Source organism: Rhizobium sp. Leaf384 (assembly GCF_001424065.1).
Lineage (GTDB): Bacteria > Pseudomonadota > Alphaproteobacteria > Rhizobiales > Rhizobiaceae > Ferranicluibacter.
In genome coordinates, this window is sequence record NZ_LMQE01000005.1 from 346030 (window position 1) to 403086 (window position 57057).

At 62.7% G+C, this 57057-nt stretch carries 50 protein-coding genes and 6 pseudogenes (2 of these 56 cut by a window edge); 29 read left to right on the forward strand and 27 right to left on the reverse strand.

The window, feature by feature from the left end:
* The 4 genes from ASG25_RS09995 to ASG25_RS10010 form a co-directional block, all read left to right on the forward strand.
* Positions 1–766, forward strand: the 3' portion of a protein-coding gene (locus ASG25_RS09995; RefSeq protein ID WP_062473031.1) for an MFS transporter. 665 nt of this gene lie to the left of the window's left edge; 766 of the gene's 1431 nt are visible here — the last part of the coding sequence; its start codon lies beyond the left edge, outside the window; the stop codon is at positions 764–766.
* Between the two features lie 128 nt (positions 767–894).
* Positions 895–1650, forward strand: a complete 756-nt coding sequence (locus tag ASG25_RS10000; RefSeq protein ID WP_062473032.1) for an SDR family oxidoreductase — start codon at positions 895–897, stop codon at positions 1648–1650.
* A gap of 64 nt (positions 1651–1714) precedes the next feature.
* Positions 1715–2698, forward strand: coding sequence for an aldo/keto reductase (locus ASG25_RS10005; RefSeq protein WP_062473034.1), 984 nt, complete (start codon positions 1715–1717; stop codon positions 2696–2698).
* 51 nt (positions 2699–2749) lie between these two features.
* Entirely contained in the window at positions 2750–3439 is a 690-nt protein-coding gene (locus tag ASG25_RS10010; protein WP_062473037.1) for an aspartate/glutamate racemase family protein, read from the forward strand.
* A 44-nt stretch (positions 3440–3483) separates the two neighbouring features.
* Here ASG25_RS10010 and ASG25_RS10015 read toward each other — a convergent pair whose 3' ends face one another.
* On the reverse strand, positions 3484–4395 hold the full coding sequence (locus ASG25_RS10015; RefSeq protein ID WP_062473040.1) for an AraC family transcriptional regulator: 912 nt from the start codon (positions 4393–4395) through the stop codon (positions 3484–3486).
* A 91-nt stretch (positions 4396–4486) separates the two neighbouring features.
* Between ASG25_RS10015 and ASG25_RS10020 the strand changes: the two genes are divergently transcribed.
* The 5 genes from ASG25_RS10020 (at position 4487) to ASG25_RS10040 (ending at position 7806) form a co-directional block, all read left to right on the forward strand.
* Positions 4487–5314 carry an oxidoreductase gene (locus ASG25_RS10020; protein ID WP_062473042.1) on the forward strand — a complete coding sequence of 276 codons (828 nt, stop codon included), beginning with the start codon at positions 4487–4489 and terminating at the stop codon, positions 5312–5314.
* 54 nt (positions 5315–5368) lie between these two features.
* Positions 5369–5959: a TetR/AcrR family transcriptional regulator gene (locus tag ASG25_RS10025; RefSeq protein WP_062473044.1), complete on the forward strand. Its 591-nt coding sequence runs from the start codon at positions 5369–5371 to the stop codon at positions 5957–5959.
* A 66-nt stretch (positions 5960–6025) separates the two neighbouring features.
* Positions 6026–6652, forward strand: a complete 627-nt coding sequence (locus ASG25_RS10030) for a hypothetical protein (RefSeq protein ID WP_062473046.1) — start codon at positions 6026–6028, stop codon at positions 6650–6652.
* Between the two features lie 181 nt (positions 6653–6833).
* Positions 6834–7163 carry a hypothetical protein gene (locus ASG25_RS10035; RefSeq protein WP_062473048.1) on the forward strand — a complete coding sequence of 110 codons (330 nt, stop codon included), beginning with the start codon at positions 6834–6836 and terminating at the stop codon, positions 7161–7163.
* Positions 7164–7218: 55 nt separating this feature from the next.
* A complete protein-coding gene (locus ASG25_RS10040; protein WP_062473050.1) occupies positions 7219–7806 on the forward strand; it encodes a hypothetical protein in 588 nt (195 codons plus the stop codon).
* 365 nt (positions 7807–8171) lie between these two features.
* Here ASG25_RS10040 and ugpC read toward each other — a convergent pair whose 3' ends face one another.
* From ugpC to ASG25_RS10055, 3 genes and pseudogenes are all read right to left on the reverse strand, one after another.
* Positions 8172–9275, reverse strand: a complete 1104-nt coding sequence (ugpC, locus tag ASG25_RS10045) for a sn-glycerol-3-phosphate ABC transporter ATP-binding protein UgpC (protein ID WP_062473053.1) — start codon at positions 9273–9275, stop codon at positions 8172–8174.
* An 11-nt stretch (positions 9276–9286) separates the two neighbouring features.
* A complete protein-coding gene (locus tag ASG25_RS10050; protein ID WP_062473055.1) occupies positions 9287–11230 on the reverse strand; it encodes a beta-L-arabinofuranosidase domain-containing protein in 1944 nt (647 codons plus the stop codon).
* A gap of 125 nt (positions 11231–11355) precedes the next feature.
* Positions 11356–11952 (reverse strand): annotated as a pseudogene (locus ASG25_RS10055) (extracellular solute-binding protein); the annotation flags it as partial.
* 196 nt (positions 11953–12148) lie between these two features.
* Here ASG25_RS10055 and ASG25_RS10060 point away from each other — a divergent pair.
* A complete protein-coding gene (locus tag ASG25_RS10060) occupies positions 12149–13153 on the forward strand; it encodes a LacI family DNA-binding transcriptional regulator (protein ID WP_062473057.1) in 1005 nt (334 codons plus the stop codon).
* An 85-nt stretch (positions 13154–13238) separates the two neighbouring features.
* Here the strand turns inward: ASG25_RS10060 and ASG25_RS10065 are convergent, their stop codons facing one another.
* The gene (locus ASG25_RS10065; protein ID WP_347360097.1) at positions 13239–14042 is read right to left on the reverse strand and encodes an SDR family NAD(P)-dependent oxidoreductase; all 804 of its coding nucleotides are present in this window, start codon (positions 14040–14042) and stop codon (positions 13239–13241) included.
* 20 nt (positions 14043–14062) lie between these two features.
* Positions 14063–14917, reverse strand: coding sequence for an NAD(P)-dependent oxidoreductase (locus tag ASG25_RS10070; protein WP_062473059.1), 855 nt, complete (start codon positions 14915–14917; stop codon positions 14063–14065).
* A 351-nt stretch (positions 14918–15268) separates the two neighbouring features.
* Between ASG25_RS10070 and ASG25_RS10075 the strand changes: the two genes are divergently transcribed.
* From ASG25_RS10075 to ASG25_RS10085, 3 genes are all read left to right on the forward strand, one after another.
* Positions 15269–15910, forward strand: a complete 642-nt coding sequence (locus tag ASG25_RS10075) for an isochorismatase family cysteine hydrolase (protein ID WP_062473060.1) — start codon at positions 15269–15271, stop codon at positions 15908–15910.
* A gap of 69 nt (positions 15911–15979) precedes the next feature.
* On the forward strand, positions 15980–16525 hold the full coding sequence (locus tag ASG25_RS10080) for a MarR family transcriptional regulator (RefSeq protein WP_244479371.1): 546 nt from the start codon (positions 15980–15982) through the stop codon (positions 16523–16525).
* 81 nt (positions 16526–16606) lie between these two features.
* Positions 16607–17788, forward strand: coding sequence for an amidohydrolase family protein (locus ASG25_RS10085; RefSeq protein ID WP_062473062.1), 1182 nt, complete (start codon positions 16607–16609; stop codon positions 17786–17788).
* Positions 17789–17859: 71 nt separating this feature from the next.
* Here the strand turns inward: ASG25_RS10085 and ASG25_RS10090 are convergent, their stop codons facing one another.
* Both ASG25_RS10090 and ASG25_RS10095 read right to left on the reverse strand, forming a co-directional pair.
* The gene (locus ASG25_RS10090) at positions 17860–18456 is read right to left on the reverse strand and encodes an amino acid synthesis family protein (protein ID WP_062473064.1); all 597 of its coding nucleotides are present in this window, start codon (positions 18454–18456) and stop codon (positions 17860–17862) included.
* The gene (locus ASG25_RS10095; RefSeq protein WP_062473066.1) at positions 18453–19037 is read right to left on the reverse strand and encodes an amino acid synthesis family protein; all 585 of its coding nucleotides are present in this window, start codon (positions 19035–19037) and stop codon (positions 18453–18455) included. Before ASG25_RS10095 ends, ASG25_RS10090 begins: the two co-directional genes overlap by 4 nt.
* A 273-nt stretch (positions 19038–19310) precedes the next feature.
* On the opposite strand from ASG25_RS10095, the gene ASG25_RS10100 reads away from it, so the two are divergent.
* The 9 genes from ASG25_RS10100 (at position 19311) to ASG25_RS10140 (ending at position 29836) form a co-directional block, all read left to right on the forward strand.
* Positions 19311–20312 (forward strand): BMP family ABC transporter substrate-binding protein, encoded by a 1002-nt coding sequence (locus tag ASG25_RS10100; protein ID WP_062473068.1) that lies wholly within the window; start codon positions 19311–19313, stop codon positions 20310–20312.
* Positions 20313–20490: 178 nt separating this feature from the next.
* On the forward strand, positions 20491–22020 hold the full coding sequence (locus tag ASG25_RS10105) for an ABC transporter ATP-binding protein (protein ID WP_062473070.1): 1530 nt from the start codon (positions 20491–20493) through the stop codon (positions 22018–22020).
* Entirely contained in the window at positions 22017–23087 is a 1071-nt protein-coding gene (locus ASG25_RS10110) for an ABC transporter permease (protein WP_062473072.1), read from the forward strand. The genes ASG25_RS10105 and ASG25_RS10110 overlap by 4 nt, the downstream gene beginning before the upstream one ends.
* Positions 23075–24073: an ABC transporter permease gene (locus ASG25_RS10115; protein WP_062473074.1), complete on the forward strand. Its 999-nt coding sequence runs from the start codon at positions 23075–23077 to the stop codon at positions 24071–24073. The genes ASG25_RS10110 and ASG25_RS10115 overlap by 13 nt, the downstream gene beginning before the upstream one ends.
* A 24-nt stretch (positions 24074–24097) precedes the next feature.
* A complete protein-coding gene (locus ASG25_RS10120) occupies positions 24098–25132 on the forward strand; it encodes a nucleoside hydrolase (protein WP_062473076.1) in 1035 nt (344 codons plus the stop codon).
* A 12-nt stretch (positions 25133–25144) separates the two neighbouring features.
* Positions 25145–26086 (forward strand): nucleoside hydrolase, encoded by a 942-nt coding sequence (locus tag ASG25_RS10125; protein WP_062473078.1) that lies wholly within the window; start codon positions 25145–25147, stop codon positions 26084–26086.
* Positions 26087–26140: 54 nt separating this feature from the next.
* Positions 26141–27361 (forward strand): L-2-hydroxyglutarate oxidase, encoded by a 1221-nt coding sequence (gene lhgO / locus ASG25_RS10130; protein ID WP_062473080.1) that lies wholly within the window; start codon positions 26141–26143, stop codon positions 27359–27361.
* Between the two features lie 125 nt (positions 27362–27486).
* On the forward strand, positions 27487–28674 hold the full coding sequence (locus ASG25_RS10135) for an acyl-CoA dehydrogenase (RefSeq protein WP_062473082.1): 1188 nt from the start codon (positions 27487–27489) through the stop codon (positions 28672–28674).
* Positions 28675–28702: 28 nt separating this feature from the next.
* Complete coding sequence (locus tag ASG25_RS10140) at positions 28703–29836, forward strand: CaiB/BaiF CoA-transferase family protein (protein ID WP_062473084.1); 1134 nt, start codon at positions 28703–28705, stop codon at positions 29834–29836.
* Positions 29837–30113: 277 nt separating this feature from the next.
* Here ASG25_RS10140 and ASG25_RS23440 read toward each other — a convergent pair.
* The 13 genes and pseudogenes from ASG25_RS23440 to ASG25_RS10190 all read right to left on the reverse strand — a co-directional run.
* The coding region (locus tag ASG25_RS23440) for a 4Fe-4S dicluster domain-containing protein (RefSeq protein WP_244479372.1) at positions 30114–30401 on the reverse strand (288 nt) is incomplete at its 5' end.
* A 1-nt stretch (position 30402) separates the two neighbouring features.
* Positions 30403–30771 (reverse strand): annotated as a pseudogene (locus tag ASG25_RS23445) (4Fe-4S dicluster domain-containing protein); the annotation flags it as partial.
* Position 30772: 1 nt separating this feature from the next.
* Positions 30773–31716: pseudogene (locus tag ASG25_RS22245) on the reverse strand (NAD(P)/FAD-dependent oxidoreductase); the annotation flags it as partial.
* Position 31717: 1 nt separating this feature from the next.
* A pseudogene (locus ASG25_RS22700) lies at positions 31718–32004 on the reverse strand (electron transfer flavoprotein-ubiquinone oxidoreductase); the annotation flags it as partial.
* A gap of 123 nt (positions 32005–32127) precedes the next feature.
* A pseudogene (locus tag ASG25_RS10150) lies at positions 32128–32381 on the reverse strand (NAD(P)-binding protein); the annotation flags it as partial.
* 183 nt (positions 32382–32564) lie between these two features.
* Entirely contained in the window at positions 32565–33206 is a 642-nt protein-coding gene (locus ASG25_RS10155; RefSeq protein ID WP_062473088.1) for a TetR/AcrR family transcriptional regulator, read from the reverse strand.
* A 365-nt stretch (positions 33207–33571) separates the two neighbouring features.
* Positions 33572–34696 carry an FAD-binding oxidoreductase gene (locus ASG25_RS22705; RefSeq protein WP_062473089.1) on the reverse strand — a complete coding sequence of 375 codons (1125 nt, stop codon included), beginning with the start codon at positions 34694–34696 and terminating at the stop codon, positions 33572–33574.
* Positions 34697–34721: 25 nt separating this feature from the next.
* Positions 34722–35189: pseudogene (locus ASG25_RS23450) on the reverse strand (EamA/RhaT family transporter); the annotation flags it as partial.
* A 128-nt stretch (positions 35190–35317) separates the two neighbouring features.
* Entirely contained in the window at positions 35318–35929 is a 612-nt protein-coding gene (locus tag ASG25_RS10170) for a LysE family translocator (RefSeq protein WP_062473091.1), read from the reverse strand.
* Positions 35926–36588, reverse strand: a complete 663-nt coding sequence (locus ASG25_RS10175) for a phenylalanine--tRNA ligase beta subunit-related protein (RefSeq protein WP_062474454.1) — start codon at positions 36586–36588, stop codon at positions 35926–35928. The genes ASG25_RS10170 and ASG25_RS10175 overlap by 4 nt, the downstream gene beginning before the upstream one ends.
* A gap of 83 nt (positions 36589–36671) precedes the next feature.
* Positions 36672–37448 carry an AraC family transcriptional regulator gene (locus ASG25_RS10180; protein WP_277996166.1) on the reverse strand — a complete coding sequence of 259 codons (777 nt, stop codon included), beginning with the start codon at positions 37446–37448 and terminating at the stop codon, positions 36672–36674.
* Positions 37449–37841: 393 nt separating this feature from the next.
* Positions 37842–38285, reverse strand: coding sequence for a hypothetical protein (locus tag ASG25_RS10185; protein ID WP_062473094.1), 444 nt, complete (start codon positions 38283–38285; stop codon positions 37842–37844).
* A 728-nt stretch (positions 38286–39013) separates the two neighbouring features.
* Positions 39014–39799: a DUF4394 domain-containing protein gene (locus tag ASG25_RS10190; protein ID WP_062473104.1), complete on the reverse strand. Its 786-nt coding sequence runs from the start codon at positions 39797–39799 to the stop codon at positions 39014–39016.
* Between the two features lie 201 nt (positions 39800–40000).
* Here ASG25_RS10190 and ASG25_RS10195 point away from each other — a divergent pair, with 201 nt between their 5' ends.
* Together ASG25_RS10195 and ASG25_RS10200 are read left to right on the forward strand one after the other, a co-directional pair.
* Positions 40001–40552 carry a sigma-70 family RNA polymerase sigma factor gene (locus ASG25_RS10195; protein ID WP_062473106.1) on the forward strand — a complete coding sequence of 184 codons (552 nt, stop codon included), beginning with the start codon at positions 40001–40003 and terminating at the stop codon, positions 40550–40552.
* A complete protein-coding gene (locus tag ASG25_RS10200; RefSeq protein ID WP_062473108.1) occupies positions 40549–41253 on the forward strand; it encodes an anti-sigma factor in 705 nt (234 codons plus the stop codon). Before ASG25_RS10195 ends, ASG25_RS10200 begins: the two co-directional genes overlap by 4 nt.
* A gap of 205 nt (positions 41254–41458) precedes the next feature.
* Here the strand turns inward: ASG25_RS10200 and serA are convergent, their stop codons facing one another.
* The gene (gene serA, locus ASG25_RS10205) at positions 41459–42697 is read right to left on the reverse strand and encodes a phosphoglycerate dehydrogenase (RefSeq protein WP_062473111.1); all 1239 of its coding nucleotides are present in this window, start codon (positions 42695–42697) and stop codon (positions 41459–41461) included.
* 208 nt (positions 42698–42905) lie between these two features.
* Positions 42906–44018 carry a VWA domain-containing protein gene (locus ASG25_RS10210; RefSeq protein ID WP_156379729.1) on the reverse strand — a complete coding sequence of 371 codons (1113 nt, stop codon included), beginning with the start codon at positions 44016–44018 and terminating at the stop codon, positions 42906–42908.
* Between the two features lie 355 nt (positions 44019–44373).
* Here ASG25_RS10210 and ASG25_RS10215 point away from each other — a divergent pair, with 355 nt between their 5' ends.
* Positions 44374–45186, forward strand: coding sequence for an SDR family oxidoreductase (locus ASG25_RS10215; protein ID WP_062473115.1), 813 nt, complete (start codon positions 44374–44376; stop codon positions 45184–45186).
* On the forward strand, positions 45179–46990 hold the full coding sequence (locus ASG25_RS10220; RefSeq protein WP_156379730.1) for a glycoside hydrolase family 15 protein: 1812 nt from the start codon (positions 45179–45181) through the stop codon (positions 46988–46990). Before ASG25_RS10215 ends, ASG25_RS10220 begins: the two co-directional genes overlap by 8 nt.
* A gap of 91 nt (positions 46991–47081) precedes the next feature.
* Here ASG25_RS10220 and ASG25_RS10225 read toward each other — a convergent pair whose 3' ends face one another.
* Positions 47082–47723: a hypothetical protein gene (locus tag ASG25_RS10225; protein WP_062473119.1), complete on the reverse strand. Its 642-nt coding sequence runs from the start codon at positions 47721–47723 to the stop codon at positions 47082–47084.
* Between the two features lie 159 nt (positions 47724–47882).
* A complete protein-coding gene (locus tag ASG25_RS10230) occupies positions 47883–48773 on the reverse strand; it encodes a LysR family transcriptional regulator (protein WP_062473121.1) in 891 nt (296 codons plus the stop codon).
* Between the two features lie 96 nt (positions 48774–48869).
* Here ASG25_RS10230 and ASG25_RS10235 point away from each other — a divergent pair, with 96 nt between their 5' ends.
* Entirely contained in the window at positions 48870–49985 is a 1116-nt protein-coding gene (locus tag ASG25_RS10235; protein ID WP_062473123.1) for an aldo/keto reductase, read from the forward strand.
* Between the two features lie 48 nt (positions 49986–50033).
* Here ASG25_RS10235 and ASG25_RS10240 read toward each other — a convergent pair whose 3' ends face one another.
* Positions 50034–50561 (reverse strand): Pycsar system effector family protein, encoded by a 528-nt coding sequence (locus tag ASG25_RS10240; protein WP_062474456.1) that lies wholly within the window; start codon positions 50559–50561, stop codon positions 50034–50036.
* A 151-nt stretch (positions 50562–50712) separates the two neighbouring features.
* Between ASG25_RS10240 and ASG25_RS10245 the strand changes: the two genes are divergently transcribed.
* Both ASG25_RS10245 and ASG25_RS10250 read left to right on the forward strand, forming a co-directional pair.
* The gene (locus ASG25_RS10245; protein WP_082480066.1) at positions 50713–54432 is read left to right on the forward strand and encodes a FecR domain-containing protein; all 3720 of its coding nucleotides are present in this window, start codon (positions 50713–50715) and stop codon (positions 54430–54432) included.
* 119 nt (positions 54433–54551) lie between these two features.
* Positions 54552–56369 carry an adenylate/guanylate cyclase domain-containing protein gene (locus ASG25_RS10250; protein WP_277996167.1) on the forward strand — a complete coding sequence of 606 codons (1818 nt, stop codon included), beginning with the start codon at positions 54552–54554 and terminating at the stop codon, positions 56367–56369.
* Here the strand turns inward: ASG25_RS10250 and ASG25_RS22715 are convergent.
* Positions 56339–57057: the 3' portion of a LysR family transcriptional regulator gene (locus tag ASG25_RS22715; protein ID WP_162242183.1), read on the reverse strand. It continues 229 nt past the right edge of the window; only the last 719 of its 948 coding nucleotides appear in the window; its start codon lies off the right edge, out of view; it ends in the stop codon at positions 56339–56341. The two genes, ASG25_RS10250 and ASG25_RS22715, sit on opposite strands and share 31 nt — an antisense overlap.

Here is a 57057-nt window from a genome sequence, read left to right on the forward strand (position 1 = left end):
GTTGTTTGCGCTGATCTCCCCGCTCATTGCGGGCCGTGAGCGCGGGTGGCCGATCTGGTCGGTCTTGGTGCTATCGGCTTGCCTGCCACTTCTTCTGCTCTTTTGGCGCTATGAGCGGAAAGTGGCGGCAGCAGGAGGCAATCCTATCGTCGAACCTCGACTGCTTCAGGTTCCCGGATTGAAGCGCGGGCTTCTCTCAGCCCTGTTCTTCTATGCCTTTGCGGCTTTCTGGCTGACATTCTCGGTCTACCAACAAGGCGGCCTTGGCCGCACGCCTTTCGAGGCCGGAGTTGCAATCCTTCCTGCCGCCCTCGGGTTCGTTTTGGGGCCGTTTGCAAGCGGGAGCATCTTTCGCGTCTTCGGCAGGTATTCCGCCGCCGCAGGCATGACCCTCGAAGCGGCTGGATTGTTCGGGACCGCCGCCCTGGTCTCCTTCGGGGCGCCAGAGTTCCTCTTCGTTGCCCTGTTCCTTATTGGCGCCGGTCAGGGAATTGCACTTCCAAATCTCGTAAAGACTGTCGTTCAGCGGGTTGACCCGGCTCAGTCGGGTTTGGCCTCCGGCCTGGTCAATTCGATGCTCCAGATAGGCGGCGCTTTGGCAACAGCGCTTATCGGCGGATTGTTTTTTTCAATCCTCGGTTCAGCATCCGATGAGCGATCGATCGGCCATGCCTACAGTGTCGCAGCCGTCGCTATTGGTCTCTGCCTTCTCGTTGCAGGTTGGCTGTCTGCTGGCGTTCCATCGAACAGCGAAGCCCACCGATGAATGCCAACGCTGAGAAATCTAGCCACCGACGCATCCGTTGACGGTGTGACCACGCCTCACCTCAATCGGCTACCCGCGGACAATTCCTTTCTCTCCCGATCCAATCGCAACATTTTGAGGTAAACCCTATGTTCAACGTTCCCACTCCTCCGCTTGCGGGAAAGCGAGCGCTCGTGACGGGCGCGGCACGCGGTATCGGTGCGGCCATCGCGTTGAAACTGGCCGAGGATGGCGCCGACGTCGCCATCACCTACGAGAGGTCGGCGGAAAAGGCCGAAGCGATCGTCGCCGAGATCGGAGTGATGGGCCGCAAGGCCATTGCCATTCAAGCGGATGCCGCGAGCGCTGACGCTGCTCGAGCTGCGGTCGAGCGGACTGTTGCTGATCTCGACGGCCTCGACATCCTTGTCAACAATGCCGGCGTCCTGTTTGCGGGTGATTTCTCCTCACAGCCACTGGACGAGATCGATCTTCAATTGAACGTCAATGTGCGTGGCGTCTTCTTGATCACACAGGCAGCGCTGAAGCATATTCCTAATGGAGGCCGCATCATCAGTACCGGCAGCAATGCAGGCTTGGCTGTCCCTTTCGCAGGAATTGCGGTCTATGCGGCGACCAAGTCCGCTCTGGAAAGTTTTACACGTGGACTAGCGCGCGAACTGGGTCCGCGGGAAATCACCGTCAATCTGGTCCGGCCTGGCCCGATCGACACCGATATGAACCCTGCCGATGGCGCGCTAGCACCTGCGATCTTGCCGAGCCTGTCGATTGCCCGATACGGTCGGACCCGAGAGGTCGCAGAGGTCGTTGCATTCCTTGCGGGGCCAGGCGCTGGCTACATCACCGGCTCGGGCATTCTCGTCGATGGCGGCATAAGCGCTTGAACAAGCATCAAGGCGGGACCTGCGACTGGCACGTCGAGTTCTCGCCGCGAAATTGGAGATAGACATGGAATATACGCGCCTTGGAAACACCGGCCTGGAGGTTTCACAACTCTGCCTCGGGTGCATGAGCTATGGCGAGCCCGATCGCGGAAGCCACCCCTGGACGCTAACAGAGGAACAAAGCCGCCCCTTTATCCGCAAAGCCATCGAACTGGGGATCAACTTCTTCGATACTGCAAACGTCTACTCGGATGGAACGAGCGAAGACATCCTCGGCCGCGCTATCAGGGATTACTCAAAGAGAGACGACGTCGTCATCGCCACGAAGGTCAATGGTCGGATGAAACCAGGACCAAATGGCGCCGGCCTGTCCCGCAAAGCCATTCTTTCGGAGATCGATGCCAGCCTGAGGCGGTTGGGGACGGACTATGTTGACCTCTACCAGATCCACCGCTTCGACCATAATACGCCGATCGAGGAAACGCTGGAAGCTTTGCATGACGTCGTCAAGGCGGGCAAAGCCCGTTACATCGGTGCGTCGTCGATGTACGCGTGGCAGTTCTCGAAAATGCTCGCTGTCTCGGAGGCAAACGGATGGTCACGGTTCGTCTCCATGCAGAACCACCTGAACCTGCTGTATCGCGAAGAAGAAAGGGAGATGCTTCCGCTTTGCAAAGCAGAGGGTATTGGCGTTATCCCGTGGAGTCCCCTCGCGCGCGGCCGTTTGACCCGCGACTGGGACGCGCAAAGTGATCGCTCCGAAACCGACGAGATCGGCAAAGGCCTTTATACTGCGATGACCGCGGAGGCCGATAGGCGCGTCGTAGAGGCTGTGGCAAAGATCGCGAAGGAGAGAGGGGTTCCCAGAGCGCAGATCGCACTCGCTTGGGTTCTTGCGAAATCCGAGATCACGGCACCCATCGTCGGCGCGACCAAATTGCATCATTTGGACGATGCTGTCGCTGCGCTGACCATCGGCCTCACGGATGCTGAAATCAGAGATCTGGAAAGCAGTTACATTCCTCACTCTGTCGTTGGGTTCTCCTGACGATAGGGGTTGGCGGCAACAGGCTGAGACACGTGAAGGTGGACCAAGAATTTGAAGACGATCGGCATATTGGGCGGAATGTCCGCGACTTCGACCCAAATCTATTACCGGGAACTCTGCAGGCTTACCCGCGAGAGCCTGGGCGGACTTCATTCTCCTGAGCTTCTGATCAGGTCAGTCGACTTCGATGAGATCGAGAAGCTACAGGCATCCTCTGATTGGGACACGGCGGCAAATATCCTCCATGAAAAAGCCGTTGCCCTGGAGCGCGGTGGTGCCGACCTCCTCATTCTAGCGACGAACACCATGCACAAGGTGGCGGACAAAATCGTTCTCGGGATGTCGATCCCATTCGTGCACATCGCCGATGCAACGGCGACCGCTATCCTAGACGGCGGCTTCCGTAGGCCGGGGCTTATGGCGACCGCCTTCACGATGGAACAGAGTTTCTACACCGACCGGCTGACCGCGCGAGGATTGTCACCAACCGTTCCTGATGCCGATGATCGAGCGGAAACCCACCGCATCATCCATGACGAGTTGTGTCGCAATGTGGTTCGTGAGGATAGTCGCGTGACGTATGAACGGATCGCGCAGGGACTGATCGATCAAGGCTGCGACTGTCTTATCCTTGTATGCACCGAGGTAGGCATGCTGTTGAACCAGGGAAATGTCGGCGTCCCCGTGTTCGATACGACGCTGGTTCACTGTGAAGCCGCCCTTCGCGCTGCCTTGCAGTGACATGCTGCCCATCTGGCGGTTTTGCGGGAGCGCGCCAGAACATGTTAGCCCTGCTCACCAAGATGCTGACGGACCCACTTCGCCTCGTCCGACGCCGTGCGTCCAAAATGCCTTCTAAAATCGCGGCTGAATTGGGCAGGGCTGACATAGCCGACCGACGCAGCGACGTCCGCAATGGTCCCGCTCTGGCGGGCGATCATAAGTCGCGCCTCATGGAGCCGCATCGCCTTTACATATTGCATCGGACTTGAGCCGGTCAGGTTCTTGAAATGGACGTGATAGGAAGGCACGCTCATGCCCACCTTTCTGGCCAGATCCGCGACGGCGATTTCGGCCGCGTAGTTCTCCCGCAGCCAAGTCACGCTCTCGACCAGTTTTCCAGAGGCTCCTTTCCGCTGAAGGGCCGCGATCACCGTGTCACCCTGCGGCCCTGACATGATCCGATAATGCAGTTCACGCAGGATGGAGCTCCCGAGCACGGCGCGCTCGACCGGGTTGCCGAGCACAGTCAGCAGGCGAAGCAGGACGTCTTCGATATCGCGATCGGTTCCGCTCGAGAGGAGCCCTCTCGGCTTGGCGTCCGAAGGACCTGCGATTTGCTCCACCTGCAGAGCAATCTCGGCCGCCATCTGCATATCGAACTCCAGATAGATGGCAAGCAATGGCCGCTGTGGACTTGCTCTTGACGTCATCCGGAACGGAACGGGTACTGAGACAGCAAGATAATGGTGCTCGTCATAGAGGTAGACATGGCCCTCCAGAATTCCGCATTTGCTTCCTTGTAAGACGAAAACTGCCCCCGGCTTATAGAGAACCGGGACGTCATCAAGTACCGCTTCGGTGCGCAGGATACGGACACAACGGATCGCAGTCTGATTGTAGCCGAGGCGAGGGGCCAATTGCGCGGCCGCGGCGACGAGCCGGTTACGGACGACGGACTGTTCCTCTACAATCATAGGATCAGGCAAAACACTGAAAGAATTCGCAATCGAGTTCGGGTCGCCTTCAGATTATCTGTCATCCACGGTTAATCAATGAGTTTCACCGATGGCGATCAGAACGTTTTTCATAACAGGGGCGAATTCCGGCTTTGGATTGGCGATCGCCACGGCCGCAATCGAAGCCGGTCACTCCGTCATCGGGACCGTCCGCTCCGAAGCCGCGCGGGAAGCGCTGGCAAAGACTCTCCCGAAACTGCACGCGGTCCTCTGCGACGTTACCGAATTCGACCGTATCCCTGACGTCGTCCAGCAAGCGGAGGACGACCACGGGGCCGTCGACGTGTTGATCAACAATGCCGGATACGGTCACGAGGGCGTGCTCGAGGAATCGCCACTTGAAGAGATGCGACGTCAGTTTGACGTGAACGTGTTCGGCGCCGTCGCTGTGGCCAAGGCCTTTCTTCCGAGGTTCCGTGAGCGCCGTCGTGGCTTCATGGTTAACGTCACGTCGATGGGCGGTATGATCACCATGCCCGGCATCGCATACTACTGCGGCAGCAAGTTTGCCCTTCAGGCGATTTCCGAGGTCATGCGCTCGGAAATGGACCCCTTTGGCGTTCACGTGACAACGCTTTGCCCCGGCTCATTCCGGACAGACTGGGCTGGGCGGTCCATGGTCCGCACCGACAGGTCGATTGCGGATTACGACAGCCTGTTTGATCCGATCCGCGAGGCGCGTCAGGCCGTCAGCGGCAAGCAACTCGGTGACCCTGGGAAACTGGCCACCGCCGTGCTTGCTCTCATCGGATCGGACAATCCTCCGCCGCAGCTTCTTCTTGGCAGCGATGCCCTCCGGCACGTGACGGCGCGGATCGAGCGTTTGCAGCAGGAACTCGAGACGTGGAAAGCTCTTACAGTCTCAACTGACGGCTAACAAAAAAGATTCTTCGCGCTTGACGGTCTGCCTACTAGAAGGTAGGTAACGCGTATGAGCAATCTTTCGACCACGTCCGACGCAATCCTGGCCTCCGCCCGTAACCTTATCATGCGTGGGGGCTACAATGGGTTCAGCTATGCAGACATTTCGGAAGTGGTCGGCATCCGCAAGGCCAGCATCCACCATCACTTCCCTAGCAAGGCCGATCTGGTGCGTGAACTGGTCCAGCGCTACAGGGAAGACGGTCAGGCGAGCGTTGTCACCCTTGAACAGAACGTTCCAGACGCATTGGACATTCTCAAGGGCTATGCGGACCACTGGACCAAATGCATCGAGGATGCGAGCAGACCCTATTGTGTATGCGCTTTGCTCGCCAGTGAGCTGCCTTCGCTGCCGCCGGAAGTCGCAACGGAGGTTACGGCATTTTTCCGCTTCATTTCGTCGTGGCTGACGACAGTGATGGAGCGTGGAAGCAAAAGCGGAGCGCTCAGACTTACAAGCGAACCGCACGTTGAAGCCGAAGCATTTCTCGCAACGGTGTATGGCGCGATGCTCTCGGCGAGAGCCTACGGGAAACCCGAGGTGTTCTCGATGATACTTGCACCGGCTCTCAATCGTCTTACGCCGAATGTCTCTCACTAATCCTGCGTAGCTAGCCTAATCAGGTCAATCGCGCCCAAAAAACTACCAACTAGTAGGAAGATAGAAATGAGGAAAGTATTCCCCGCTCTGGCCCTCGGGCTGATCAACATCCTTTCTGTAACCGTCCTCTCGACACCCGCGTCTGCCGAAAATAGGCAAGCCGCGCCGATTCATGTCCGCGGCAGCATCGTCGACTACCAGGGTTCAACGCTCAAAGTGAAGACGCGCGAAGGCAAGACGATCGATGTCGCGCTTGCTGACGATTGGAAGGTGGCAGGCGTCGCAGATGCCAAGGTCACCGACATCAAGCCGGGCAATTTCGTCGGCATCGCCTCCATGCCAAAGGCCGACGGCGGCAATGGCGCACTTCAGGTCCTGATTTTCCCGCCGGCAATGAAAGGCACGGGCGAGGGGAGCTATGGTTGGGATCTGAAGCCCGACAGCAGCATGACCAATGCGACGGTCGCGGATGCCGTTAAGGGCGTCGATGGCCGGACTGTCACCGTGACCTATCATGGCAAGGAAAAGAAGATCGCCATTCCGGATGGGACACCTGTCGTGACCATCGCTGGAGCCACCAAGGATGATCTCGTTCCCGGCGCCGTGGTCTTCATCACCGCCGAAAAGGCTGAAACCGGCCCGATCGCTCACCAGGTTGTCGTCGGCAAGAATGGCGTGGTTCCCCCCATGTGAAGACCACGCCGTCACTGGCCGGAGCAGCCGCCTTACTGCTTCGGCCAGCGATGACCGATCGACGATGCCTGATCTCCAGCCGTAAAATGCCCCAGATGGAAGACGTTGAGATGAGCGCAAACGCTTCAATGTCAATGTTCAATCTGAGGCAATCAATCGACCCGTCACAGGATCATAGCTCATGAGCAGGCGCCTAGTTCAACATGTAATGCCCATCTCGGCGACCGCCTTTTCGCCACCTGTTGCGATCGGTCAGACCAACTCGATCCTCTCGGATCCCGATGGCCGATGGGTTGCAAAGCGGCAGGGCGCGATCAACAGGGCGTTCGAGAAGCGCATGCGTCCCGAGAGTGATCAAGACGTTGATGTCATGACGTCGGCGCACGACAGCTCACAGATCGTTGCGCTCTTAGAGAAGCCAGCTGCGAAACTCTCCGGCGAAAGCGACCGGATCGGCCGACATGAGTGGGACGCGAATACTCGATTTGGCAAGCACGTCGGCTTCTTCTGACATAGTGCGTGCGAGCAGTCTCATCAATCAATTAATCAGAACGTGGAAGAAAACGATGCCGAACCATCAGATATCCCGTGCCCCGCGTGGCAATGACCAGTGGCTGAAGCAGTATTACTTTAGCAGAGCGGCCTTCTCAGTGCTTTGGGTTGCGGCCGCCTTGACGATCGGCCGCCATTCCTTTGCGGTGGCTGCCGCACTGCTGATCCTTTATCCTGCTTGGGATGCAATCGCGAACGTCATCGATGCCGCGAGGAGCGGTGGCCTTGCCGCCAACCAGAGCCAGGCAATCAACGTTGCAGCGAGCTCCGTCATGACGATTGCCGTGATCCTGGCCCTGACAATGAACATGAACTGGGTTCTCGGCGCCTTTGGTCTATGGGCAATCTTTTCAGGGCTGCTGCAGCTTGGCACTGCTCTACGCCGTTGGAAAACGAGCGGCGGTCAATGGGCTATGATTTTGAGCGGTGGCCAATCCGCGATAGCCGGCGCGCTGTTCATTTTCCAAGCACAAATGCCGCAGGAGCCTTCTATCTCAACGGTCGAAGGCTACGCTGGCGTTGGGGCATTCTACTTCCTGGTTTCAGCAATATGGCTGACGATCGCTCTGTCGCGTCGGGGTATGAGCGGAGCAGAACAATAGACTTCGTTTTAGATCTTGTTAAACGGCAGCTTGCTTCAGTCCTAGCCTATGACGAAGGTGCAGCTTTCTAATGCCAACTCACGTTCGCAGATCGAGCGATAGGAGCGCCTTCACCTGTTGAGTGCAGGAGCAGGTCGGCGGTTCGAATCTCGCGCCGGCATCGGATGTGATCGACGGTTCGGCGAAATAATTCCGGTCGCAACGCGAGCCGGTGGTTCATATGCCGTCAGCCTCGAACTGCAAATGGCTGAAAGCGCAAGGAATTGCCGTTTTCAACGGGTGCTGCAGGTTCGCATCGCGTTCCACGAACAATCGGATGTTTGCCAACCGCTGTCCGGGCGTCGCCTCCCGCCGACCCTATCGTGTTACGGAACGGGTGTCAGGGACATGCCCGTCTCTGCGTCGAACAAGTGCATCTGGTTCATGTTGACAGACAGGACGATCTCCTCGCCCGCTTTCGCGCCTGCCTCGGGGTCGATGCTGGCGCAGAGGGTCGTCTTCCCGATGTCGAAGTAGATCATGGTTGATGGCCCGAGGGGCTCCACCAAGTCGATCCGGGCAGTCAGCGGAACGTAGCCCGGACGCAGCTGTTCGGCGCTCAGGGCTTCGGGGCGAATGCCGAGCGTGACCGGGCGGCCGATATGGTCGGCGTAGATGGCGGCGCGTTCGCGAGGCACCGGCAGATCCGCGCCGCCATCGAGGCGGACCATGAGGTGACCTTCGACCTCGGCGAGCCGGGCATCCAGAAAGTTCATCGAGGGCGAGCCGATGAAGCCGGCGACGAAGCGGGTTGCGGGGTGGTGATAGAGATGCTGCGGCGGGCCGCATTGCTCGATCAATCCGCCATTCATGACGACCACGCGGTCGGCCATGGTCATTGCCTCGATCTGGTCGTGCGTCACGTAGACCGTGGTCGTCGGCAGGATCTGGTGCAGGCGTTTGATCTCGGTACGCATCTGCACGCGCAGTTTCGCATCCAGGTTCGAGAGCGGCTCGTCAAAGAGGAATACCTTCGGATTGCGAACGATGGCGCGGCCCATGGCGACGCGCTGGCGCTGACCGCCGGAGAGCTGGCCAGGGCGGCGGTCGAGAAGTTCCTCAATGTGAAGCGTGCGTGCGGCCGTCTGGATACGGGTGTCGATCTCGCTCTTTGCCAGGCGCTGCTGCTCCAGACAGAAGGCGATGTTCTCCCGCACCGACATATGCGGGTAGAGCGCATAGTTCTGGAACACCATGGCGATGTCGCGCTTGCCCGGGCCCAGCCAATTGACCACGCGATCGCCGATGACGATATCGCCACCGGTAATGTGCTCCAGCCCGGCGATCATCCGCAGCGTCGTGGATTTGCCGCAGCCGGACGGGCCAACGAAGACGACGAACTCCTTATTATCGATTGCAAGGTTGATGCCGCGCACGGCCTCGTAGATGCCGTAGGATTTGACGACGTTTCGCAGTTCGAGCCGAGCCATGTCGTATTCTCCTACTTCTCATTCAGCCAGACGAGCATGGCGCCTGGATCCCGGTTTGCCCAGAGATGGTACGGGATCGCCTTGAACGTGCAGGAATTCAGCTTCGGCGGGGCCGGGCGATAAAGGCCGTCCCAGTCTGCTGCCTCCGCCAGAAGTGCTTCGCCGGTCAACACGGCCGCACCGCCCAGAAGGTCCGCATCATAGGACACGTCGAACCTTGCGTCTGTCGGCAGCCGCAGCCGCTGCGGTTCCAGTCCGATGTCGATTTCCTCGACGCAATAGACGACCGGGCCGCGCCTCAAGGCCACCCGGCCGGCATCCTCGCCGACGGCGGGGTGGGCATAGAGCCGGTCGACCGGCATGTCGAAGGAGAGCCGTACCTCGTCGCCATCCGCCCAGTCGCGCGTGATCGCTGCATAACCCTTCGTCGTTGCTGCGGGCACATCGATGGTCTTGCCATTGATCGTGATCCGGCTCTCGCGGCACCAGCCAGGGATACGAAGATGCAGCGTGAAGGAGGCGGGCGCGTCGAGACCAAGCGTCAGCCGGACATCGCCATCCCAGGGATAGTGCGTCTCCTGCGCTAGGCGAACCACCGTGTTGCCCAGCATGATCTCCGCCGTGTTGGCACCGTAGAGATGAACCGCCAGATCCGCATCCGTTGCCGAGTAGACATACTGTCCAAGCGAGGTAATGAGGCGGGCGATATTGGTCGGGCAGCAGGGGCAGTAGTGCCATTTCCAGCGACGGTTTTGCCCGTGGCTCTCGAGAACGTTCTCGTAGAAATAGTGCTCGCCGTCCCGTGAAATTCCCGAAAGCGCCCCGTTGAACAACACGGTTTCAAGCTTGTCCGTGTATTTGGCGTCGAGATCGAGCTGCGCCATACGGTGGCTCCAGAAGCCCAATGCAACGGCTGCGCAGGTCTCGGCATAGGCCGTTTGGTTGGGTAGATCGTACTCCCGCGTAAAGCCTTCGTTCGATGCGGACGGACCGAGCCCACCCGTAACATAGAGTTGGCGGCCGGTCAGGTTGTCGAACAGCCGCTCGCAGGCGTCCTTTAGCGTCGGGTCGTCGTTCTCGTGCGCAAGATCGACCATCGCAGAGAAAAGATACATGGCCCGCACCGCGTGCCCGACGACCTGGGTCTGCTCTCGCACCGGCATGTGCGCCTGGCTGTAGGCATAGGTCTGATAGACATAGTCCCCGGGATCTTCGCCCCGGCGTCGCGCTTCCTCGTCGTAATAAGAGGGCATCTGGCCGCGCTCATTCACGAAATAGGTCGCAAGAGCCAGATGCCGCGGATCGCGTGTCACGCGATAGAGCTTCACCAGCGCAAGCTCGATTTCCTCATGCGCGTCATAGCCGCGCAGCTTGCCCGGCTCCGGGCCGAACGTGTCGATGATGTGATCGACGGCGCGGATCATCACGTCGAGGAAGCGACGTTTTCCCGTCGCCTCGAAATAGGCTACAGCACCTTCGAGCAGGTGCCCTATCGAATACATTTCGTGGAGATCGCGCAGGTTCGTCCACCGCTTCTCCGGCTCGCGACGGATGAACCAGCTGTTGAGATAGCCGTCGGCCATCTGCCCCTGTTCGAGCTTCTCGACGATCGCGTCGATCTTGGCCTCGATCGCTGCATCCGGATGCTGCTTGAGCGTGTAGCTTGCGGCCTCGATCCATTTCCCGAAATCGCTGTCGAAGAAATGTTGCATGGAAAGGCCGCTCGGCTGGATGCGGCGCACCAGCGGCGATGGCGGCTTGTCGAAGTCGAGGACTTCGAGGAAGCCCTCTTCCTCCAGGCGCATATGCTGGGTTGGAATGGTCACGTCGCGCACTGTTTTCGACCAGCTTTCCCAGAACCCCCCTGTAAAGACGACTTTCGCATGATCGCCGGGCATGTAGCGGAGCGAGGATGCCTGCGGCGGGGAGAGGGGGACTGCGGGCCTGGAGGACATGGGAGAAGCCTTTTGGGTATGCACGACACTCATTTGACGGCACCGGCGGTGAGCCCGCGCACGTAGTAGCGTTGCAGGAGAAGGAAGAGAATGATGCAGGGGACCATGGTGACGGTGACGGCTCCGGCCGCCCAGAGGTGCGGCAGGAAGTCGTAGATGAGCCAGCTGCCGGAGTTGGCAACGAAATAGAACCCATAGGTCTCGTTGCCGAGCGCCGTGATCTTCTTGGCGGCGGTGGCGATCTCTTCCAGCGAGGCCGGAGCCTTGTTCCGGTCGAGCCCCGCCTTTTCGAACAGATCGGTGTTGTAGGCGATGATCGAGGCATCGGGCAGCGCCGGCACGCCGTAGATCTTGTCGTCATAGGTGGCAAGACGGATATGGGAGGGGCTCATGGAGGCGGCGTAAGGCCGGCTCTTGACGAACTCGGAAATGTCCTCCAGGCCTTCAGCTGCGGCGAATGTCGGGAGATAGATCAGGTCAAGCACGGCGCCGTCTGGTGCGGCTCCGCCGGCAATGGCGGCGCCAAGCTTCGGCACCATTTGCTCCGCCGTGATCTGCGTCACGACGATCTTGTCGGAATGCGATGCATTGTAGTGATCGGCAAGTCCTTGAAGAACGGCACCCGACGAGGTGCGGACCCACAAGGTCACGTCGGTTGCGTTGGCCAGCGTGGCGCTGGCAACAAGCGAGAGCGCGGCGAGCGCCAGTTTGATCTTCAGCATGGAGCGTTCCCTTTTTCTTGGTCGCCAACTCTCCCTGCGACAGGCCAGGACGTCGACGTGCCCCAAACGGTAATCGACAATATTTTTTTTGTCGACAGCGCGAGCCGCTAATGGCAGAACAAACTGCTAAAACGTTTTATCAATACGAATATTTCTTGGTGAAAGCTTTCATCAAAATGGTCGAAGGGGCCTTTTCATGAGCGAAAATGGGGTGCGAAGGGCGACGATCCGCGATGTTGCGCAGGCCGCCGGGGTGAGTGTCGCCACCGCGTCCAACGCCTTGAACGGGCAAGGTCGCACCAATGCGGAGACACGCGAGCGAGTGAAGCGGGTGGCCGAAGAGATCGGGTTTCGTCCGAACGCGCTCGCGCGCGGGTTGCTCAGTCGGCGCAGTCACTCCATCGGCATCATCACCAACGACACCTACGGCCGGCTGACCTTGCCGATGACGGCCGGCGTGTCGGAAGCGCTGGTCGATCATGGCGTCTCGGTTTTCCTCTGCGCGACCAACAATGATCCGCGCCTGGCGCGCCTCCATCTCGAAGCGCTGCTCGACAAGCAGGTGGACGGCATCATTTTTACCGCCACCCGGGTCGATCTGCCACCGCCGGTCGATCTTACGCATCTGCCGATCCCTGTGGTCTACGCGTTTGCCGAAGGGCCGGACACCCGCGTATCCTTTGTTCCCGACGATGCCCAAGGCGCACGCCTTGCGGTCGAGCACCTCCTGTCGCTCGGCCACGGCCGGATCCTGCACATCACCGGCCCGGAAGATTTCGCCGCCGTGCGTCGGCGCGCCGAGGCCTATCGCGCCTGTCTCGGCAGTGAGGGAGAGGTGATGTTCGGATCCTGGGGGGAGGATTGGGGCCATGAAGCGGTCCGGCAGATGCTCGCGCGCGACGAGCCGCGTCCTGAGGCGATTTTTTGCGGCAGCGACGAGACCGCCCGGGGCGTCATCGACGCCTTGCGTGATCACGGCCTCTCCGTTCCCGGCGATATCGCGGTCGTTGGCTTCGACAACTGGCACGTTGTCGCCGCACAGACACGTCCAGCTCTCACGACGATCGACATGGGTCTGAAGGAACTCGGCCGGAGGGCGGGCCTAGCCATCCTAGACCTCACGCGAGGGAAATCCGTCCCCCTCGGGATCGAGGCCATAGGTTGCAGTCTAGTTGTTCGAAAATCTTGCGGTGCAGCATGACGTTTGAATCAAGAAAACATCGCCGAGACGGACCATAAGCCTGGTAGAGAAGAGCCCTAATGTACCTTGCCGATGACAAGGCGACCTACACCAGCTTAGGAAAAGCCTCGGCATCAGGAGCGTTGGCCCAGCTTTGCAGTGTCTGGCCACCATCTATCAACCAATCAACCCCGGTTACGTGCCGCGTATCGCTTGAGGCGAGGAAGGCAACAGCAGCGGCGACGTCTTCCGGCTGGCCGATGCGACGCAAGGGAATGCGATCGGAAAACCGACGAATGCCGGCGTCGTAGGCGGCATCGTCTCCTGCGGGCACGCCAAGACGCGTCTCGATCACGCCGGGGCAGATGGCGTTCACACGAATGCCGTAGGGAGCGGAATCAAGCGCTGCGATGCGGGTCAGACCGACGACCGCATGCTTGGTCGATGCATAACCTGCCCCGCCCGCCAGAACATCCCAGCCCGCCATGGACGACCCCATGTTGACCACTGCGCCTTTGATCCCACCTTTGATCATGGCCGCGAGGGTGGCGCGCAGGACGTAGAAAATGCCGTTCAGATTGACCCCAACGATGTTCTGCCAGTCCTCTGTATCGAGCTCGTGGACCGGTGCGACCTTGCCCGAAATACCAGCATTGTTGAACAGCACGTCGATGCGGCCAAAATGGGCAACGACATCCCCTACCATCGCGGCTGCCGACGCTGGATCTGATACATCGACGGCAAAGGCTTTTGCTCTCTCCCCAGACACCGCAGCAAGTGCCTCGGCTTTGCTGAGATCGATGTCGGAGATCGCCAATTGAGCACCCTCAGCCATAAAGCGGCGCACGGCTGCGCTCCCGATGGCGCCAGCCGCTCCGGTGACCAGCACGACCTTGTCGGCAAACCGCATCACTGCCACTCCTTCATCCGTTATGTTTCGTATTCCGGATAATCCCGCCAGGAATAGCGCGGTACAAAACCAAGTTGCCGCTCAGCAGCCGATGTGTCGATCAGCGCTGCATAGCTGTCGATTGGCTTACGGATCGGCGTGTCCGGATACGCTGCCCGGATAAGATCCGCACTGGCGCAATCCATATAGCTGTCGGCGGCGCTGATGAACAACCGCGCATGCCCGGCCAGCGGCCGCTCGACCGCCGCCACGAAGGCTGCTGCTGCATCGCGCGCGTCGAGATAGGCCCACAGGTCGCGCGCAGCATCGGCGTGCAAGCGTCGCTGGCCAATGGTTGTGTGAAATGTCTGCGGCGTCTGGATCCACGGCATGCGCAGGCTGACGGCTGCGAAGGTGCCGCGTCGAACCATCGTCTCGATCAACTCTTCACCCAGCCATTTGGTTGTCGCGTAGACATCCTGCGCGCCGATGGGATGCGCTTCGTCGATCGGCAGGTAAGCCGGCGTGATGGGCGTCTCGAAAAACGGGAAGCCGAGCACGCTGAAGGACGAGGCATAGACGAACCTGCGAACGCCGCAGAGTCGCGCAGCCTCCACGGCGGCATACATCGCCGCCATATTGATGCGGAAAACATCGACGGCTGCTCGGCCGGTCGGGCGGGGAATGGCGGCGATATGGACGAGCGCATCCATATCCTTGGCGAGTTCCGCCATCACCGCAAGGTCGCCGGCTTCGCCGGTGACATGAGACCAGGATGCGCCTTCCGGTGGCGCGACGACATCGAGCCCAAGGACTGCGTGGCCGGCGTCCACAAGGCTTGACGCGACATGACGACCAAGCAAGCCGCTCGAACCGGTCACCAGAATGCGGCTCATCGGCAAACCCCTCTCGATCGACGCCGAGCGCAACTTCCAGATTTCGGAGATGCGAACGGGATGTCATGGAAACGCCAGCGCGACGTAAGTTATAGCAGCCAACGTTACGGAGGGCGGGCAATATCGTTGATGGTCATATGATTACGGCTTATTCTGTAAGGGATGTCAAGATGGGCTTGTCCTGCGTTTTTCACAGAGGTTTCAAAGACAGCCGAAGTCTTCGACGCAAGCACACTGCCGAAATTCCGGAACCGTCGCTGATAAATCGCTTGACTTCACCGGCCTCCGATTGCTTGTTTGATCATCAATGAGTTTTGTCATTGCTCCTCCCCCTTTGTCACGGAGACGCCTATGTCGCTCGACGTCTTTTCTGCACATCTTGAAAACCAGGACATTTGTCTGGATGGAAAGCGCAGCGCGCTGATCGTCATCGATATGATCAACGAATTCTGCAAGCCGGGCGGCAAGATGGTGCTGCCGGGCTACGAGGCACTGGTCGCGCCGCAACTGGCGCTTGTGGAGGCCGCGCGCGCGGCCGGAGCACCGGTCATCTGGGTACACGATGCGCACCGGCCGGCAATGCGACATGAGCGCGAATGGGCCAAGCGTACGCCGCACGGCCTTGAAAACACCTGGGCGACGGAGATCATCGAGGATCTCGGCGCCCGGCCCGACGACATCCACGTCACCAAGCGTCGCTACTCTGCCTTCTTCCAGACGGATCTCGACCTGACGCTGAAAGACATGCAAATCGATCAGCTCGTCATCTGCGGGGTCGTGACCAATATCTGCGTCCGCTCCACCGTCCATGACGCGTTTTTCATCGGCTATGAGGTAGTCGTGCCGGCAGATGCCTGCGCTGCGACCGGGCCGCGCGAACAGGAGAGTTCGCTCTACGACATCGCCACGCATTTCGGGATTGTTTCGGATGCCCAGTCCGTCGTTGCCGCGCTCCGCCAGGGCGCCACGCTCACCAATATGATTGCCGCCTGACTACACAGCCGGTGGTGGCGACGGGTCGAGCGCGGTTGCCCGACATCTGCCTATCGAATGGAAGACCTTTTGAAGACGATCGAACCCCTCTCTCCTGATCTTTCCTTGCCGAACGGGAATGACGCGCCTGCCGCGACCGAGCTTCCCGAACTCGGCCGGGATGAAATCCAGGCCTATTATGCCCGGACCGGATATTCGCTGGAGCATCACGCGGCGCATTTGATGCGGCGCGCGCATCAGCGGGCGACGGCCTGCTTCCAGGCGGTCATGCCCGAAGACGACCTGACGCCGACGCAGCTCGCCGCTCTGGCGACACTTTTGAAACAGGGCGAGCTTTCTCAAAATCATCTTGGCCGCATGACGCAGATGGACCCGTCGACCATCAGTCTTGTCGTCAAGGCGCTGATGAAGCGCGGGCTGATCGCGCGCAAGCGCTCGGAAACCGACCAGCGCATGACGATGATCACGCTGACCAATGCCGGCGTGCACTACACCTTGCCGCTGCTCGACCGCTCCATGCAGGTGGCACGCCGGCTGTTATCGCCGCTCTCACCCGGCGAACAGGCGACGCTGCTTGACCTCCTGAACAAGGTTGGCGAGCCCGAAGCGGACTGACTTTGGCCGATGGACCCGCAGGGCCCACACCGATCGACACTGCAGTCACGCCACCACGACCAAGCCTAAGGGAATCCGACGATGCAACCTTCCTTCGACCGTCTTGTCATCAGCAATCTCGGCCTGGTCCTCACGGGTGATCTCGCCGCGCCGATCGCAGATGCGGACACCATTCTCGTCGAGGGCGGGCGGATCTCGGCAATCGGACGTGCATCCTCCATGGCACTCCCCGACGATGCCACGATGATCGACGCCAAGGGTTCGGCCATCATGCCGGGCATGATCGACAATCACTCTCATCCTGTCATGGGGGACTGGACGCCGCGGCAGAACCAGCTTGGCTGGATCGATTCCACGTTGCATGGCGGCGTGACGACGCTGGTTTCGGCTGGCGAGGTGCATGTGCCCGGCCGCCCGCGCGACGTGATCGGCGTCAAGGCGCTCGCCATCACCGCCCAGCGCGCTTTCAGCGCCTTTTCCCCGACCGGCATGAAGGTGCTCGCAGGGGCCCTGATCCTTGAGCATGGGCTGACCGAAGCGGACTTCGTCGAGCTTGCCGCAGCCGGCGTCACGCTCATCGGCGAGGTCGGCCTCGGATCGGTCAAGGACGGAGAAACCGGTCGGCAGATGGTCGACTGGGGACGGCAGAACGGCATGACCTCCATGACCCATGTGGGCGGCCATTCCATTCCCGGTTCGGCGCGCATCGGGGCGGAAACGGTGCTGGAAGTCGATGCCGATGTCGCCGCGCATCTGAATGGCGGCCCGACGTCCCTGCCGGAAGCCGAACTCCGCCTCATCTGCGAGACGAGCGCTCGCGGGCTGGAGATCGTGCACAATGGCAATATGCGGGCTGGCCTGTTCGTGCTCGATACCGTGCTGGATGTCGGGGCGCTTGATCGCCTGGTCCTTGGCACCGACAGCCCGGCCGGCTCCGGTGTCCAACCGCTCGGCATGCTGCGGCTCGTGACCATGCTGGCGTCTCTCGGAAATCTGGCGCCCGAAGTCGCAATATGCCTGGCCACAGGCAATGTTGCGCGCTTGCGCGGCTTGACGGACCGCGGACGGATCGCGGTGGGCCTTGCCGCCGATCTCGTCTTCATCGACCAGGCCATGGGCGGGGCAGGCGACGGTGTTCTCGACAGCATGGCGCTGGGCAACATGCCCGGCATTGGCATGATCCTCGTCGACGGCGTCCCGCGCATCACCCGCAGCCGCAACACGCCGCCATCGATTCTTGTGCCGGCGCTTCTCGCTGGTTGAGCGCATGGTCATGTGCAAAGGCCGCGCTCCTTTCGGGGCGCGGCCTTTGCACGTCGTCGCCATACACAGGTTCAGACCATGCCGTCCTTGCCGATGATCCTGTCCACCGTCAGGCCGCCAACGCGCGGGTGCGGCCGGCCGCTGTCAGTGACGGCGATTGCCACGGCGATCTCGTCGGCGCGGGGGGCATCGGGCACACGCACCTCCATACCGTCGAAATGGCTGCGCACCCGCGCGGCATCCTTGTGGCCGAGCGGGATGTCGAACGTTGCGCCGGGAGCACCCCGTTTCTTGGAGGAGGGGATCAAGGCAGCACCGCCGCCCAGAACGGCGCGGAACGGCGCACCGAGCTCCGGATGCATCAGGGCGGCCGCATGTTCCAGCTCGCCATCCGCCCCGACAAGGACGGCCTTGCCGAAGCTTTCGATCCGCGACCCCTCGATGTTCAAGGCCGCAACGGCCCGCTCCGGCAGAATGTGCCCGAGCACGCGGCCGACAGCCTCCAGCGTGGAGAGATCCTCGACATAGCGATTGGCAAAAGGGTTGCGGATCACGGCCACGGCTGCCGCGCGCCGCGTGGGTTTCTCAAGCGTCCGTCCGCCCTCGATCAGCGTTTCTTCAACGACCGTTACGATGCGGCGCAGTCCGATGGTGTCGTTCACGCTCATCGCAGGCCATCCTCGCCCTTGATCTCGCTGGCCTTGAGACCGCCCACGCGGGCATGAATTCGTGGTCCTGTGGTCATCGCAAGGGCGAGCACCATCTCGTTGGCGCGCGGCGCATCGCCAATGCCGACCTCAACGGCATCGAAATGGCTGCGGACATAGGAGGCGTTGATATGGGTGATGGGCACGTCAAGGCGCGTGCCCGGTCCGCCGACCTTCTTGGTCGAGGGGACGATAGCCCGCGCATCGCCGAGGAGTCCGCGCATGGCATAGCCTCCCGGATTGTGCCAGAGCGCAGCATGCTCCAGCTCTCCGGCCGATCCGACGATCGCGCCTTTGCCATAGCCTTCGACGGCGGCGGGATCGCCGCCCAAGGCATCGATGAGGCGACGCGCCATAGCCAGGCCAAGCGGCTTCAGCTCATCCATAAAAAACGCGATGTCCTCAACATAGGCGCCGGCAAAGGGGTTCTCGATGACGGCGAGCACCGAGGCGCGCCGCAGCGGCGTGTCGCTAACCGGTCCTCCCTCATGGAAGATCTCATCCACGGAAACGACGAACTTGCGTACGATCACGTCTGCCATATACCTCTCCAATATTTGTTAGAGTAGTAACAGTTCATCACGTCTGATCGTTGTCAAGAGAGGTTGCACGGAATTGGTTTTCGAGCGGCTTCCCGACGTTGCAGGGCGACGGATTATGCGATTCACGCCTGTATTGCTGTGCGATGGAAAAAGCATCAAAAAGCGATTGACAAGACCTCGAAGTCAACACACTATTCGTATGACCATCAACTAATTCGGCTTCAAGACCGCTTGATGGAATTGCCGAACAGGCCACCAGAGGGAAAGAACACGATGAAGATTTTTGCCCGCTTCTTAGCGGCCGGTGTCGTGCTGGCTGCATCCGCCCTTCCATCCGTCGCTGCCGAGAAGGTGCACGTCGCTGCCATCTCCGGCTATTTCGCGCAGGGGTTCGGCATTTCCATCGTCAACGGTTTGAACAAGGCCAAGGACGATTTCGGTATCGACCTCAAGCTCGTCGACACCGGCAATCGCGCGCTCGATTATGAAGAGCAGTTCGCCAATCTCGCAAAGAGCGGTCAGTACGACCTGATCTTCGTCATGGGCTGGGAACTGGTGGACGCTCTGCAGAAGGTCGGCGCCCAGTATCCCAATCAGCGCTTCGTCTTCATCGACGGGGTGCTCGACGCGAAGACGATGGTCTACGCTTCTTTTGCCGAAGAACAGGGCTCGTTCATCGCCGGTGCGCTTGCAGGTCTGGTCGAGGACATGGGTCCGGAATTCGACAAGATCGGCGACGGCAAGACGATCGGTTTCGTCGGCGGCCGCGACATTCCCGTCATCCGCAATTTTCTTGGCGGCTACGAACAGGGCGCCAAGTACGTTGCGCCTGACGTCAAGGTCAATTCGGTCTTCGCCGGTACCTTCGACGATCCGGCAAAGGGTAGCGAGCTGGCGATGGCACTCTACGGACAAGGCGCAGACATCGTCTATAACGTCGCCGGACCAACGGGCGAGGGCGTGATGCAGGCCAGTGCCGCCGCCGACAAATATTCTCTCGGCGTCGATATCGACATGTGCTCCAGCGCGCCTGGCAATGTGCTGGCCAGCATGCTGAAGCGCGGCGACGTCGCCGTGTACGCGATCATCAAGGATGAGGTCGAAGGCCGCAAGGTCACGCCGGGAACACGCACCTTCGATCTGGCGTCCGGCGGTGTCGAGGTGAAAGTCTGCGACGATGTCGCGGCAAAGCTCCCGGCCGCGATCAAGGACAAGCTGGACACCATCCGCACGGATGTGATCGCCGGCAAGATACAGATCGCTCGCGCGAAGTAGGACGAGCCGGCGTGGGCTCGGACAAGGTCCGCAGTCCACGCTGCCGTCCGCAACGGTCAGGCGGCCCAATCTCGCGTCGTTCCCCAATATAGGCGTGTTGACGGCTGTCAACTCCGACCGTTCGGCTGTCCGTCTTCGATCAATCCTTGTGTCTTCCTCTCCTGCCTCGGTATGCCCCATGGACCTTGCCGTCGATCTCTCCGGAATCACCAAGCGCTTCGGCGCCTTCACCGCCAACGACAGCATTGATCTTGCCGTCCGCCGCGGGGAAATTCATGCGATCATCGGCGAGAACGGCGCTGGCAAGACGACATTGATGAACATCCTGTTCGGCCTGCTGCAGCCGGATGAGGGCACCATCTCGATCGGCGGTAGGACCATGCTGGTCGACAGTCCTGCGGTGGCGATCCACGAGGGGCTCGGAATGGTGCACCAGCACTTCAAGCTGGTGCCCTCGCTGACTGTGGCCGACAATATTTTTCTCGGCATGGAGATTCGCCGGAATGGACTGATCGACCGCGCAGCCCAGGTGGAGCGCACCCGCGTTCTCTCGGAGAAGTTCGGCCTTAGGGTCGATCCGCAGGAGCGGGTGGCGGGGCTTTCGGTCGGCATCGAGCAGCGTATCGAGATCCTGAAGGTTCTCGCGCGCAATGCGCGCATCATCATTCTCGACGAGCCCACGGCGGTTCTCACCCCGCAGGAAAGCCGGGATCTGTTCCAGACGTTGCGCAGCTTTGTGGACGACGGCATGACCGTGATCTTCATCTCGCATCATCTCGAGGAAGTGATGGCGGTATCGGATACGGTGACGGTTCTCCGCGACGGACGTGTCGTCGCCACCAAACCGAAGAGCGCGCTGAACAAGCGCGAGCTTGTCCGTCTCATGGTCGGGCGCGACGTCAGCTTCGACCGTCGTCCCCGAACCCCGAACGAAGGCACCGTGGCGCTTGACGTCACCGATCTCTGGGCGCGGGACGACCGGCGGCTGACAGCCCTGAAATCCGTGGGTCTGACGGTGCGCGCCGGGGAGATCGTCGGCATTGCCGGGGTTGCCGGCAACGGACAAACGGAACTGGCGGAGGTTCTTTCCGGACTCCGGCCCGCCAGCCGAGGCCGCGCGCAACTCCACGGGCACGACATCCTCGACCGGACGCCGGCCGAGATCCGCAATCGCGGGCTTGCGCATGTTCCAGGCGACCGCATGGTGCGGGGGGTCGATCGCAATGCCTCGCTGTCGGCCAACATTCTGATGGGACGGCAGACGAAGCGACCCTTCTCCCGCCTTGGCCTGATCGACTGGACGACGGTGCATGACGCGATGCGCGCGCTGATCCAGCGGTTCGACATCCGCGCCCGCGGGCCGAAGGACCCGGCGCGCAGCCTGTCCGGCGGCAATATCCAGAAGGTTGTGCTGGCGCGGGAGTTCACGGCCGGTGGGGATGTGCTGCTCATCGATCAGCCGACCCGTGGCGTCGATATCGGCGCGCAGGAGGCAATCCACGACGAGATCATGCGTCAGCGTGCCGATGGCCGGGCCATTCTGCTGATCTCGACCCAGCTCGATGAGTTGAAGGCGCTGGCGGACAGAATCCTCGTGATGTTCGACGGCCGGATCATGGGCGCGGTCGATGGCGCAGTGGTGGACGACGACGCAATCGGACTGATGATGGCCGGGATCGACCCGGCAGAGATGACGGAGGCCTCATGACGAACCGCCTGTTCTTCCGGGAGCTCTTCTCAAAGGGCTTGGCGCGAACGCTGACAGGCCAGGCGCTCGCCTTCGCCATCGCACTCGCGCTCGGTGCCGTCATCATCCTCATGATCGACGAGAGCCCGGTCGCCGTCTTCTTGACGTTGATGCGCGGCGCCTTCGGCGATACGGAGAAGATTGCGGGAACGCTGCTGCAGACGACCCCGATCCTCATCTGTGGTATCGCGGCCTGCATCGCCCTTCGCGGCGGCATGTTCAATGTGGGCATCGAAGGGCAACTGTTCCTCGGCGGTTTCGCCGCTGCCTGGGTGGGCTTCGCCTTCTCACTGCCTCCTGTGCTGCATGTGCTTGCCGCGATGACGCTTGCGGTCATTGCCGGTGCGCTCTGGATCGCCATACCCGCATTCTTCCGCGTCCGCTTCGGCACCAATGAGGTGGTCTCGACCATTCTCGCCAATTACATCGCGACGCTTCTCACCTCCTATTTCACGATCTTCCTGTTCAAGCGTCCAGGCGGGTGGTCGGAAACGCCACCGATCCTGACGAGCGCCTATCTGCCCGAACTCTTCTCCTTCTCCCGTTTGAACATCGGCCTTCTCATCGGCCTGGCGCTCGCCGTCGGCGTCACTGCCTTCTTTCGCTGGACGTCTGCCGGCTATGCCGCGACCATGGTCGGCTCTGCGCCGAAATTCGCGGAATATGGCGGCGTCAACGTTCGCCGCGTCGGCTTCGGCGTCCTGCTTGTCTCGGGCGCCGTCGGCGGCCTTGCAGGCGGCGTCGAGACGCTCGGCGTGCATCACCGGTTCATGGAAGGCTTTGCGCCGGGCTTCGGCTTCGATGGTCTCATCGCGGCACTTCTCGCCAACGGCTCACCCATCGGCACCATCTTCACGGCCTTGTTCTTCGGCGCGCTGCGGGCGGGCTCCCTGTTGCTCGAGGTCGATACGACGGCCTCGCGCGAGATCATCACGGTTATCCAAGCGCTGATCATTCTCGCCGTCTCTGCAGATCTCATGATGCCCCGACGCGGCGACCGCACAGGAGAGCGCCGATGGAAATTCTGAGCAACCTGTTCAACGTCGCCCTGCTGGTCGCGATGATCCGCACCACGACGCCGATCCTGCTGGTGGCGCTCGGCGGCTCGTTCACCACCAAGGCCGGAATCTTCAACATCGGGCTGGAAGGCCAGATGCTGATCGCCGCCTTCTTCGCCGTCGTCGGCTCGATTTGGACGGGCTCGTCGCTGGGCGGCATGGTTATCGGTGTTGCTGCGGCCCTCCTCTTTGCGCTCATCTACGCCATCCTGGTCGTCAGTTTCCGGGCAAACGAGGTCGTGGTGGGGCTGGCCCTCAACATCCTTGCCGGCGGAATGACCGTATCGCTCCTGAAGGCGATCTTCGGGACACGCGGATCGGTGGTCGGACGCGGCATCGTCGGCCTTCCCAAGATCCAGATCCCCGGAGCGCGGGATCTCCTCGGTCCCTCGACCGCGCAGTTGATCTCGGGCTACACGCCGCTTGTCTATGTCGCCTTCTTTGCCGTTCCGCTCCTCATCCTTTTCTACAACCGCACCCGGCTCGGCCTTTATATCCGCGTGGTCGGAGAAAAACCGGAGGCCGCCGAAGCGCTCGGCATCTCGATCGTGCGTATCCGTTACGCCGCGTCGCTGCTGTGCGGCCTGTTTGCCGGACTGGCAGGGGCGCACATGTCGCTCGGTTACATCACCATGTTCACCGAGAATATGTCCTCCGGCCGCGGCTTCATGGCCGTCGCGATCCTGATCTTTTCGGGTGGCGACCCGCTGAAGGTGCTGGCCGGCTGCCTGTTGTTCGGCTTTGCCGATGCCTTCTCGCTCCGGCTTCAGACATTCGGCTTCCCGTCCTATCTGGTTCTCGCTGTGCCCTACGCCGTGGCGCTCGTCGCCCTGTTCGTGCTCTCCTGGCGCGCCCGGCCGAAACGGATCCGCGAGACGGTCGACACCATCCGCCGCGCGCTGTCCGTCCATCCATCCGGGGAGGCCGACCGCAACGCGCCGCTTCCCCGTTCCTGAAACACGTGATCTCGAAGGCCTCCCATGCAGCGTATCATCCTCGACGTGGACTCCGCTGGCGACGACATTCTCGCCGTGCTGTTTGCCGCCGCCCACCCAGATATCAAGCTGGAGGGCGTGACGACCGTCACCGGCGCTGCCGGCCCGATCAAGCAAGTGACCGACGTCGTGCTGAACACGCTGTCGCTTGCCGGTCGTGACGACATTCCGGTCCATGCCGGCGCCTGGCGGCCGATCGTCGGCCATGCAAAGGCGGCCATGGAAGCGCCTGTCCACTTTGAAAAGCGGCTGACGGCGCGCTTTGGCGATCGCTTGAAGGTGTTCAATCCGCCCGCACCAGCGCCGAGCCGGCAGGCCAATCCGGGCCATGCCGTCGATTTCATCATCGATACGGTCAGAGCCAATCCCGGCGATATCACGCTCGTGACGACGGGTCCGACGACGAATGCGGCGCTTGCCATTCTGCAGGAACCGGCTCTGCCGTCTCTGCTGAAGAACATGCTTGTGCTCGGCGGCAACTTCACGACGCCTGGCAACATGACGCCACTGTCGGAGTACAACATCTGGGCCGATCCCGAGGCATCGCGCATCGTTCTCAATGCCGATGTCGACAAGATCCTTGTGCCGCTGGATATTTGCGAGGACAACCGCGTTGCCGACAGCATGCTGACGCGCGACGATATTGCCGACATGACGTCCATCGCGGCAGACAATGCCGTCGTGACCATGATCAGCGAGGTGTTCCCGATCTACATCGACATCTGGCGCGGATTCTTCGGGCTGGTCGGCTTTCCCATGGATGACGTCATAACCGTTGCTTTGGCCTTCGCGCCGGATCTCGTGACGACGACGGCGCCGCTCTTTGCCGATGTCGTCATCGAAAAAGGCGTCGCGCGGGGGCAGGTGGTGGCCTATCGCGGCCACCAGATTCTGCCAGGCGGTGATGGCCCGAGGACGACCCGTATTGCCACCGGCCTCGACGGCCGCCGCTTCCTCTCGATCTTCAAGGCCACCATGGCGCGCTATGCGCGCGCCGAAGGTCTTGGCACCGTAGCCTGAAGGACGTTTTCCATGCCGACACCCATCCTCTATGATTGCGACCCGGGCCACGACGACGCGATCGCCCTCGTCATGGCGCACCGCTCGCCGGATATCGCGCTTCTGGGCGTGACGACCACCTGCGGCAATGCCGAGCTCGAGAAGACCTCCTCGAACGCGATCCGCATCCTTGATTTCATCGGCGCGGGCGACGTGCCGGTTGCGGCCGGCTGCGTTCGTCCGCTCGCGCGCCCGCTTGTGCTTGGAACGGCGGACGGCCCGAGCGGCCTGGAGGGCTCGCCCTACCTGCCGATGCCGGTGCGCGAACCCCTGGCCCAGCATGCCGTCGACTTTCTGGCCGAACGGCTGGCGGCGGCGCCCGAGCCGATCATCGTCGTTGCGACCGGGCCGCTCAGCAATATCGGTCTGCTTGTGCTCAAGCATCCACAGGTGCTGCCCAAGATCAAGGAGCTGATCTGGATGGGCGGTGTGTTCTACCGGAAGAGCGAGATCATTACCCCGACCGAATTCAACGCTTTCTGCGATCCCGAAGCCGTCCGGCTGGTGCTCGACAGCGGCGTATCCGTCACCATGGTCGGACTGGACGTGACGATGCAGGTTCTGGTCGAGGCGGAACAATATGCGGAACTCGCGACCATCGACACCGAACTCGGCAGGCTCGTCATGGACTGGCTGCGCTTCTACGAAAAACTGCACCGCAACTCCATGGGCGTCGGCGGCGCGATGCATGATCCCTTGGCTCTGGCACTTGTGATTGACCCGACGCTGGTGCGCACGAGGCCCGCCCATATCGCCGTCGATCTCGACGGGACCTTCGCCTTCGGCGCGACGGTGGCCGATTTCTGGAAGGAACGCGGCGAGCCCAACAATGCCCGCATTGCCTACGAGGTCGATAGCGACCGCTTCTTCAAGCTGATGTTCGACCTGTTGCGCGATGCGCCTTTGAACCCATGACCGCGCTCGACGCAGTCTGCAGAGACGTAGAAACGAAGAACGGGGATCGCATCGGTGCCGTATGATCTTGCCATCATCGGCGGCGGCATTGTCGGCCTGTCAACGGCGCTTGAAATCTCCACCCGTCTGCCCGGACTGTCGATAGTGGTCCTGGAGAAGGAGGCGGCCGTCGCCATGCACCAGACGGGGCGCAACAGCGGCGTGATCCATGCCGGCGTCTATTATCAGCCGGGGAGCCTCAAGGCGCGCTTCTGCCGAGAGGGCGTGACGGCAACGATCGATTTCTGCCGTGAGTATGGCGTTCCGTTCGAGCAATGCGGAAAGATGCTCGTGGCGACCTCCGTAGAAGAGATGCCGCGTCTGGCGGCACTGGAAGAGCGCTGCCGGCAGAACGGCCTGCCGGTGGAACGGCTGGATGCCGCGGAGCTCGTTCGGCGGGAACCGCATATCCACGGCATTGCAGCCCTGTTCGTGCCGACCAGCGGCATCGTCGATTACGGACGGATCGCCCGCACAATGGCCGACGGTCTCACCGGAAGAGGCGTGGACATTCGCACCTCTGCCACGGTCGAGACCCTGCGCGAAGAGGCCGATGGCATTCGCATCCAGCTTCCGCAGGAGGAGATTGGCGCGCGGCACGTCATCGCCTGCGCAGGAATCATGGCCGACAGGCTGGCGCTGCTCTGCGGTCTCGCGCTCGATTTCCGCATCGTGCCCTTTCGCGGCGAATACTACCGGCTGCGTTCGGACAAGGACGCGATCGTCAATCATCTGATCTACCCGATCCCCGACCCCGCTTTGCCATTCCTCGGCGTCCACCTGACGAAGATGATCGGCGGCTATGTGACCGTGGGCCCGAATGCTGTTCTCGCCTTTGCGCGCGAGGGCTACCGGTTTTCCGATGTCGGTTTCGGCGATCTCAAGGAGATGATTTCCTTCCCTGGCTTTCGCCGCCTGGTCCGCAACAATTTCCGCTCCGGCCTGTCGGAAATGGCCAATTCGCTGAGCAAGCGCCGCTACCTTGCGCTTTGCAGGCGATACTGTCCGGAACTACGGCTCGACGACCTCCAGCCCTATCGGCCCGGCATCCGCGCGCAGGCGGTTCTTGCCGACGGAAGCCTCGTCCATGATTTCCTGATCCTGCAAACCCGCAGGACCATCCATGTCTGCAACGCGCCGTCACCTGCCGCGACATCGGCCATACCGATAGCGCGGCATCTCGCGGATCGCGCTGCTGCGCTGTTTGAATGGCGGGACAGAGGTAGAATAGGCTAGACAAACCGCTTTCTTCCCGCAGAGCACGAGGCTAGCGTCAGCGCCGTTTCAGGGCGCGGCCTGATGAAAGACGAGAGGGACGTGCGCGCACCAAGCCGCTTGCTTCCCGGACATTGGAGACCGACATGAGCGACATGGCACCCTTTTCCTGGAACGATCCCTTCCTGCTCGACGATCAACTGAGCGACGAGGAACGGATGATCCGCGACGCGGCGCGGACTTTCGCCGAGACCGAGCTCTCGCCGCGGATCAGGGATGCCTACCTTGACGAAACGACAGATCCTGGCCTTTTCCGTGCCATGGGCCGTGCAGGGCTTCTGGGCGTCACCCTTCCGGAAGTCTATGGTGCGGCCGGCGCCGGTTATGTCGCGTATGGACTGGTTGCGCGGGAGATCGAGCGTGTGGATTCCGGCTACCGCTCGATGATGAGCGTGCAGAGTTCGCTGGTGATCTTCCCGATCCACGCCTATGGCAGCGAGGCGCAGAAGGACCGGTATCTGCCCGGCCTTGTCTCGGGCGACCTCATCGGCTGCTTCGGTCTGACGGAGCCGGATGCGGGCTCCGATCCCGGCGGCATGACGACACGCGCGGAGAAAACGGCGACAGGCTACCGGCTGAACGGAGCCAAGACGTGGATCTCCAATTCCCCGATCGCCGACATCTTCGTGGTCTGGGCAAAATCGACCGCGCATGACGATGCCATTCGCGGGTTCATTCTCGAGAAGGGCACGAAGGGCCTTTCTGCCCCGAGGATCGGTGGAAAGCTGAGCCTCCGTGCCTCGGTGACCGGCGAGATTGTCATGGAGGACGTGGAGGTGAGCGAGGATGCGCTCCTTCCGGACGTCTCCGGGCTGAAAGGCCCGTTCGGGTGCCTGAACCGGGCGCGATACGGCATTTCCTGGGGCGTCATGGGTGCGGCCGAGGACTGCTGGGAGCGCGCCCGCGCCTATGGCCTCGATCGCAAGCAGTTCGGCCGGCCACTGGCCGCGACGCAGCTGTTCCAGAAGAAGCTTGCGGACATGCAGACGGAGATTGCGCTCGGTCTTCAAGCGTCGCTGCGCATCGGGCGTCTGATGGAGGAGCATCGCTTCGCGCCTGAAATGATCTCGCTGATCAAGCGGAACAATTGCGGCAAGGCGCTCGATATTGCGCGGCAAGCCCGCGACATGCATGGCGGCAACGGTATCCAGATAGAGTATCACGTAATGCGCCATGCTCAGAACCTGGAGTCCGTCAATACCTATGAGGGGACGCACGATGTCCATGCCCTCATCCTTGGGCGGTCGCAGACGGGCCTGCAGGCTTTCTACTGACATTTCAAGCATTCACAGGAGCTTCCCCATGTCCGCACCCCTCGAAGGTCTCCGTGTGATCGAGCTTGCCCGTATCCTGGCCGGACCGTGGATCGGGCAGACACTCGCCGATCTCGGAGCGGACGTCATCAAGGTCGAAAGCGGGGAGGGCGACGATACGAGACGCTGGGGTCCGCCCTATGTCGATGACGGGGAGACGGTATCGGCCGCCTATTTCCATGCCTGCAATCGTGGCAAGCGCGGCATCGTACTCGATTTTTCCACCGCTGAGGGGCAGGAGGCGGTGAAAGCGCTGATCCGCACGGCGGATGTCGTCGTGGAGAACTTCAAGGTCGGCGGACTGGCAAAATACGGCCTTGATTATGCGAGCCTTTCGGAGAGCCATCCGCGGCTGATCTACTGCTCGATTACCGGATTCGGTCAGACCGGGCCGCAGGCGCACAGGGCTGGCTATGACTTCATGATTCAGGGCATTTCCGGCATCATGGACTTGACCGGGGAGCCGGACGGCGCGCCGCAAAAAATCGGCGTGGCCTTTGCCGATATCTTCAGCGGTCTCTACGGCGTCGTCGGCATCCAGGCCGCCCTGCTGCAAAGGGCACGAACAGGACGAGGACAACAGGTCGACATCTCGCTTCTCGACTGCATGGGCGGAGTTCTCGCCAATCAAGCGATGAATTATTTGGCGACAGGCAACGCACCGAAGCGGCTCGGTAATGCGCATCCAAATATTGCGCCCTACCAGACTGTGTTGGCCGCAGACGGGCATATCATCATCGCCTGCGGGAACGATGCGCAATTTGCCCGTCTTGCGACCCTGCTCGACCTTGCCGCCATGCCGCTTGATCCGAATTTTGCAACGAACGCTGCACGGGTGGCCAACCGCATCGCGCTGATGGCGGCTCTGGAGGAAAAGACCCGGCTCCAGACGAAAGCCGATCTTCTTGCTCAACTTGAGGCCATCGGCGTTCCCGCAGGTCCAATCAACACGGTGGCCGACCTGTTCGCCGACCCACAATTTACGGCGCGCAACATGCAGATTAACGTTGAAGGCGTTCCTGGCGTTCGCAGCCCGCTCCAGTTTTCAGATGCCGAACTTGCCCTCGCACGCCGTGCGCCGCGCCTCGGTGAGCATACCGACGAGATTCTCGAGGATCTTTGACTTAGGCCACCTGTAGCGCGTTGGCATGCTGCTGCGGGAGCTTGAAGCCGAGGACGATATGATCGAAGCGATGTATGTCCAACAATCGACCGTATCCGAGCGATCGCCGAGGAGAAAGCTGCGGCCGGAGCCATGGCCTGATATCGTTGCCTAGGCAGAACGTCCCCCGTCAGTCCCAAATCACGTTAGTGCGACATTGCGATTGCGTGAGACCGCATCGGCAAAGCGCGCCGCGCCGTCTGTGTCGGGGATCGGCGTCCGCGGATCGGGCTTTGCCTCACATGTTCGGGTAGACCGGCCCCTCGCCGCCCTGGGGCGGAACCCAGGTGATGTTGCCGTTGGGGTCCTTGATGTCGCAGGTCTTGCAGTGCACGCAGTTCTGCGCGTTGATCACGAACACCGCCTCGCCGTCCTTTTCCACCCATTCATAAACGCCGGCCGGACAGTAGCGCGTCGAGGGACCGGCATAGACGTCGTGCTCGGAGCGCTTCTGCAGCGCCATGTCCTTCACCTTGAGATGGACCGGCTGGTCCTCCTCGTGGTTGGTGTTGGAAAGGAACACCGANATAGACGTCGTGCTCGGAGCGCTTCTGCAGCGCCATGTCCTTCACCTTGAGATGGACCGGCTGGTCCTCCTCGTGGTTGGTGTTGGAAAGGAACACCGAAGACAGGCGATCGAAAGTCAGGACGCCGTCGGGCTTGGGATAGGCGATCGGCTTGTGGCGCGCCGCCGGCTCGAGGCTCTGCGCATCGGTCTTGCCGTGCTTCAGCGTGCCGAAGACCGAGAAGCCGAGGAGCTGGTTGGTCCACATGTCGAGGCCGCCGAGCGCCACGCCGGCCACCGTGCCGAGCTTCGACCAGAGCGGCTTGACGTTGCGCACCCGCCGCAGATCCGTGCCGATCGGGCCGGCCCGCCATTCGGTCTCGATCTCGATNCCGAGCAGCTGGTTGGTCCACATGTCGAGGCCGCCGAGCGCAACGCCCGCCACCGTGCCGAGCTTCGACCAGAGCGGCTTGACGTTGCGCACCCGCCGCAGATCCGTGCCGATCGGGCCGGCCCGCCATTCGGTCTCGATCTCGATCACCTCGTCGTTGGCCCGTCCCGCCGCAATCGCGCCCGCAATCTTCTCGGCGGCCATCTTGCCCGACAGCATCGCATTGTGGCTGCCCTTGATGCGGGGCACGTTGACGAAACCGGCCGAGCAACCGATCAGCGCGCCGCCGGGGAAGGTCAGCTTCGGCACCGACTGGTAGCCGCCTTCGGTGATGGCGCGGGCCCCGTAGGACAGCCGCGTGCCGCCCTCGAACGTGCCGCGGATCGCCGGATGCGTCTTGAACCGCTGGAACTCCTCGAACGGATGGAGATAGGGGTTCTTGTAGTTGAGATGCACCACGAAGCCGACGGCCACCGTGTTGTCCTCGAGATGATAGAGAAACGAGCCGCCGCCGGTGCCCAGGCCAAGCGGCCAGCCGAACGAGTGCTGCACGAGACCCGGCCTGTGGTTCTCCGGCTTCACCTGCCAGAGCTCCTTGATGCCGATCCCGTATTTCTGGGGCTCGCGGTCCTTCTGGAGATCGTATTTCGCGATCAGCTGCTTGGCGAGCGAGCCGCGCACGCCTTCACCGATCAGCACGTATTTGCCGCGCAGCTCCATGCCGCGGGCAAAGTTGGGGCCGGGYTCGCCGGTCTTCTCGATGCCCATGTCGCCGGTGGCCACGCCGACCACCGCGCCGTTCGCGTCATAGAGCACCTCGGTCGCGGCAAAGCCCGGATAGATCTCGACGCCGAGCGCTTCGGCCTTGCCGGCCAGCCAGCGACAGACATTGCCGAGCGAGACGATGTAATTGCCGTGATTGTTCATCCATTCTCGATCTTCTGCNAGCACCTCGGTCGCGGCAAAGCCCGGATAGATCTCGACGCCGAGCGCTTCGGCCTTGCCGGCCAGCCAGCGACAGACATTGCCGAGCGAGACGATGTAATTGCCGTGATTGTTCATGAGCGGCGGCATGGCGAAGTTGGGCAGGCGCATCGCGCCGGCCGGGCCGAGCAGCAGGAACTGGTCCTGCGTCACCGGCGTCCTGAAGGGATGATCCGCCTCCGCCCGCCAGCCCGGCAGGAGCGCGTCCATGCCGCAGGGATCGACAACCGCGCCCGACAGGATATGCGCTGGTCAGTCCTCTGTCGATCGCCACGATCGGGCTGACGGCAGGCGCTGCGGCTGCGATCCAGTTCGGCATTGGTCTGGCGACGTCCGAGGAGGATGCGAAGAAACTAGATCGGAAGAGCGTCNACCGGCGTCCTGAAGGGATGATCCGCCTCCGCCCGCCAGCCCGGCAGGAGCGCGTCCATGCCGCAGGGATCGACAACCGCGCCCGACAGGATATGCGCCCCCACCTCCGCGCCCTTTTCCAGCACCACGACCGTCAGATCCGGGTCGAGCTGCTTCAGCCGGATCGCCGCGGCAAGCCCCGCCGGGCCCGCGCCCACCACGACCACGTCGAAATCCATGCTCTCGCGCTCAGGCCATTCGTGTGTTGCGCTCATGCTGTCGGTACCATTCCTTGGTGATGCGATCCGTGGCGCGGCGCGCGCACAGACGATCGTGGTGGGACATTTTGCGGGACCGGCTCAATAGGTCGTGACGCCCTGCAGATTTTCGACCGCCTGTCCGACCGAGTAGGTCCAGTCGACAGGGAGGCCACGCCGACCGTTTGACGGGTCACCCCGTCAGGCGACCTTGGCCACGCCCATGATCAGCTGTTCGGCAAAGGTCGCGGCAACACTGTCGGCAGTGTATTTCGTCGATGTCGGCTTGAACCATGTGGACAGCCAATTGCATGCGCCAAGCATGCAGCAGACCGAAATGAACGGGTCGGCATCGCGAAACTCGCTGAGAGCGACACCCCTGGCGTAGAGATCCTGGATCTCCTTGTTGTACTTCCTGCGATTGGCGGTCACGATCGTCCGCTGCTCTTCCGTCAACTCGTTCTCGTCGCGATTGTAGATCGTCGACCAGTCCTGATGATGCATGACGTTCAGCGAATGCCGCTTGACGATGTCCGCGAGAAGGTCGATCGGGCGACCACCCGATTTCAGCGCCTCTTCCATCCCTGCGGCGTAGGTTGCGTCGATCCTCTCGAAAATCCGCCAGAGGATCTCGTTCTTGTTCTTCATGTAGTAATACACGATCGACTTGGTGAAGCCCATTTCGGCGCTGATGTCGTCGACGGTAACGGCCCGAAACCCCTTTGCGGCAATGAGTCGAGAGGCCGCATCGAGGATCTCCTCGTGGATCAACTCGGTCTTCTGCTGCTTGATCTTGCCGCGAATATTCGGTTTTGCGGGATCCCGCTGGCTATCGACGTCCATGGCTGGCCTCCTGGAGATTTTTTAATTCTTTACGGTATGAAAATCGGAAACACAAGCTGTCAGGCGGATACGGCCATCCGCCAGCCGGCGCCTGCGCCTTCCGCGCCGAGGCAAAGACGACAGCCGCGCAGCCACGGTGCCGACCCCGCCGCTGCACGATGGTGGTCAAACCGAGCCAGCTCGCAGGCCGTGATCGGTCACGGATGACCGCAAGGTTCGGCCCTGCCGGCATGGCCGCCTCGCCAGGCGCGGCTTTGCGGCGGTAGCCCCGAAGGCGCGCCGGGGCCGACCACAGGAAAGGGCCGACCACAGGAAAGGAGCGGGGACAGGAGAGGGATGACGGCCTTTGGCAGCCAGGTCCCGCCTCAGGCGCTGAAGCGTTCCGGCCGGAAGGTTTCGAGCAGCGGGTGGCGGTTGCCGGTCGCCATCTCGTAGGCGGTCAGTTCGCCGACGATCAGCCCGAGCGTTGCGCCGCTGTGGCTGAAGGCGACATGGCAGCCCGGCAGGTTCGCAAGGACGCCCAGCACCGGATCGCCGTCTTCCGGGATCGGCTTGCGCCCGGCGGCGTAGGCGGCGAGTTCCAGCGCGGGATGGCCGTCCAGCGCCCTCGACGCTTCGGCAAGAAGCCGCGTGACCGTGGCGTCCTTCACCGCGTAGGTGCCGTCGGCTAAGGTGACGACCTCGTTTGCCGCCCAGTCGGCATCGATGGCAAAAGCTCCGCCCGGAGCGGGTCGAACGGCAACGCGAGGCGTGTTGAGCACCGCCTTCAAAGGATGATCGATCGGCCTGGTCGTCAGCAGCAGGGCGACCGGGGTGCCGTCGAGGATCGTTGCACCCAGTTCCGCCGCCATGGCAGGCACGGCAGGGCCGGTGGCAATCAGCACGGCGTCCGCCGGATGTTTCGCACCGGTCTGAATCTCAACGCCGGTCGCCCGGCCGCGCTCGACGATGACATTCGCGCGGCCCCCGGTGGTCACGAGCGTGCCGCCGAGCGCGGCAAAGTCCATAAGCAGCAGGTCGATCAGTGCGGGCAGGTCGACCCAGCCTTCGCCGGGATTGAAGATGGCTGCGGCCCCGGTGATCGCCGCGGCATCGACGCCGGGCGTCGCCGTGGCGACGTCACCGGGCGCAAGCAGGCGAGCGTCATAGGCGAGCGACACTTCATGGGCGTAGGCTGCCGCGATCTCGTTCGTGTCGTCGTCCGCATCCCAGGTGAGAGCGCCGTCGAAGCGGAGCCAGTCGACAGGGCCGATCCGGCTCGAAAGCGTGCGATACCGGTCGATGCCGGCCATGCGCAGCAGATGATACGGATAAGAGCGCATGCGGGCGGAGTTCAGCCAGGACAGCGAGCGACCGGATGCGCCATTGGCGACCGGGCCGTCGTTGACGAGGGTCACGGACACGCCGCGCCGCAGAAGCTGCACGGCCGTCGAGACGCCGAAGATGCCGGCACCGATGATGACGGCGGATGAGATGGTGTTGTCGGACATGGGATATGTCTTTCGCTGTTGGTGTCAGGCCGAAGCACGGTTGAAAGCGCTGCAACTGGCCGACGGCTGCAATACCCCTTGGACCCGTCCGCGATACCAGAAGACGACTCCGATCAGCCTGCTGAAGAGCGAGACGTAGGCCAAACTGGTCCATGCAGGCAACTCTATCCGCGCACAGGACGATCGCAGGATGGAAAGCGTCAGCGCGCGCATCGCGGGCAGGGGCAACACCAATGCCCATGACATCGCCTGCCATCCTCCCAGCACGCGGGACAATCCTGCTCCGTCAGCAGTGCCCAGGCCGCATATGACAATCGCCGCCAGCATCAACAGATCGCCGACCGGTGAGGCCGTCCCCCCCCTGCGCGAGGGCAAAGCCTACGACCACGCCCAGGGCGACGACGATCAGGGACGCAAGATCGCTTCGTGTCGGGCGCCTTTCGCCAAGCAGAAGTAGCGGGCCAAGGGCTACCATGCCGGTGATCGCGGCCCGATTTGTTCTCGGGACGTTTGAAACGTCGTTGCACCTGCGTTTTGCGACAGAAATTCCCCCACAAGACAGGCTCGGTCGACCTGTCGCGAATGTTCGGGATTCTGCAACGAGAATAAGGACTGGGCTCGTCATTTGGTCGCAAGAGCGAGTTGGACGGCCAGCGCTCCAAACGCCGCTGCGAAGCTGCGCTGCATCCGGCGCTGAACGATGGGATTCGATACGATGCGGTGGCGCAGATAAGCGGCGAACACGCCGTAAGCCGCAAAGACGATGAAGGTCAGCGCCATGAACACAAGGCTGAGTTTCAGCATCAGCGTGATCGGGCGAGCGTCCCCAACCGCGACGAACTGCGGCAGGAAGGCGAAAAAGAAAATCGAGAGCTTCGGGTTGAGCATGTTGATGAGGATCGCTGAGCCGATCACCTGCCGGTCGCTTTTGACAATCGGAGCGCCGTCGATGCGCAGGACACCGCGCTCACGAAACATGGACCATGCCATAAAGAGCAGATAGACCACGCCGAGCCATTTCAGGAACTGGAAGGCGGCTGCGCTCGTATGGAGCAACGCCGCAAGGCCGCTGATCGCGGCCATCATATGTGGCACGCTTCCAAGTGTGCAGCCGAATGCCGCAACAAGGCTGGCCCGCACGCCACCCGACAGGCCGGCGGCAAGCGTGTAGATGGCCCCTGTGCCGGGAGAAGCGACGATCACGAGCGTCGTCAGCAGAAACTCGATGCTCATGCCACGGCCACCTTACACGCTGGCCATGATGGAAGCAGGGCGGCTTTCAGTTCCGCCACGAGGTTGGCAAGGTCTTGCGCTGCGGTCGGGTGCAAGGCCTCTGCGACGATGAAGGTGGCGGTCGTCTTGCGATTAACGGCGGAGTACCCGCTTTGCCGGTTCGTCCAGCGTCGGGCGTGCGCTCGGCCGCTCCTGTCTGCAAAAATGATTTCGCCAGGCTCCGGGTTCTCGACCGCGCCGGAAAACGTTTCGTAGATTTCCGCGCCGGTTGCGGGCCGGACCTCCAGCCCGCCGCCGATCCTTGCTGCGTCGAAGACCGCGATCGGGACCGCGTACGCCAGCGAAACGGCGTTGCATAGGTCGACGAGCGGGTGAAGGCGCGGCAGGTCGCCTTCCTTGCGAAACCGGCGCAACAGCGCTTCGGAGGCGCACCTGTATTGCGTCGGCTTCAGGCCCATTTTGGTGAAAGCACGTCGCCACGCCTGTATCTCCGGGAACTCGCCCTCGGACGATGCAGAGAGCCGGTTGGCGGCAACCGCATGAAAATGGGCGATCGCATCAGAAGCATCGGCTTCGGGATGGAGGGATTCAATGTCAAGGGTCCGCGTTGCAAGCTCCGGGAACTCGGAACGCATCGTATCGGCATATTGAAAGTGTATCGGCATAGGGCTGGCTCGCTGAGGTTTTGAGCCACTGTCCTTCTGCGACGCTCTTTCGTCTTGAACGAAATTGCAAGCTGAACCTATCGCCTCGCCGCCGCATAGTCCCCCGGCGACATGCCATAGGTGCGAACGAACAGCCGCGTCATATGACTTTGATCCGCAAAGCCGCTGGATACGGCAGCCTCTGCCAGATCATCCCCGCGCGCGATCATCCGCTTCGTCATCTGGAGCCGGCGCTGGATCATGTAGGCGTGGGGCGTCAACCCGGTTGCACGGGCGAACCCACGCAGCACCTGAAAGCGGCTGATCCCGCAAAGTCGTGCGAGATCGTCCAGGGAGAGGGGCATGTCCGGCTCATCATCGATTTTCGCTATCGCCGCTGCAATCGCCTTCGGGACGGATCGTGCCGCCGCGACTGTCTTCTTGGTCTCAAGAAGCTGCTCAAACATGAGGAACAGGTGCTCCTCGACCTGCAGGTCCTGTGCTGCGCCGGAGCATGCCGTCATGGCAGCAAAAAGTGAGCGGTAGCGCTCCGCACTGCACCTATCCCGGATCACCGGATTGGGCAGCTCGAAGGCTCCCATTCGTCCTTCCGTCATGTCTTGAAAAAAGGCCGAGACGGTGTGCGGCTCGAGATACAGCATCTGCCAAGAGCGACCGCCATCGCCGATGGGTGCGCCATCATGCACCTCGCCGGGATTGACGGTGATGATGTCGCCCGTTTCTGCTTCGACCATGCCCCGGCCGCTGAGCGAGATTTGCGCGCCTCTGTTGATCAATCCGATCCCGAATTGATCGTGCATATGGCGGCCGTAGGCGAGCGCCGTGTCGGCTTCGATGGCATCCACTCCGTCCACTGAGGCATGCCTGACCCGGAATGAGGAGGAGAAACGTTCCCTGTTGCCTTGCACGTGTCAGGTCATCCCATCATTTTTCCATGGTTCGCATCAGCGAGGTTCTGTGTTTTCCTGTGGTGGGTTGTAGCAATAATCCCGATGGAAGCGATACGTCTCCTGAATTCTGCGACGTCGCAGAACGAAGTTTTGCGGCTGCAATAACCGCTGTTCGGCAAGCTCGGTCGAAAATGGGGGCATCTCAGGAGAACGAATGACCGGTGTCGGCCCAAAGCTGACGTCAATCGTAAGCGGTGTCTCGGTCGCATCTTGACCTGAATTGTTTATGCACGAAAACTATTGTCACAACGGAACGATCACTTTGCGCCAATTGTGGAATTGCCTCGCCCGTATAGCTCAGACGTCATCGGGCCCGGGGTCGCCACGGACAAAGCACCGAACCAGCGCGAAATTCGGGTCCGACTTAGTGAGAACGTCTAAGCAGGCACCTCCTGTAATAAATCGATAGTGTACCGCATCACGATATTGATCGCGGTAGAATTCGGATTGGGAGAGAAAGAAGCGGCTATTCTCCACGCGATAAGCAAAATGGTAGGGCTTCAGACCGACACACTCGATGCCATACTCTTCGGTGGAAAGCAGAAGCTCATCAAGCACGCGCACAACGTCTGCATCGCTAAAGTGAATTTTTAGCAAATCGTCGCCAGTTGGCAGAGAAAAATAAGCAGTCAGAGGGTTTCCGTCGTCTCCGAAATAACTGTGACGAAGATCGTAAAGCTCCATCCCGGTGCAACTAAAGTTCTGGAAGACATCAAATGGTGTGTAGCGCGTCGTCATCATGCTCCCCGGCTTCCGAAAGTTCGCTCAATACGGCATACGACGGCCTCGTTCGGCCAGTCTGGCTATCTATAAGTGACAATGAAACGCACTTCTCGCGAAAGGCGGGAGTAGAACTCAGAAGCGGAGCGAACATTTCTGTGATGCTGAGTTGCGTGGTCATGTACATCTCATTTTGAGCAAAAAAATTACTAACAGCGCGTGAATTATGCGAGTGTGTTACAGCGGCCAAGGCCGTTATCGGCCCGGAGCGGACGTAGGATATGTATGAAGTTTAAATTCGACGTTGACGTTCCCTTGTTTAGGATGGGCGACAGGACAATTTGGTGGCCAACCAATTATGTTGAAGCTTCTTAAAAAAATAGCGCTCATCGTTAGGTACGCGGTTCGCATCATGATGATAATCGCTGCCGTTGGACTGTTCTTCGTTACCGCGGCGGCATATGTCGTGGTTACTTACAAGCGCGAGACTGTTGAAGCGAAGCTCGGAAGCAAAATCGGAAACTTCCTCTATGGCGTATGCGATCCGGCCTACGAGGCGCTCGTGAACAGGCGCAGAACACCAATCGACGAATTTGCCAAGGTCAGCAAGCGCTTCAGGGTAAATCGTCCAGCGTCCGCTATTACAGATAGTGGTAACAACAACACCCGCCCTTGGTCCATAACACCAAGAATGCGGCCGCAGGCGCGGCCGCATCCAGGCCTGTCGGGACGATCCCGGCCCGGGGTTTTTACAAGGCCGGCAGAATGGCGATGTCGCGCAGATCGCCGTCGAGGTCCGTGATCGGGCCGACTTCCGTCGCCGCGCCGGTCTCAAGGTTGACGGTGTAGAGCGTCTTGCCGGCGGCGAGATAGGCGGCGTTGCCGCCATTGTCCATGCCCTGGATATCGAAGGCATAGGTGGCCGGCTTGTCCTTCAAACCGAGCTTGCCGATCGCCTTCAAGCTGCCGTCATTCGGCTTTGTCTGCTGGATCAGCCCACCGATCGTCGCATCGATGTTGTACATCGCCGTCTTCTCCGGCTTGCCGATCGAATTTGTATAGGCCGCAGCGACGATGTCGGGCGTTTCGCCCTTGTGCATGTCGCCCTCCTCGTAGGCGAGCGTGCCATCGACCGTGACGGCACCGGTCTCCGGGTGGACCCGGTGGTTGGTGGTGCCGGTCATGAAACGCAGACGGTCGGCCATCGGGTTGAAATCGACGATGACGGGCGCCGTCGTCATCGCCAGCTTCTTGTCCATCGTGGCGACCGGCGTTGCCGCGCCCGTCTCGAGATTGATCGAGACGATCTCGCTGTCCGGCGTGACGCCAATGATAGACGTGTTTCCCGGGCGGAAATCGATACCGACCAGCCTGTCGACGCCGGTGACATCCATGCGTTTCGTGACGGCGGGCGTGTCCGTGTCGAACAGGACGAGGGTCTTGTCGCCGGTCAGACCGAGGACCGGCGCGGCAATCACGTTGCCAGTGCCGGCAGCCAGTAGCGTGGAGGCGATCAAGGCGAAGCGTACGGTCATTGTGGAATTCTCCCGTGTGTTGATCCATTTGGGAAGGCACCGGCGCGTTCTCGGCGATGCTTCCTGTCCTGAAGACACGGGAGACGGCCCGTCTGGATGCAGCGATGTGAAAAATAATTCCAGGCCGCATCCAATCTGCGCGGCGGCGGGTAGAGTGGGGCAGGAGCGCGCCGACGGCGCAACGAAGGAAAAAGGGTCTTGATGTCGAAAGGTGCACCGCCGGACGATCTGACGACGGCACTCGCCGCCTGCGCGACGGGTGACCGCGCCGCGTTGCGCCGCATCTTCGATCGCGAGGGCGGGCGTCTGGTGACGATTGCCGAACGTATCGTGCGCCGCCGCGACCTTGCCGAAGAGGTGGTCCAGGAAAGCTTCATCCGCATCTGGACGCAGGCTCATCAGTACCAGCCGGATCGCGGCTCGGCCCGCGGCTGGATCTATGCCATCGTGCGCAACCGCGCTCTCAACCTGCTGCGCGACGGTCGCCGGGAATACTCGGTCGCGGATGTCGAGCAGCTACAGGAGCGCGATCAGGTGGATCATGTCATGGCGGCCTGGCATCGGCTCGACCACACCTCGCGTCTTCGCGACTGTCTGGGCGCGCTCGAGGAAAACAAGCGGCGCGGCATCCTCATGGCCTATATCGGCGGTTATTCCCATGGCGAGATCGCCGGCCGGCTCCGGATCCCGCTGGGCACGACGAAGTCCTGGATCCGGCGTGGGCTCTCCGCATTGCGGGAGTGCATGGCATGACGGGAAACCCGGTGGAGATCGGCGTCGTCGCCGACGAATATGTTCTGGGCCTTCTGGATGCGGCGGATATGCTGCGCATCGAGGCCGAGATGGACCGTGACCCCGAACTCAGAGCCGCGATCGCCGCCAGTCGGGAGCGCTTTCTGCCGCTGGACGAAACGGCCGAAGCCGCCATCGTCGGCGACGCGCTCTGGAGGCGCATCGAAGACGGTCTGCCGGCGCAACGTGCAGAACGTAAGGTCTCACCCACGGCGACCGCGAATGACAACAGGGCAGGCGGTTGGCGGGCGACGGCGCTGGCGGCCACGGCGGCGGCCGTCGTGCTCGCCGTGGCGCTGACGTTCAGCCTGATGCGCACCGTCGAGCCTCTGGTCGTGGCTGTGCTCGTCAACGAGGCCGGCGACATCAAGGCGATCGTGGAGGATTTCGGCAACAAGACGGCAGCCGTCCGGCTTCTGGCGGACGTCGCCGTTCCCGAGGGCAAGACGATCGAGGTCTGGACCCTGCCGTCGCCCGCGCGCGGCCCGGTCTCCCTCGGGCGGATCGACGACGCGCGCTCCGCCCGACTGGACGGGCCGGCCCTTCCCGAGCCCCACGACAGCCAGCTCTACGAGCTGACGCTGGAGCCGGCCGGCGGATCCCCCACCGGCAGGCCGACAGGCGTGATCCTTGCAAAGGGCTTTGCCAAGATCCCACGGTGAGGGCGGGTTTGCCGCCTGGCGGCGCGCGCCCGGAGATCTGCCGCAAAGCCTGCACGGGGTGGCGAGGAACCGTCGGGCGTGCGCAGGAAACCACGCCACGGTGACGCGCGCGCATCGGCTGGTCGGCCGGTCGGTCGGGGACCTATCGGCATCCGATCGGCCGTGCCCGCATTCCTTGGCAAAGCAGGCCTCGGCAGAGCATGCCTCAGTAGAGCAAGCGTGTCCGGATCGTTCCCGGCACCGCGCGCAGCACCTGCAGGATGTCGTCGGGCGCCTGGGTCACGCCCTCGACCTCGATGACCACGTAACCGGTGTCGCCGTGGGTCTGCAGAAACTCGGCCGTGATGTTGACCCCGCGCGACGAGAAGATCTCGTTCAGCCGGATGAGCATGCCGGGGCGGTTCTCGTGGACATGGATGAAGCGCGTGCCGTTCGGACGCTCGGGCAGCTGAACCTGCGGAAAGTTCACGGCGCCCATCGTCGAACCAATATCGGAATATTCGACCAGCTTTCGGGCGACTTCTCCGCCGATGCGCTCCTGCGCCTCCTCGGTCGAGCCGCCGACATGCGGCGTCAGAATCACATTGTCCAGGCCCTGGAGCGGGCTTTCGAACCGCTCCTTGTTGGACGCCGGCTCCTTGGGAAACACGTCGACTGCGGCCCCTGCCAGATGACCTTCCTTCAGCACCGTCGCCAGCGCGTCGAGATCGACCACGGTGCCGCGGGCGTTGTTGATGAAGATGGCGCCCTTCTTCATGCGACGCAGTTCGGTCTCGGTGATCATGTTGTGCGTCGACGCCGTCTCCGGGACGTGCATCGTCACATAGTCCGAAATCTCGAGAAGCTCGCCGAGCGATGCCATGGATTCCGAATTGCCGCGGCGCAGCCGGTCGGAAAGATCGAAATAGCGGACCACCATGCCCATGCTTTCGGCCAGGGCGCTCAACTGCGAGCCGATATTGCCGTAGCCGACGATCCCGAGGGTCTTGCCGCGGACTTCGTGGCTGCCGGCGGCCGACTTGTCCCATCCCCCCTCGTGCGCCGACGCCGAGCGCGGAAAGATCCGCCGCGTCAGCATGATGATCTCGCCGATCACAAGTTCGGCCACGGAGCGCGTGTTGGAATATGGCGCGTTGAAGACTGGGATCCCGCGGCGACGGGCCGCGTCCAGATCGACCTGGTTCGTGCCGACGGAAAAGCAGCCGACGGCAATCAGCTTCTTGGCGGACTCGAAGATCTCCTCCGTCAACTGCGTGCGCGAGCGGATGCCGATGATATGCGCATCGGCAATATGGGCCTTGAGGTCCGCATCATCGAGCGCTTTCGGCAGGTGCACGAGATTGGTGTAGCCGCACGAGGTGAAGTAATCGACGGCGCTTCGGCTGATGCCTTCCAGCAGAAGCACGGAGATCCGATCGCGGGCGAGAGAGAGCTGGAGGGGCATGGGTTGACCTTCGCTTTCCGTATGGGAACCGGTGATGTCGTTTGCTCGCCGTGACGACGCATGTCGCCAACGCTTTGCGACCATCCGACGAAAACTTCAAGACACCACGAGCTGCCCATGTGCACGTTTTGACCGGGAAAGGCGAGGCAGGCGGACGATCTTATTCACAGGACGTCCGTTCCCGGCCGGGATCAGCGCGGCGAGGGCGCTACTTCGTCAAGCGCACCGCCAGCATCGACGCATCGCGCCCGATCGACGCGAACGCTGCGATCAGGGCATCCGCGTCTTCCGCCTGGAAGAAGTTTGCCGACGTCGTCGCGCAGGACGAGAGCAGCGACTTGCCCTTCGCCGGCGCCATGAAGGCGACCGTATAGACCGTCGTCTGCGTCGAGCGGGCCTTGTCGCAGACCGCCTTGGTATCGGTGTCGTTCTTGGCTGCCGTGTTGTCGCCATCCGTCATCAGCACCAGAAATCGCTTCGGCGTGAGACCCGTCATGGCGACGTGCTCCGCGGTTTCCGCCGGACCGGTCAGGGCCGCATAGGCGGTCTTCATCGCGCCGCTCGAATCCGTGGAGCCGCCGGAGGCCAGCTTCTTGACATAGGCCAGGGTGACACCCTCATCCCAGCTGAGCCCGCTCGGAGCATCTTCCTTGTTGTTGTAGGCGATCGCCGCCGTCCTCACATATTTTCCGTTGGGATCGGCCTTCGTGAGCTGCGCCAGCAATCCTTCGACGGCAAGCTTCAGAGACTGGAGCTTGTTCACCCCCTTCTTGTTCGTCGCCTCGTTCATCGATCCGGACTTGTCGAGGACGAGGAACATCGAGAGGGAACTCTCGGTCGCCGTTTGTCCCTTGGACTCGCTTTCCGCATGAACGGTCATGTCGGTAGCGCCGAGGATCCGGCTCAAGGGCGTCAGCGGAACCGCAAAGTCGGACTTGACCGACACCACAAACCGCTTGCCCGTCCCGACCCCGGTCGATTCACTGGCGATCGTCACGTCGGGGGAGCCGAGCCGGGCCTCGCTGCCCGTGGACGAGAGGGCCTCGACGGCGCCGATCATGCGCGTCGACAGGAACACTCTGGCCTGCCTCTTTGCTTCGTCGACCGACATGTGTTCGTTCGCAAGTCCCGATGCCGCGGCAAGCGCCGCCGCGTCCGTCGCGTTCTGCAGCGTGCTCTTGGCCCACATGATGTTCGATGCATCGATGGACACGCCCCCGGCGCCGAGGGCGACGGGCATGATCATGGCGGCCATAATGCCGATATTGCCGGAGGTTGCACAGAAAAAGGAGCGAATGGCTGCTGAGACGAGATGGAGCATGATCAAGGACCGCTGATGTTACGATAAGCTGCAACTTACCAATGACCCGTCTCGGAACCGTTGAGAGAGACTGTGAATTTTCCGTGAAGGCGAGACCGCGACTTCTCCCTAGCCAGGTCTGGTCCCTAGCCAGGTCTGGCGAGCGCGCGGTTGCGCGGCTGAAGCGCCCGACTGATTTTAAGCGGACCATGCCACGTCCGATCCCCGTCGCGGCTGCGCGAGCCAACCCTCTTCTCCCGTCCTTCCTTATCGACGAACGGACCCTATCTGGTCATGGCGCCGAACGCCTTGCGGCATGCGCATCGGCAGTGTCGGTCGAACAATCGGGTCAGCGTAAACGCAAAGAGAGCATGCCATGACATCTCAACACCAAAGTCTCCGAAACCATGTGGCCATCGTCACCGGCGCCAGTTCCGGCATCGGGATCGCGGTTGCCGAGGCCATGGCGCAGGCCGGTGCGGCCGTCATCGTCAACTACCGCTCCCACGAGCAGCCGGCCGAAGAGTTGGTTGCAAGGATCAAGAGCGCAGGCGGACGGGCGCGGGCGGTGCAGGCCGACGTCTCGCGCGAAGACGATGTCGTCAGGCTTTTCGATGAGACCGTCGATGCTTTTGGCCGGGTGGACGTGCTCGTGTCGAATTCCGGCGTCCAGAAGGATGCGGCCATCGCCGACCTTTCGCTCGAGGACTGGAACACCGTCATCGACATCAACCTGACGGGGCAGTTCCTCTGCGCGCGCGAAGCGGTGCGCCGCTTCAGGACGCAGGCCCGGGATGGCCGGCCGGCCCGCAGCGCCGGCAGCATCATCGCCATGAGTTCCGTACACGAGATCATCCCCTGGGCCGGCCACGTCAACTATGCCTCCGCCAAGGGCGGCGTGCGCATGCTGACGCGGTCCCTGGCGCAGGAAGTGGCTGCCGACGGCATCCGGGTCAATGCGATCGCCCCGGGCGCCATCCGCACGCCGATCAACAAGGATGCCTGGGAGACCGACGCAGCGCTGACCAAACTTCTCCGGCTGATCCCCTATGGGCGGATCGGGGAACCCGACGACGTTGCGCGCGCCGCCGTATGGCTCGCCTCCGACGAGGCGGACTATGTCACGGGCACGACGCTCTTTGTCGATGGCGGCATGTCGCTCTATCCGGAGTTCCGCGACAATGGTTAGGCCGAACCGGGCCATCAGCCAGCACGGCATCGTGGGCGACATGGAAACGGCGGCCCTGATCGCCCGGGACGGAACGCTCGACTATCTCTGCTGGCCGGCGCTCGACAGCCCGACGGTCTTTGCGGAGCTTCTCGATGCGGAGAAGGGCGGCGCATTTACGATGACGCCGCAGCTGCACGATCCCCGCACGCTGCAACTCTATGTGCCCGAGACGAATGTTCTGATCACCCGGTGGATGGCGGATGGCGGGAGCGCAGAGGTGATGGACCTCATGCCGCATCCGGATGCCCGCGTTCACCCCGGCAGGACCGCCCGCTGCATCCTTCGCCGCATCACGGTGACCCGGGGACGGGTGTCGTTCACGACCCGATGCGCGCCTCGTTTCGATTATGCCCGCGCCATCCCCCAAACCGCCGAAATCGAGGGCGGTGTCGCGTTCACGACGGACGATCTCACGATGCGGCTCTTCGCCTCGGTGCCCCTCACCTGTGCCGAGGGCGCCGCCGTCGCCACCTTCACGCTTTCGGCCGGCGAGACGGCCTGGTTCACCCTTGGCGGCGACGACCTGACATTGTCCGACGATGCGCGGATATCGGACGAAATCGTGGAAACGACGGGCGCCTGGCGAAGCTGGGCCGGCAAGTCGACCTATCGGGGCCGGTGGCGCGAACAGGTCCTGCGTTCCGCCCTCGCCCTGAAGCTCCTCACCTCCCGACAGCATGGCTCGATCGCTGCCGCGGCGACGTTTTCGCTGCCCGAGGCCGTCGGGGCCGGGCGGAACTGGGATTATCGCGCCACCTGGATCCGCGACGCCTCCTTTACCGTCTACGCCTTCATGCGGCTCGGCTTTCTCGAAGAGGCACAGCACTTTGGCCGGTGGGCGGGCCAGCGCGTCATGGCGTCCGATGCGGATCATCCCCTGCGCATCATGTATGCGCTCGACGGGTCGGAGGCCCGCGACGAAGAAGAGCTGGATCATCTCGCCGGCTATGCAGACAGCCGGCCGGTGCGCATCGGCAATGGCGCGAACGTCCAGACCCAGCTCGACATTTTCGGCGAGCTGATGGACAGCGTCTATCTCTCCAACAAATACGGCGAGGCGATCAGCCATAAAGGCTGGCAGCATGTCCGCGACATTGTCGACTATGTCATCGAGCATTGGCAGACGCCGGACGCCGGCATTTGGGAAATGCGGTCGCAGCCGCGCCATTTCCTGCATTCGCGTGTGATGTGCTGGGTCGCGCTCGACCGCGCGATCCGTCTTGCGAAGAAGCGTTCGCTGCCGGCGCCGATCGTGCGCTGGGCAGAATGCCGCGACGCCATCCACGCCGATGTCTGGGAAAACTTCCGCCATCCCGAGCACGGCTATTTCGTGCAGGAGCGCGGCGGTCGGGAACTCGATGCCGCCCTCCTGATGATGCCGCTCGTCCGCTTCGTTTCATCGACCGATCCGGTCTGGCTGCAGACGCTCGATGCCATCGGCGCGCATCTCTGCGATGACGGGCTCGTCTACCGCTATCGCACGACGGACGGGCTGGAGGGAGAGGAGGGCGCCTTTACCACCTGCACCTTCTGGTATGCCGAATGCCTGGCGCGTGCCGGACGGATCGACGAGGCGCAGCTGACGCTCGCCAAGGGCATGCGCTACGCCAACACGCTCGGCCTCTTTGCCGAGGAGCAGGACGTGCGCGGCCATCAGTTGGGCAATTTTCCGCAGGCGCTGACGCATCTCGCCTTTATCAGTGCCGCCTTCTTCACGGATCGCCGCCTTGATCCGTCGCATCGCCCCAACTGGCAGCCATGATGACGTCGCCGTAATCCCGAGGCGTCCGCCGATCTGGTTGCCCGTCACGCGACAAGTTGCCCGTCACGCGAGGGCCGGACACGGCGGGAGGTCAGCGCAAGAGGCCGTCGCGTCCGAATGCCTCCCAGTCGTCCAGGGGGGCGACAGCCTCATCCCGCGGCGAGGCGCCTCCGTCGACGGCGGCGTCCCTTGGCCCGGCGCCTTTTCGCAACGAGCGGGTGAGCTTCGCCTTGTAGGCCGCCCGGCGACGGTTTTCGGCCGCCGCTGCCGCATCGTCCTCGCGCCACGCATCGACCTGACCGCTGTTCAGGAGGTCTTCGACGATCCGGGGATCGAAAACATGAAAGGTGATCTTCTTGGCACGGCCCGCCAGCCGGACCGTTCTCGTGCCGGCGCTGGGAAGGCGCCCATCGGCAAGCCAGCGATGGCGCTCGCCGGATTTGATCGTGAGAATATCCTCGATCTCCCGCGGAATGACGGGAAGGCTCTCGATGCCCGTCATCGCGGCGGAAACCAGGGTGGCGGCCGCATTGAACTCGCTTTTTGCCGTTGCCGGCATGGCGAGGACAAGCTCCCCGGCCTCGAGAACGAGCAGTTTCCGCGACGAGGCCGGCAGTCGTGCCCGCATTTCCAGAAGGATGCCCTTCGCCCGGACCGACGACCCGAGTGTTGCTGCCGATGGCAATGTCCAGGTCTTCAGCAGTTCGACGTCGTCTTTTTCGCGTTTCGACATGGCGATGACATGGGTCTCCGGCCCGGTCCCGTCAACGCCGGGGGGCACGATCGACGAGACCGCGGTCGATTGCGTCCGGACGATCCGGCTTTCGGCGAAGGAGACGGAGGCGGAGGCGGGGAGGGCGTGGCTTTGAGCACCGAGCCCCGCTTCATCGGCCTATCCCGATCGCAGGGCGGCCATCAGGGCGCGGAGTGCGGGGGGAGATTGCCGCCGGCTCGGATGGTAGAGGTGAAACCCGGGGAACGTCGGGCACCAGTCGGCCAGGACCTGCACAAGGGCACCCGACGCGATGTCGTCGACGACATCCTGCTCCATGATATAGCCGAGCCCGGCGCCGGCGCGCACGGCGGCGGCCGCGAGATCGCCGTCATTGGCCACGAGCGGTCCGCTGGTACGGACCTTGATGTCCTTGCCGTCCTTCTCGAACTCCCAGGGGAGCAGACCGCCGGATGTCGTCAGGCGGTATCCGATGCAGGCATGCCGGTCGAGGTCATAGGGCGTCTGAGGCGGCGGCACGCGTTCGAAATAGCCGGGCGTCCCGACGACGACGGTCCTGAGGTCGGGCCCGAGCCGGACCGCGATCATGTCCTTCTCGACGGTCTCCCCGAACCGGATCCCCGCGTCGAAGCCTGCGGCGACGATATCGGTCAGCCCGTCCTCGATGTTGACCTCGACGTGGACACCCGGATGGGCAAGCAGGAAGCCCGGGAGCTTCGGCACCAACACCCGCTTCGCCGCATAGGCGAAGGTGGTGATCCGGACGGTCCCGGACGGTTCGTCCCGCCATTCCGCCAGCGCGCTCAGCCCGTCCTCGATATCCGCAAACGCCGGATTGAGCGCTTGCAGCAGGCGCGCGCCCGCCTCGGTCGGCGCGACGCTGCGCGTGGTGCGCGCCAGGAGCCGCACGCCGAGCCGTTCCTCCAGTCCGCGCATGGCATGGCTGAGGGCCGAGGCCGACATGCCCAGCCTCGACGCGGCGCGGGTAAAGCTGCGCTCCCGCGCGACGGCCGCGAAGGCCAGGAGATCGTTGAGTTGATGTCGCTCCATTGCTGCAGCGTGCTCACAAGTTCATGCGGCGGGCAACCCCTAATTCCCCGTGGCGAAACAGGTAGAGTGGCGACGACAGGATGAAGGAGAACAGGCATGGACCTCACCCACTATCGCACACTGGGGCAATCGGGGCTGATCGTCAGCCCGCTGGCCCTGGGCACGATGACCTTCGGCGCAGAACGCTGGGGCGCCGGCGAGGCGACATCCCGCGCGCTGTTTGACGCCTATGTCGCGGCCGGCGGCAATTTTCTCGACACCGCGGACGTGTACTCGGGCGGGCAGAGCGAGGAGATGCTGGGACGTTTCCTCGCAGCAAGCGGCCTGCGGGACCGGCTGGTGATTGCCACGAAATCCGGCTTTTCCCGTGCGCAGGGGACGCCGCTCTGGGGCGGCAATGGTGCAAAGAACATTCGGCTCGGCATCGAAGGATCGCTGCAGCGCCTCGGAACGGATTACATCGATCTGTACTGGATGCATGTCTGGGACCGGACCACGCCAGCCGAAGAGGTGTTGCAGACGCTGACCGACGCCGTCCGGTCCGGAAAGATCCTGCATTACGGATTCTCCAACACGCCGGCCTGGTACGTGGCGAAGATCGCGACCCTGGCGCAGGCCCACGGGCTCCCGAGGCCGATCGGCCTGCAATATGCCTATTCGCTGATCGACCGGGGTGTCGAGCTCGACCTGCTCCCGGCGGGCGAGGCGTTCGGTCTCGGCCTGGTGCCGTGGAGCCCGCTTGCCGCCGGTCTCCTGACCGGCAAATACGGGCGCGACAAGCTTGCCGATGCCGGGCGGGCTGTCCGGATGCCCGACAGGGCGGCGAATGCGACGGAGGGGGCAGAGGCCACCGCGAGCGACGGTCGGCTGAACGGCGACAATCCGTTCGGCGGCATGCTGTTTACCGAGAGAAACTTCGATATCGTCGACACGGTGACGATGGTTGCGCACGAGATCGGCCGCTCTCCGGCAGAGGTCGCCCTTGCCTGGGTGTCGGGACGTCCGGGCGTCTCCTCGGTGCTGATCGGCGCCAGCCGGGTCGAACAGCTCGCGCAGAACGTCGCGTCGCTCGATATTGTGCTGGATGACGCACAGCGTCTGCGGTTGGACCAGGCAACAGCCCTGCCGATGCTCAATCCGTACTTCATCTTCGCCATGCCGACGGAGCGGATTTTCGGAGGAGAGACGGTCGAGGCCTGGCCCCGTTCGTGAACCGCAGGGGCGCGGGATCCCGCGCCCGACGAGACAAGGTCGCCGTCTTCAGGAGGCGGCGAGCAACAACACGTAGCTGACCACCGCAACGACAAGGCCGCGAAAGGCCAGCGTGACAAAGCGATACTTGCTCTGGGCAATCACCGAGAGGACATCGACATTGTCGATATATTGGCGGAACAGGTAATTGACGTCACGCGCGACCGCCGCCGTGCTGAACGCGTCCTTGTGCTGTGCCCATCCGCCCCAGAACAGCGTCGTGGTCTTGGCCGCGCGGCGCGGCAGGATGACCATGATGGCGCAGATGATCGAGAAGATGGTCGATACGGCAAGTATTGCCGAGGGAAGCGCAGTCTCGATCCGAAACGGGATGTAGCGGGTGGCGGAGAAGACCCCACGACCATCGCTCGACGAAATCAGAAAAGCCAGCATGAACGTAAAGATGTAGGCGGCTTTCTGGTCGGAGATCTTGATCTGGTCGTAGAAAATTTCGTTCACAGTCTTGATGTGATCAAAATACTCCTTGTCGGCCAATGCGCTCTCCACTGTCCGCGCCTCGGTGCGTGCATCATACATGCCGTCTGCATCCATTGCTCCCTCCCCAAAGCGTGTTGCATGCTGTTGCTAACACCATAGTTGCAAAATAAATGCAACATTCGACTTACTGACCATCTTGACTTTCTACCGGCCCAACTCATTAGGTTAGGCGGGGGTTGAGGGGATTGCGATGAGAAACGGCATCGTGGCCGCGATGGCGGCATCCGCATCGTTGCTATTTTCAGGGGAACTGAACGCCGAACCTCTGCTGCGGACGTCGTCTGCGGCAGGCTCGGTGATTGCGCGCAAATCGGGCGAGGAAATCCGCTTTGTTGAGAAGGACGGCTGGTCGGTCGTCGATCTCTCCCAGGATGTCGTCAATGGCGATATCCTTCGCACCAACGCCAACGGGCAGCTTGCCATTCTCTTTTCGGACCGGACGCAGATGCGCCTCGGTCGCAACACGTCCCTGCTCGTCAAGCAGGTCAACGGCGGCGGGTCCGACGCCAGCGTCGAGCTGCAGTCCGGGACCCTCTGGGCCCGGGCCGAGCGCGGCGGATCGGGGCTGGCGATCGAGACGCCGGCTGCAACGGCCGCCATTCGCGGAACCGACTGGACCCTGTCGGTGGACGCTGAGGGAAAGACCTCGCTCACCGTTCTCGACGGCGTCGTCGACCTCAGCAATGCGCGTGGCAGCGTCAGGGTCGCCAAGGGGGAGGGAGCGGTCGCGGCCATCGGCCAGGCGCCACGCAAGGTCATCGTCCTCAATTCGAGCGATCGCGAGCAGATGCTCTATTACCTCGAACTGCGGGATGCCTTTCCGTTCCTGCCGGCATCGCCCTTGCCGGGGCCGGACATGCGGCGTCGCCGTGCCGCGCTTCTCGCCCTTCCGCCCGAGCGTCGCACCGCCGAGGACTGGCTGACGCTGGCCGAGGTGAACGTCACCATTTCGGGCAAGGCAGAGGCTCTGGCGACGCTGGCCGAGGTGCGCCGGCAGCACTTGGATGCGCGTCAGAGGGCGCGGGTCGCTCTTCTCGACGCCCTGATCGCCGGATCGGAGCGGCGCTATGGCGAGGCCGCCACGCTGTTTGACCGCGCCGCGCCGAACCTCGATGACGCGCGCAGATCTGTCGCGCGCTACGGTGCCTACTTCGCCCGGTCCCTGGCGGATCCAAGCCATGTGGAACGGCCGCCAACCGTCGGCACGGGCGCCGCCGCCATCGTCGGAGAAGTGTTCACGGTCGGTTTCCGGGACAATCTGCGGGCAACGCTCGATGTGTTGAAACGGGCGGAGACCCGCTACCCGCACGACGCCCTTCTGCCGGCGATCCGCGCGAAGGTCGCCCTGGTCCTCGGCGATCGCGACCAGGCACAGGCCGCCATCGCGCTGGCGCTGGCCCGAGATCCGGGGCAGGCGACAGCCCTGGAGGCGCGCGCGGATTTCGAGGCCGGCGTGCGCGGCAATCTCGAGGGCGCCTTGGCCGACATTCGGGCAGCGCTCGTATCAGAGCCGGGCAATGCCACGATCTGGAACTCTCTCGGCCTGCTGCAGTCGCTGCGCGGGGCACGGCGCGAGGCCGAGGCCGCCTTTGGCAAAGCCATTGCCCTCGATCCGATGTCGCCGCTGCACCATGCCAATCTTGCCGGGCTCTATCTCGAGGAACTGCGCGTCGAGGATGCGCGGCGGGAGATCGACCGGGCGCTCGAAATCGATCCCGGCTTCGACATCGCGCTGATCACCCGGGGACAATACCATCTCCAGACGGGCGAAAAAGACAAGGCGATCGCCGACATCCTTGCGGGCTCCACCGCCAACCCGGCATATTCTCAAGGCCAGCTCCTGCTCGCAGCCGCCCTCTACGCGCATGGCGAGCGGGGAGCTGCGGATCAGGCGCTGGACAACGCCGACCGGCTTGATCCGAACGATCCCGTCATCGCGGCCTATCGCACGTCCATCGCGATCGAGGATCACGATGCGGATGGCGCCATTCACAACGCCCAGGACTATCTGAAGCGGTCTCGACAGCGGGGAGGCGATTTCGGCTCCGTGGGCGCAAACCAGGAAGCCGGCTCAGTTCTCAACGACGCGTTCCGCCTGCAGGGGCTTGATGCCTGGGGGCAGTTCTACGGCGATATCGTCTTTGATCCGTTTGCCAGCACGTCCTACCTCGACCAGACCGTGCGCGGCAGCGTCAATCCGTTCGCCAACAGCTTCAGCTATGGGGTCAACACGATCGATCCCTCCGGCAACGGCGGCAGCTACTCGTCTTTCCTGAAGGCCCTGCTTCTCGATCCGCACCTGCTTGCTGGCAGCGAACGCCAGGCAAACCTCGTGCGCATGCCGTTTGTCGAGACGGCGCTGACGGCGGGCATCAACATCAACAGCGCCGGCTCCGAGTGGGTCAAGGGTGCGCAGATCCAGGGCTTTTCCCAGGCGCCTGTCCCGATCAGCTATTTCGGAAACCTGTCGTGGGACGCCCGTGGTGACGAACGCGCCGGTGCGGACGGCACGGATATCCTGGCCGGAACCACGGACATCACCGGCGGCAACGGCTACATCACCGCCAGCCCGACACCGGACGATCGCATCGTCGCCTATGTCAACAGCGGTGACACGGACAGCCTTGTCGATGCCGCCCGCATCACCTCCCTCCCGCAGTTGCTCCCTGGACTGGCCCTGCCGGGCGTTTCGGTCGGCTCCCTGTCTCGCGATACCAACACGCAGCGCGTGCTGAACTTCGGGATCGGCTGGAGCCACACGTTCGGATACGAGAACATCCTGAATGCCGCGCTTTTCGGCAGCAATGTTGCGGGATCGAGCCGCTCGCTCGGCGGCATCTCGTTCGCAGGAATTCCCTTCCTGTTCGACCGGCAACAGGAACTGCAGGAGAAGAGCCGGATTGCGGCTCTCGGCTACACGCTCGGTCTGGGGGACGCCACGCTCCGCGTCGGCCTCGAGGGGGGACGCATCGACGCCCTGTCGCGCTCCACCTCCCGCCTCCGTGCTGTGAACCCAGATGGCACTCCCGGCGGGGTTCTCGAGGATCTCGAAACGGTCGATGACGCCGATGTCGCAGCCGGCACCGCCTATGTCGATGCGCTCTATGACGGGCTCCCGGGCCTGAAGCTCGAAGCCGCCTTGTTTGCGCGCAGGCTGACAGGCGATACCGTCGATGTCACCCGTCTGGAGCCGCGCGCGGGTCTTGCCTGGGAGGTGCAGGAGGGGCAGTGGCTTCGGTTCGGCTATTTGCGGGAAGGCTTCACCCAGTCGACGCCCACCCTTGCGCCCGTGGGGGTCGTCGCGCTGCAATCCAACCAGCTGCCGCTGTCGATCGACGGCTATGCCGATACGCTGGCTGCCCGCTGGGATGCCCAGTGGACGGACCGCTTCTTCACGGCCGTCGACTATCAGCACCAGACCGTGCGCAATCTCCTGATTGCCGATCCCCTGTCGCTCCCCGCCGTCGATCTCGTCGGCGGCAATGTCGCGCGCGGGCGGATCGACCGGGTCAGCGTTACCGGCAACCTTGCCCTCGGCAGCGGCGTCGGCCTGGCCGCCACCTATGCGCGGGCGTCTTCGCGCAACGACGACCCGGCAAGTGCCGGCTATCGCGACGCCTTGACCTATGTCCCGCGGGATGCCGCCCAGCTCGCCCTGACCTTCGTCAATCCGATCGGCGTCGCAGCGACCGTCGCCGGCAATTACACGGGCCGGCGAGCCAGCAATCTGGCCGGCGAAACGCTTGGCGACTACTGGACGCTCGACGCAAATGTCAGCTGGGAGTCTCCGGACGGCCGGGTGCAGCTCGATCTCGGTGGCTACAACCTCACAGACGAGGCCTTCTACGTTTCGGCGGGCACCGCAGGATGGGGGCGGTCCGTGAAGGCGCAGATGACGGTTCGCTTCTGATGGCCTGGCATCGGGGAGGGGGGCATCGGGGAGGGGGGCGTCGGGGAGGGGTCCATCCGGCGGGGGTGCCCGATCTCGCGGGCGTCGACCGGCACAGGCGCCTCGCCGGCCTTGCGCTCATCACGCTTCTGTCAGCGGTTCTGTTCGGCGCCGTGGCGCAGACGTCGCCATGGCGTCTTATGGAGATGCGGGTGTTCGACTATCTGTCGACCATCGCGCGCGCGCCGCGTCCCGCGGATGGTCCCGTCATCGTTGCGATCGACGAGCCCTCGATGATGGAGATCGGCGCGCAGTGGCCTTGGCCCCGCTCGCTGCACGGCCAGTTGGTGACGGCGCTGCGTGCCGCCGGCGCACGGGCCATTGCGCTCGACGTGATCTTTGCCGAACCTGCAGCGGATCCGGCTCAGGATACGCGCCTTGCGGCAGCGCTCGGCCCGGACGTCGTGCTGGCAGGGGACGAAACCCTGATCCGCACGCCGCACGCCAACCAGTTCGTCCGCACGGAGCCGCTGGCCCTGCTGACGGCCACCGGCGCGCGAACCGGCATCGCGTCCGTCAGTCTCGACGCCGACGGCGTCCTGCGGCACGTCCCGGCCTATCCCGACGGCCTTGCGCGCCAGCTCATCGACATTGCCGGACGACCTGCGGAGATCGAACCGGGCGAGAAGCTGATCCAGACCTTCGGGCCGGCCCGAACGTACGAAACGGTCTCCTATTATCAGGCGCTCCATCCGGAGCAATTCCTCCCCGAGGGCATCTTCCGGGGACGCACGGTGATCGTCGGGCTGAGCCTCCAGAACGCCCCGACGCTCGACGCGGCGGCGGCCGATGCCTTCCCGACATCCGATACGCTTCAAAGCGGCCGTCTCGTGTCCGGTGCCGAAATTCAGGCGACATTGTTCGACAACCTCTCGGCAGGCCTTTTCATCACCCCGGCCGGACCGCTGCTTCGCCTCTTGGGGGTGGTCGTGGCCGCGGTTCTCGCTGCCGTCCTTTCCCGGGGTGAAACCGGCTGGACCACCGGACTGACAGCCGTGCTCGTTGCAGCCGGCACCGTCGTGGGCGCGGGCGTTGCGATGCGCTACGGTCGCATCTTCCTTCCGCCGCTCGCACCGATCGGCGCCTTTCTCCTCGTTTGCGGCGTCAAGGCCGGGCTCGACTACGCCGCCGAGCGTCACCGCCGCCGCCAGATCACCTCCGCCTTTTCGCAATATCTCGCCCCGGCCGTCGTCGCGAAGCTCGCAGCAAATCCTGCCCTCTTGAAACTCGGCGGCGAGCGACGCGTCCTGACGATCCTCTTCTGCGACGTGCGCGGCTTCACCACCATCTCCGAAGCGCTGAAGGACGATCCGGAGCAGCTGACGACCCTGATCAACCGTCTCCTGACGCCTCTGTCGGATATCGTGCTCGAAAGCGGCGGCACGATCGACAAATATATCGGCGACTGCATCATGGCGTTCTGGAATGCCCCGCTCGACGTGCCGGATCATGCCCTGCGCGCCGTCGAGGCCGCCCTCGCGATGCTTGAAGCGGTGGATGCGCTGAACGAGAGCCTGCGCGCCGAAGCCGTAGCGGCGGGACGCCAGCCTCCGCCGACACTCCGGATCGGCATCGGCATCAACACGGGCGCCTGCGTCGTCGGCAATATGGGCTCGACCCGCCGGTTCGACTACTCGGTTCTTGGAGACAGCGTCAATCTGGCGTCGCGTCTGGAAGGCGAGTCGAAAACCTACGGCGTACCGCTCCTGATCGGCGAGACCACCGCCGCTCTGGTCGGCGACACGATCCCGGTCCACGAGCTCGACCGGATCAAGGTCAAGGGCCGGACCGGCCTCTCCGCCGTCTTTGCCGTCCGGCCGGAGGCGGCCCCCCATCCCACCGGTCGATCGCCGGGTTCGTCGCCATCCTATCCCGCAGGCGTGGCATTTCCGCCCTGAAACCGAGCGCGGAGGTCGTCGGCCAAGGCATCGTGCAGCAGGCGCAGACTGCGGCTGCGGCGAAGGTCCTCATGCGCGACAAGCCAGACGGGCAGGCGGATGACATCGAGATCGGGGAGGACCCGCTCGAGGCCCGGCACCAGCGTCGCCAGCCAGGTGTGACAGGCCCCGATGCCGAGGCCGGCCCGGATGAAACTGTCGCGGACGAGCAGTTCGTCGCTCCGCACCGGCATGCTGTCGGGCCGCAGATCCAGACCCAGCCGGCGCGCGACCGTGCGGACCTCGGTGCCGTCGCGGCTCGAAATCAAGGTGTGGTCGCGCAGGTCTGCGGGGCTTCGTGGCCTTCCATGCTGATCGAGATAGCCGGGCGTCGCATAGAGGCCCAGCGAGACCTCGCCGACCTGCCGCGCAATCAACTCCGGCTGAAGAGGCGCCACGAACCGGATGGCGAGATCGGCATCGCGACGATGGAGGTCCTGCAGCCGGTCGGTGGCGATAACCTCGATTTCGACCCCGGGGACCTTCGCCAGCAAAGTCGGGATGAGCAAAGGCATCAATTGCGTGCCGAAAATCTCGCTCGTCGTTATCCGGACCTTCGAACGAGATGTCTGCGGGGTTGCGAGGGACCGGGCGAGGGTCGTGACGGCCCGTTCGACATCGAGGGCACGCGCAAAAAGAACCTGCGCAT

Bases quoted from the DNA above. Each gene is read 5' to 3' on its own strand.
- ASG25_RS10000 (WP_062473032.1), top strand. From the start codon at position 895: ATGTTCAACGTTCCCACTCCTCCGCTTGCGGGAAAGCGAGCGCTCGTG.
- ASG25_RS10005 (WP_062473034.1), top strand. From the start codon at position 1,715: ATGGAATATACGCGCCTTGGAAACACCGGCCTGGAGGTTTCACAACTC.
- ASG25_RS10015 (WP_062473040.1), bottom strand. From the start codon at position 4,395: ATGATTGTAGAGGAACAGTCCGTCGTCCGTAACCGGCTCGTCGCCGCG.
- ASG25_RS10020 (WP_062473042.1), top strand. From the start codon at position 4,487: ATGGCGATCAGAACGTTTTTCATAACAGGGGCGAATTCCGGCTTTGGA.
- ASG25_RS10025 (WP_062473044.1), top strand. From the start codon at position 5,369: ATGAGCAATCTTTCGACCACGTCCGACGCAATCCTGGCCTCCGCCCGT.
- ASG25_RS10030 (WP_062473046.1), top strand. From the start codon at position 6,026: ATGAGGAAAGTATTCCCCGCTCTGGCCCTCGGGCTGATCAACATCCTT.
- ASG25_RS10035 (WP_062473048.1), top strand. From the start codon at position 6,834: ATGAGCAGGCGCCTAGTTCAACATGTAATGCCCATCTCGGCGACCGCC.
- ASG25_RS10040 (WP_062473050.1), top strand. From the start codon at position 7,219: ATGCCGAACCATCAGATATCCCGTGCCCCGCGTGGCAATGACCAGTGG.
- ugpC (WP_062473053.1), bottom strand. From the start codon at position 9,275: ATGGCTCGGCTCGAACTGCGAAACGTCGTCAAATCCTACGGCATCTAC.
- ASG25_RS10050 (WP_062473055.1), bottom strand. From the start codon at position 11,230: ATGTCCTCCAGGCCCGCAGTCCCCCTCTCCCCGCCGCAGGCATCCTCG.
- ASG25_RS10060 (WP_062473057.1), top strand. From the start codon at position 12,149: ATGAGCGAAAATGGGGTGCGAAGGGCGACGATCCGCGATGTTGCGCAG.
- ASG25_RS10065 (WP_347360097.1), bottom strand. From the start codon at position 14,042: ATGCGGTTTGCCGACAAGGTCGTGCTGGTCACCGGAGCGGCTGGCGCC.
- ASG25_RS10070 (WP_062473059.1), bottom strand. From the start codon at position 14,917: ATGAGCCGCATTCTGGTGACCGGTTCGAGCGGCTTGCTTGGTCGTCAT.
- ASG25_RS10075 (WP_062473060.1), top strand. From the start codon at position 15,269: ATGTCGCTCGACGTCTTTTCTGCACATCTTGAAAACCAGGACATTTGT.
- ASG25_RS10085 (WP_062473062.1), top strand. From the start codon at position 16,607: ATGCAACCTTCCTTCGACCGTCTTGTCATCAGCAATCTCGGCCTGGTC.
- ASG25_RS10090 (WP_062473064.1), bottom strand. From the start codon at position 18,456: ATGAGCGTGAACGACACCATCGGACTGCGCCGCATCGTAACGGTCGTT.
- ASG25_RS10095 (WP_062473066.1), bottom strand. From the start codon at position 19,037: ATGGCAGACGTGATCGTACGCAAGTTCGTCGTTTCCGTGGATGAGATC.
- ASG25_RS10100 (WP_062473068.1), top strand. From the start codon at position 19,311: ATGAAGATTTTTGCCCGCTTCTTAGCGGCCGGTGTCGTGCTGGCTGCA.
- ASG25_RS10105 (WP_062473070.1), top strand. From the start codon at position 20,491: ATGGACCTTGCCGTCGATCTCTCCGGAATCACCAAGCGCTTCGGCGCC.
- ASG25_RS10110 (WP_062473072.1), top strand. From the start codon at position 22,017: ATGACGAACCGCCTGTTCTTCCGGGAGCTCTTCTCAAAGGGCTTGGCG.
- ASG25_RS10115 (WP_062473074.1), top strand. From the start codon at position 23,075: ATGGAAATTCTGAGCAACCTGTTCAACGTCGCCCTGCTGGTCGCGATG.
- ASG25_RS10120 (WP_062473076.1), top strand. From the start codon at position 24,098: ATGCAGCGTATCATCCTCGACGTGGACTCCGCTGGCGACGACATTCTC.
- ASG25_RS10125 (WP_062473078.1), top strand. From the start codon at position 25,145: ATGCCGACACCCATCCTCTATGATTGCGACCCGGGCCACGACGACGCG.
- ASG25_RS10135 (WP_062473082.1), top strand. From the start codon at position 27,487: ATGAGCGACATGGCACCCTTTTCCTGGAACGATCCCTTCCTGCTCGAC.
- ASG25_RS10140 (WP_062473084.1), top strand. From the start codon at position 28,703: ATGTCCGCACCCCTCGAAGGTCTCCGTGTGATCGAGCTTGCCCGTATC.
- ASG25_RS10155 (WP_062473088.1), bottom strand. From the start codon at position 33,206: ATGGACGTCGATAGCCAGCGGGATCCCGCAAAACCGAATATTCGCGGC.
- ASG25_RS22705 (WP_062473089.1), bottom strand. From the start codon at position 34,696: ATGTCCGACAACACCATCTCATCCGCCGTCATCATCGGTGCCGGCATC.
- ASG25_RS10170 (WP_062473091.1), bottom strand. From the start codon at position 35,929: ATGAGCATCGAGTTTCTGCTGACGACGCTCGTGATCGTCGCTTCTCCC.
- ASG25_RS10185 (WP_062473094.1), bottom strand. From the start codon at position 38,285: ATGATGACGACGCGCTACACACCATTTGATGTCTTCCAGAACTTTAGT.
- ASG25_RS10190 (WP_062473104.1), bottom strand. From the start codon at position 39,799: ATGACCGTACGCTTCGCCTTGATCGCCTCCACGCTACTGGCTGCCGGC.
- ASG25_RS10195 (WP_062473106.1), top strand. From the start codon at position 40,001: ATGTCGAAAGGTGCACCGCCGGACGATCTGACGACGGCACTCGCCGCC.
- ASG25_RS10200 (WP_062473108.1), top strand. From the start codon at position 40,549: ATGACGGGAAACCCGGTGGAGATCGGCGTCGTCGCCGACGAATATGTT.
- serA (WP_062473111.1), bottom strand. From the start codon at position 42,697: ATGCCCCTCCAGCTCTCTCTCGCCCGCGATCGGATCTCCGTGCTTCTG.
- ASG25_RS10210 (WP_156379729.1), bottom strand. From the start codon at position 44,018: ATGCTCCATCTCGTCTCAGCAGCCATTCGCTCCTTTTTCTGTGCAACC.
- ASG25_RS10215 (WP_062473115.1), top strand. From the start codon at position 44,374: ATGACATCTCAACACCAAAGTCTCCGAAACCATGTGGCCATCGTCACC.
- ASG25_RS10220 (WP_156379730.1), top strand. From the start codon at position 45,179: ATGGTTAGGCCGAACCGGGCCATCAGCCAGCACGGCATCGTGGGCGAC.
- ASG25_RS10225 (WP_062473119.1), bottom strand. From the start codon at position 47,723: ATGTCGAAACGCGAAAAAGACGACGTCGAACTGCTGAAGACCTGGACA.
- ASG25_RS10230 (WP_062473121.1), bottom strand. From the start codon at position 48,773: ATGGAGCGACATCAACTCAACGATCTCCTGGCCTTCGCGGCCGTCGCG.
- ASG25_RS10235 (WP_062473123.1), top strand. From the start codon at position 48,870: ATGGACCTCACCCACTATCGCACACTGGGGCAATCGGGGCTGATCGTC.
- ASG25_RS10240 (WP_062474456.1), bottom strand. From the start codon at position 50,561: ATGTATGATGCACGCACCGAGGCGCGGACAGTGGAGAGCGCATTGGCC.
- ASG25_RS10245 (WP_082480066.1), top strand. From the start codon at position 50,713: ATGAGAAACGGCATCGTGGCCGCGATGGCGGCATCCGCATCGTTGCTA.